General features: G+C 59.7%; 49 protein-coding genes (2 of these 49 cut by a window edge). 29 read left to right on the top strand and 20 right to left on the bottom strand.

Going from position 1 to position 57,671, the window contains the following annotated elements:
- The 3 genes from AC5S3R_RS07930 to purF form a co-directional block, all read left to right on the top strand.
- Window positions 1–699, top strand: the 3' portion of a protein-coding gene (locus tag AC5S3R_RS07930; protein WP_494266480.1) for a glycoside hydrolase family 76 protein. Its footprint begins 363 nt before the window's first position; the window shows 699 of its 1,062 coding nt (coding positions 364–1,062); the start codon falls outside the window, past its left edge; the stop codon is at window positions 697–699.
- Window positions 700–778: 79 nt separating this feature from the next.
- Window positions 779–3,226, top strand: coding sequence for a phosphoribosylformylglycinamidine synthase subunit PurL (gene purL / locus AC5S3R_RS07925; protein ID WP_494266479.1), 2,448 nt, complete (start codon window positions 779–781; stop codon window positions 3,224–3,226).
- Complete coding sequence (purF, locus tag AC5S3R_RS07920; RefSeq protein WP_494266478.1) at window positions 3,223–4,728, top strand: amidophosphoribosyltransferase; 1,506 nt, start codon at window positions 3,223–3,225, stop codon at window positions 4,726–4,728. Before purL ends, purF begins: the two co-directional genes overlap by 4 nt.
- An 82-nt stretch (window positions 4,729–4,810) precedes the next feature.
- Here purF and AC5S3R_RS07915 read toward each other — a convergent pair whose 3' ends face one another.
- The 3 genes from AC5S3R_RS07915 to AC5S3R_RS07905 are packed head-to-tail and all read right to left on the bottom strand — an operon-like array spanning window position 4,811 to window position 6,856.
- A complete protein-coding gene (locus AC5S3R_RS07915; protein WP_494266477.1) occupies window positions 4,811–5,233 on the bottom strand; it encodes a type II toxin-antitoxin system VapC family toxin in 423 nt (140 codons plus the stop codon).
- Window positions 5,230–5,487 carry a type II toxin-antitoxin system Phd/YefM family antitoxin gene (locus AC5S3R_RS07910; protein WP_494266476.1) on the bottom strand — a complete coding sequence of 86 codons (258 nt, stop codon included), beginning with the start codon at window positions 5,485–5,487 and terminating at the stop codon, window positions 5,230–5,232. The genes AC5S3R_RS07915 and AC5S3R_RS07910 overlap by 4 nt, the downstream gene beginning before the upstream one ends.
- On the bottom strand, window positions 5,480–6,856 hold the full coding sequence (locus tag AC5S3R_RS07905) for an MFS transporter (protein WP_494266531.1): 1,377 nt from the start codon (window positions 6,854–6,856) through the stop codon (window positions 5,480–5,482). The genes AC5S3R_RS07910 and AC5S3R_RS07905 overlap by 8 nt, the downstream gene beginning before the upstream one ends.
- A gap of 340 nt (window positions 6,857–7,196) precedes the next feature.
- Here AC5S3R_RS07905 and AC5S3R_RS07900 point away from each other — a divergent pair, with 340 nt between their 5' ends.
- The 4 genes from AC5S3R_RS07900 to glk all read left to right on the top strand — a co-directional run bounded on the left by AC5S3R_RS07900 (window position 7,197) and on the right by glk (window position 13,040).
- The gene (locus AC5S3R_RS07900; RefSeq protein WP_494266475.1) at window positions 7,197–9,416 is read left to right on the top strand and encodes an elongation factor G; all 2,220 of its coding nucleotides are present in this window, start codon (window positions 7,197–7,199) and stop codon (window positions 9,414–9,416) included.
- A gap of 135 nt (window positions 9,417–9,551) precedes the next feature.
- Window positions 9,552–11,006, top strand: a complete 1,455-nt coding sequence (locus AC5S3R_RS07895) for a TolC family protein (RefSeq protein ID WP_494266474.1) — start codon at window positions 9,552–9,554, stop codon at window positions 11,004–11,006.
- 217 nt (window positions 11,007–11,223) lie between these two features.
- Entirely contained in the window at window positions 11,224–12,021 is a 798-nt protein-coding gene (gene pgl, locus AC5S3R_RS07890; protein ID WP_494266473.1) for a 6-phosphogluconolactonase, read from the top strand.
- Window positions 12,018–13,040 (top strand): glucokinase, encoded by a 1,023-nt coding sequence (gene glk / locus AC5S3R_RS07885; RefSeq protein ID WP_494266472.1) that lies wholly within the window; start codon window positions 12,018–12,020, stop codon window positions 13,038–13,040. Before pgl ends, glk begins: the two co-directional genes overlap by 4 nt.
- A 100-nt stretch (window positions 13,041–13,140) precedes the next feature.
- Here glk and AC5S3R_RS07880 read toward each other — a convergent pair whose 3' ends face one another.
- A complete protein-coding gene (locus AC5S3R_RS07880; RefSeq protein WP_494266471.1) occupies window positions 13,141–13,797 on the bottom strand; it encodes a CPBP family intramembrane glutamic endopeptidase in 657 nt (218 codons plus the stop codon).
- Between the two features lie 28 nt (window positions 13,798–13,825).
- On the opposite strand from AC5S3R_RS07880, the gene AC5S3R_RS07875 reads away from it, so the two are divergent.
- Genes AC5S3R_RS07875 through AC5S3R_RS07865 form a run of 3 tightly spaced genes read left to right on the top strand, consistent with a single transcriptional unit; the run spans window position 13,826 to window position 16,268 of the window.
- A complete protein-coding gene (locus AC5S3R_RS07875) occupies window positions 13,826–15,241 on the top strand; it encodes an ethanolamine ammonia-lyase subunit EutB (RefSeq protein WP_494266470.1) in 1,416 nt (471 codons plus the stop codon).
- Window positions 15,238–15,984, top strand: coding sequence for an ethanolamine ammonia-lyase subunit EutC (gene eutC / locus AC5S3R_RS07870; protein ID WP_494266469.1), 747 nt, complete (start codon window positions 15,238–15,240; stop codon window positions 15,982–15,984). Before AC5S3R_RS07875 ends, eutC begins: the two co-directional genes overlap by 4 nt.
- Window positions 15,981–16,268, top strand: a complete 288-nt coding sequence (locus tag AC5S3R_RS07865; RefSeq protein WP_494266468.1) for a hypothetical protein — start codon at window positions 15,981–15,983, stop codon at window positions 16,266–16,268. Before eutC ends, AC5S3R_RS07865 begins: the two co-directional genes overlap by 4 nt.
- 47 nt (window positions 16,269–16,315) lie before the next feature.
- On the opposite strand, the gene AC5S3R_RS07860 is transcribed toward AC5S3R_RS07865, so the two are convergent.
- The 3 genes from AC5S3R_RS07860 to AC5S3R_RS07850 all read right to left on the bottom strand — a co-directional run bounded on the left by AC5S3R_RS07860 (window position 16,316) and on the right by AC5S3R_RS07850 (window position 22,525).
- Entirely contained in the window at window positions 16,316–17,476 is a 1,161-nt protein-coding gene (locus AC5S3R_RS07860) for a tetratricopeptide repeat protein (protein WP_494266467.1), read from the bottom strand.
- Between the two features lie 160 nt (window positions 17,477–17,636).
- Complete coding sequence (locus AC5S3R_RS07855; RefSeq protein WP_494266466.1) at window positions 17,637–21,242, bottom strand: outer membrane beta-barrel protein; 3,606 nt, start codon at window positions 21,240–21,242, stop codon at window positions 17,637–17,639.
- 383 nt (window positions 21,243–21,625) lie between these two features.
- Complete coding sequence (locus AC5S3R_RS07850; RefSeq protein ID WP_494266465.1) at window positions 21,626–22,525, bottom strand: RDD family protein; 900 nt, start codon at window positions 22,523–22,525, stop codon at window positions 21,626–21,628.
- Between AC5S3R_RS07850 and AC5S3R_RS07845 the strand changes: the two genes are divergently transcribed.
- Entirely contained in the window at window positions 22,524–23,492 is a 969-nt protein-coding gene (locus AC5S3R_RS07845) for a stage II sporulation protein M (RefSeq protein WP_494266464.1), read from the top strand. The genes AC5S3R_RS07850 and AC5S3R_RS07845 overlap by 2 nt on opposite strands.
- 52 nt (window positions 23,493–23,544) lie before the next feature.
- Here AC5S3R_RS07845 and AC5S3R_RS07840 read toward each other — a convergent pair whose 3' ends face one another.
- Complete coding sequence (locus AC5S3R_RS07840) at window positions 23,545–24,705, bottom strand: acyltransferase family protein (protein WP_494266463.1); 1,161 nt, start codon at window positions 24,703–24,705, stop codon at window positions 23,545–23,547.
- 141 nt (window positions 24,706–24,846) lie between these two features.
- Window positions 24,847–26,541: a S53 family peptidase gene (locus AC5S3R_RS07835; RefSeq protein ID WP_494266462.1), complete on the bottom strand. Its 1,695-nt coding sequence runs from the start codon at window positions 26,539–26,541 to the stop codon at window positions 24,847–24,849.
- 317 nt (window positions 26,542–26,858) lie between these two features.
- On the opposite strand from AC5S3R_RS07835, the gene AC5S3R_RS07830 reads away from it, so the two are divergent.
- Both AC5S3R_RS07830 and AC5S3R_RS07825 read left to right on the top strand, forming a co-directional pair.
- Complete coding sequence (locus AC5S3R_RS07830; protein ID WP_494266461.1) at window positions 26,859–29,045, top strand: OPT family oligopeptide transporter; 2,187 nt, start codon at window positions 26,859–26,861, stop codon at window positions 29,043–29,045.
- A 52-nt stretch (window positions 29,046–29,097) separates the two neighbouring features.
- Entirely contained in the window at window positions 29,098–30,159 is a 1,062-nt protein-coding gene (locus AC5S3R_RS07825) for a threonine aldolase family protein (RefSeq protein ID WP_494266460.1), read from the top strand.
- A gap of 41 nt (window positions 30,160–30,200) precedes the next feature.
- Here AC5S3R_RS07825 and AC5S3R_RS07820 read toward each other — a convergent pair whose 3' ends face one another.
- Window positions 30,201–30,611: a winged helix-turn-helix transcriptional regulator gene (locus tag AC5S3R_RS07820; RefSeq protein ID WP_494266459.1), complete on the bottom strand. Its 411-nt coding sequence runs from the start codon at window positions 30,609–30,611 to the stop codon at window positions 30,201–30,203.
- 94 nt (window positions 30,612–30,705) lie between these two features.
- Here AC5S3R_RS07820 and AC5S3R_RS07815 point away from each other — a divergent pair, with 94 nt between their 5' ends.
- Window positions 30,706–31,458, top strand: a complete 753-nt coding sequence (locus tag AC5S3R_RS07815) for an SDR family oxidoreductase (protein WP_494266458.1) — start codon at window positions 30,706–30,708, stop codon at window positions 31,456–31,458.
- 52 nt (window positions 31,459–31,510) lie between these two features.
- Here AC5S3R_RS07815 and AC5S3R_RS07810 read toward each other — a convergent pair whose 3' ends face one another.
- The 3 genes from AC5S3R_RS07810 to AC5S3R_RS07800 form a co-directional block, all read right to left on the bottom strand.
- Window positions 31,511–33,124: a hypothetical protein gene (locus AC5S3R_RS07810; protein ID WP_494266457.1), complete on the bottom strand. Its 1,614-nt coding sequence runs from the start codon at window positions 33,122–33,124 to the stop codon at window positions 31,511–31,513.
- Window positions 33,125–33,128: 4 nt separating this feature from the next.
- A complete protein-coding gene (locus tag AC5S3R_RS07805; protein WP_494266456.1) occupies window positions 33,129–33,665 on the bottom strand; it encodes a YfiT family bacillithiol transferase in 537 nt (178 codons plus the stop codon).
- Window positions 33,666–33,735: 70 nt separating this feature from the next.
- Window positions 33,736–33,906 carry a hypothetical protein gene (locus AC5S3R_RS07800; protein WP_494266455.1) on the bottom strand — a complete coding sequence of 57 codons (171 nt, stop codon included), beginning with the start codon at window positions 33,904–33,906 and terminating at the stop codon, window positions 33,736–33,738.
- A gap of 123 nt (window positions 33,907–34,029) precedes the next feature.
- Here AC5S3R_RS07800 and tldD point away from each other — a divergent pair, with 123 nt between their 5' ends.
- The gene (tldD, locus tag AC5S3R_RS07795) at window positions 34,030–35,496 is read left to right on the top strand and encodes a metalloprotease TldD (protein ID WP_494266454.1); all 1,467 of its coding nucleotides are present in this window, start codon (window positions 34,030–34,032) and stop codon (window positions 35,494–35,496) included.
- A gap of 1 nt (window position 35,497) precedes the next feature.
- Here the strand turns inward: tldD and AC5S3R_RS07790 are convergent, their stop codons facing one another.
- Together AC5S3R_RS07790 and AC5S3R_RS07785 are read right to left on the bottom strand one after the other, a co-directional pair.
- The gene (locus tag AC5S3R_RS07790) at window positions 35,498–35,875 is read right to left on the bottom strand and encodes an HVO_A0114 family putative DNA-binding protein (RefSeq protein ID WP_494266453.1); all 378 of its coding nucleotides are present in this window, start codon (window positions 35,873–35,875) and stop codon (window positions 35,498–35,500) included.
- Entirely contained in the window at window positions 35,872–36,225 is a 354-nt protein-coding gene (locus tag AC5S3R_RS07785; RefSeq protein WP_494266530.1) for a toxin-antitoxin system TumE family protein, read from the bottom strand. Before AC5S3R_RS07785 ends, AC5S3R_RS07790 begins: the two co-directional genes overlap by 4 nt.
- A gap of 104 nt (window positions 36,226–36,329) precedes the next feature.
- Here AC5S3R_RS07785 and AC5S3R_RS07780 point away from each other — a divergent pair, with 104 nt between their 5' ends.
- The 13 genes from AC5S3R_RS07780 (at window position 36,330) to AC5S3R_RS07720 (ending at window position 50,257) form a co-directional block, all read left to right on the top strand.
- Window positions 36,330–37,706 (top strand): TldD/PmbA family protein, encoded by a 1,377-nt coding sequence (locus AC5S3R_RS07780; protein WP_494266452.1) that lies wholly within the window; start codon window positions 36,330–36,332, stop codon window positions 37,704–37,706.
- A gap of 7 nt (window positions 37,707–37,713) precedes the next feature.
- Window positions 37,714–38,964 carry an excinuclease ABC subunit UvrC gene (locus AC5S3R_RS07775; protein WP_494266451.1) on the top strand — a complete coding sequence of 417 codons (1,251 nt, stop codon included), beginning with the start codon at window positions 37,714–37,716 and terminating at the stop codon, window positions 38,962–38,964.
- A 15-nt stretch (window positions 38,965–38,979) separates the two neighbouring features.
- On the top strand, window positions 38,980–39,528 hold the full coding sequence (locus AC5S3R_RS07770; protein ID WP_494266450.1) for a hypothetical protein: 549 nt from the start codon (window positions 38,980–38,982) through the stop codon (window positions 39,526–39,528).
- Between the two features lie 35 nt (window positions 39,529–39,563).
- The gene (locus AC5S3R_RS07765) at window positions 39,564–40,199 is read left to right on the top strand and encodes a DUF4126 domain-containing protein (RefSeq protein ID WP_494266449.1); all 636 of its coding nucleotides are present in this window, start codon (window positions 39,564–39,566) and stop codon (window positions 40,197–40,199) included.
- A gap of 70 nt (window positions 40,200–40,269) precedes the next feature.
- Window positions 40,270–40,938 carry a ribulose-phosphate 3-epimerase gene (gene rpe, locus AC5S3R_RS07760; protein WP_494266448.1) on the top strand — a complete coding sequence of 223 codons (669 nt, stop codon included), beginning with the start codon at window positions 40,270–40,272 and terminating at the stop codon, window positions 40,936–40,938.
- A gap of 94 nt (window positions 40,939–41,032) precedes the next feature.
- A complete protein-coding gene (gene bamD / locus AC5S3R_RS07755; RefSeq protein WP_494266447.1) occupies window positions 41,033–42,529 on the top strand; it encodes an outer membrane protein assembly factor BamD in 1,497 nt (498 codons plus the stop codon).
- Window positions 42,530–42,624: 95 nt separating this feature from the next.
- Window positions 42,625–43,524 (top strand): carboxylating nicotinate-nucleotide diphosphorylase, encoded by a 900-nt coding sequence (gene nadC, locus AC5S3R_RS07750; RefSeq protein ID WP_494266446.1) that lies wholly within the window; start codon window positions 42,625–42,627, stop codon window positions 43,522–43,524.
- Window positions 43,525–43,532: 8 nt separating this feature from the next.
- Window positions 43,533–44,309, top strand: coding sequence for a biotin--[acetyl-CoA-carboxylase] ligase (locus tag AC5S3R_RS07745; RefSeq protein ID WP_494266445.1), 777 nt, complete (start codon window positions 43,533–43,535; stop codon window positions 44,307–44,309).
- A gap of 31 nt (window positions 44,310–44,340) precedes the next feature.
- Complete coding sequence (locus AC5S3R_RS07740) at window positions 44,341–45,147, top strand: type III pantothenate kinase (protein ID WP_494266444.1); 807 nt, start codon at window positions 44,341–44,343, stop codon at window positions 45,145–45,147.
- Window positions 45,148–45,157: 10 nt separating this feature from the next.
- Entirely contained in the window at window positions 45,158–45,391 is a 234-nt protein-coding gene (locus AC5S3R_RS07735; RefSeq protein WP_494266443.1) for a hypothetical protein, read from the top strand.
- Between the two features lie 22 nt (window positions 45,392–45,413).
- Window positions 45,414–46,124, top strand: a complete 711-nt coding sequence (locus tag AC5S3R_RS07730) for a hypothetical protein (protein WP_494266529.1) — start codon at window positions 45,414–45,416, stop codon at window positions 46,122–46,124.
- A 113-nt stretch (window positions 46,125–46,237) separates the two neighbouring features.
- Window positions 46,238–47,524 (top strand): 23S rRNA (uracil(1939)-C(5))-methyltransferase RlmD, encoded by a 1,287-nt coding sequence (gene rlmD / locus AC5S3R_RS07725; protein ID WP_494266442.1) that lies wholly within the window; start codon window positions 46,238–46,240, stop codon window positions 47,522–47,524.
- Window positions 47,525–47,581: 57 nt separating this feature from the next.
- The gene (locus AC5S3R_RS07720) at window positions 47,582–50,257 is read left to right on the top strand and encodes a ComEC/Rec2 family competence protein (protein ID WP_494266441.1); all 2,676 of its coding nucleotides are present in this window, start codon (window positions 47,582–47,584) and stop codon (window positions 50,255–50,257) included.
- On the opposite strand, the gene AC5S3R_RS07715 is transcribed toward AC5S3R_RS07720, so the two are convergent.
- Window positions 50,254–53,883, bottom strand: coding sequence for a carboxypeptidase-like regulatory domain-containing protein (locus tag AC5S3R_RS07715; RefSeq protein WP_494266440.1), 3,630 nt, complete (start codon window positions 53,881–53,883; stop codon window positions 50,254–50,256). The genes AC5S3R_RS07720 and AC5S3R_RS07715 overlap by 4 nt on opposite strands.
- Before the next feature lie 220 nt (window positions 53,884–54,103).
- Here AC5S3R_RS07715 and obgE point away from each other — a divergent pair, with 220 nt between their 5' ends.
- Window positions 54,104–55,114, top strand: coding sequence for a GTPase ObgE (gene obgE / locus AC5S3R_RS07710; protein WP_494266439.1), 1,011 nt, complete (start codon window positions 54,104–54,106; stop codon window positions 55,112–55,114).
- A gap of 110 nt (window positions 55,115–55,224) precedes the next feature.
- Here obgE and AC5S3R_RS07705 read toward each other — a convergent pair whose 3' ends face one another.
- The 4 genes in view from AC5S3R_RS07705 to AC5S3R_RS07690 are tightly spaced (at most 21 nt apart) and all read right to left on the bottom strand, a layout consistent with a single transcriptional unit that may run on beyond the window.
- A complete protein-coding gene (locus AC5S3R_RS07705; protein ID WP_494266438.1) occupies window positions 55,225–56,625 on the bottom strand; it encodes a DUF58 domain-containing protein in 1,401 nt (466 codons plus the stop codon).
- A gap of 6 nt (window positions 56,626–56,631) precedes the next feature.
- The gene (locus AC5S3R_RS07700) at window positions 56,632–56,958 is read right to left on the bottom strand and encodes a type II toxin-antitoxin system PemK/MazF family toxin (RefSeq protein ID WP_494266437.1); all 327 of its coding nucleotides are present in this window, start codon (window positions 56,956–56,958) and stop codon (window positions 56,632–56,634) included.
- Window positions 56,955–57,206, bottom strand: a complete 252-nt coding sequence (locus tag AC5S3R_RS07695; protein WP_494266436.1) for a ribbon-helix-helix domain-containing protein — start codon at window positions 57,204–57,206, stop codon at window positions 56,955–56,957. The genes AC5S3R_RS07700 and AC5S3R_RS07695 overlap by 4 nt, the downstream gene beginning before the upstream one ends.
- 21 nt (window positions 57,207–57,227) lie before the next feature.
- Window positions 57,228–57,671 carry the final stretch of an AAA family ATPase gene (locus AC5S3R_RS07690; protein WP_494266435.1) on the bottom strand. It continues 543 nt past the right edge of the window, so 444 of the gene's 987 nt are visible here — the last part of the coding sequence; the start codon falls outside the window, past its right edge; it ends in the stop codon at window positions 57,228–57,230.

Below are 57,671 nucleotides of genomic sequence, written 5' to 3'. Positions count from 1 at the left end.
GAGAAGCAGTGGGAGACGGCGACGTGCGGCGGCGGCATCTGGTGGAGCAAGAATCTGTCGAAAGAGCCGTATAAGAACGCGATTGCGAATGAGCTGTTTCTTGCGGTTGCGGCTTCGCTGGCGAATCGCGTGAAGGACGCGAAACAGCGAGAAGAGTACCTGAGGTGGGCGCGGAAGGAATGGAGCTGGTTTCAGCAGTCGGGGATGAAGAACGCGGACGGGCTGCTGAACGATGGGCTGGATGCGAAGAATCCGGCGGCGTGCGTGAATAACCAGCGGACGACGTGGACGTATAACCAGGGTGTGATCCTGGGTGGGCTGGTGGAGTTGTCGCGGGCGGAACATGATCCGAAGCTGCTGGTGGTGGCTGGGGAGATTGCGCATACGGCGATGGCGCATTTGGCGACGGCGGATGGGGTTTTAGAGGAACCGCCGGGCGGCGGAGGGGATTTGCCGCAGTTTAAGGGCATTTTTATGCGGAACCTGGCGCGGTTGAATGCGGCTGCTCCGGATGCGGCTTACCGGAAGTTTGCCAAAGTGAATGCGGAGAGCATCTGGGAGAAGGACAGGAAGAGCGATCCGGCAGGCGGCGAGCAGCTTGGGAATTTGTGGCAGGGGCCGTTTGACTCGGGGGATGGGACGAGGCAGAGCTCAGCTCTGGATGGGCTGCTGGCGGAGTTGGCGATGGAGAAGCACTGAAGGCTGGTTTCCACAGGAGTGGTGCGGTCAGGCTGCGGGTGGAATTTGTGAAAATCGTGCGACAATGGAGGTAAGTGCGATGACTTCTGCCTCCTCTTCTGTTCTTCCCGAGCCCTGTACAGTGACCCCGGAGCTGCTGGCGCAGCATAGTATTACTCCGGACGAGTATGACCGCATATTTAAAGCGCTTGGCCGCGTTCCTTCGTTGACGGAACTGGGCATTTACAGCGTGATGTGGAGCGAGCATTGCTCGTACAAATCTTCCAAAGTGCATTTGAAGCGGCTGCCTACCAAGAGCGACCGCGTAGTGCAGGGGCCGGGTGAGAATGCCGGCATTATTGACGTGGGCGATGGCTGGGCCTGCGCGTTCAAGATTGAAAGCCATAATCATCCGAGCTACATTGAGCCGCATCAGGGCGCCGCGACCGGCGTGGGCGGCATTTTGCGCGACATTTTTACGATGGGCGCAAGACCGCTGGCGGTGATGGATTCGCTGCGGTTTGGGCCGGTGACGGCTGAACCGGGCACGGAACCGGAGCTCGTAAATAAGAACCACTCGATTGTTGAAGGAGTGGTGGAAGGCGTTGCCAGCTACGGGAATTGCTTTGGCGTTCCGAACCTGGGCGGCGAGACGAAGTTCGAGGCCTGCTATAGCGGCAATCCGCTGGTGAATGCGTTTGCGCTGGGGATGGTCAAGCAGGATGAGATTTTCTATGGCAAGGCCAGCGGTACTGGGAACCCTGTCATTTATGTAGGCGCGAAGACGGGGCGCGATGGAATTCATGGCGCGACGATGGCCAGCGAGGAGTTCCACGAAGGCACGGATGCGAAGCGGCCCAATGTGCAGGTAGGCGATCCATTTATGGAGAAGCTGCTGCTGGAGGCCTGCTTGGAAGCGATGAAGACCGGCGCGATTGTCGGCATCCAGGATATGGGCGCGGCAGGGCTTACCTGCTCGACTTGCGAGATGGGTGCCCGTGGCGGCGTTGGCTTGGATGTGGAGTTGGACCTGATTCCGCAGCGCGAGACGGGGATGAGCTCTTACGAGATTATGCTTTCGGAAAGCCAGGAGCGGATGCTGCTGGTGGCGGAGAGCGGTCGTGAGAAGGAAGTGCTCGATGTGTTTGCGAAGTGGGGGCTGGATGCCACGGTTTGCGGCACGGTAGAGGCTGAGCCACGGTTGCGGATTCGGCATCATGGCGTGCTGGTGGCGGATATTCCGAATGAGTCGCTGACGGATGATGCGCCGCTCTATCACCGGCCTGTGGGTGTGTGGAAGTCGCCGCTGCCGGTGCAGCCGAGCGAGGCAGTGCTGGATGCGATGTCGGAAGATCGCGATTACACAGCGGATTTGAAGAAGCTGCTGGCGAGCGCGAATGTTTGCGACAAGCGCTGGGTGTTTGAGCAGTACGACACGATGGTGCAGACGAACACTGTGCAGGGGCCGGGCGGTGAAGCCGGCGTGATGCGCATTAAGGGCACCGGGACGCCGGGGCATGAGCGCGGGTTGGCGATGGCGCTGGATGGCAATGGGCGGTGGTGCTACCTGGACCCGAAGTTGGGCGCGCAGCACGCGGTTGCGGAGGCTGCTCGCAAGGTGGCGCTGACGGGCGCGGAGCCTGTTGCGGCTACGAATTGCTTGAACTTTGGCAATCCCGAAAAGCCGGAGATTATGGCGCAGCTTTCGGCGGCGATTGATGGCATTGCCGAGGCTTGCACGGTTCTGGGCACGCCGATTACGGGCGGGAATGTTTCGCTGTACAACGAGACCAAGGGCGAGGGGATTTATCCGACGCCGGTGTTGGGAATTGTTGGCATCCTGGATGATGTGACGGGCGCTGTTCCGGCGGACTTTATTGGCGAGGGCGATGCGATTGTGTTGCTTTGGCCGATTCCGCGGGGCGAGGAGCCGAATCCGGATTTGAAGGTGCCGTTTACGCCGGAGCCGATGCGATATCCCGTGGTGGAGACCGAGGCTGCGGCTGTGGCGGACGTTGATGTCGAGGAGCCTGAGGCTACAGCGACGGCGGAGTTGAAGGCGTTTGGCTCGTCGGAGTACGCGAAGGTGGTGCTGGGCGGGGTTTGGGGTACGCCTCCGCCGCTGGACCTTGAAGCCGAGGCGGATTTGCATACGCTGTTGCAGGCGCTGGCGGAGCAAGGGTTGGTGCAGTCGGCGAAGGACATTTCGGATGGCGGCATTGCTGTGGCGCTGGCGGAGAGTGCGGTTCGCTCGGGTGTGGGCGCGGTGGTGAACCAGGATGAGTCGCTGCTGGTGCATCCGCTGTTTGGGTTGTTTGCAGAACCGGCTTCGACGGTGCTTGTGACGGCGGTGGCGAAGGACCTGGAAGCGATTGACGAACTGGCGAAGGAGTATGGCTTCTTTGCGGCGCGGATTGGCTCGACGGGCGGAGATAAGTTGGAGATCAGCGTGGAGAAGCAGCCGTTTATTTCGGCAACGCTGGATGAGTTGAAGCAGCCTTGGTCAGCGGCGCTTGAGGCCGCACTTCATAGTGAGGTGACGGCATGAGCCGGTTGATGTATCAGGGCGTTCCGGGCGTGGAAGATACTTTAGTATCCACTTCACTTTCCGCGATGGATGATTTACGGGCCATGGAAGAAGACCCGAAGCTGCGTGAGGAGTGCGGGGTTTGTGCGATTCATGGGCATCCCGATGCGGCGCGGCAGGCTTACCTGGCGCTGTATGCGCTGCAGCATCGCGGGCAGGAGTCGGGCGGGATTGCTACGGCCGACGGGCATCAGTTGGCGAATATCAAGGGCATGGGGCTGATCTCGGAGATTTTTACCGATGATGTGCTGCAGAAGCTGCCAGGCTCGATGGCGATTGGGCATACGCGCTACTCGACGACGGGCGACTCGGCACTGCTGAATGCGCAGCCGATTCGCGTGGAGTCGACGAAGGGGCTGATTGCGATTGCGCATAACGGGAACCTGGTGAACCTGGGTACGGTGCGGTCACGGCTGGAACGGTCAGGCGCAATCTTTCAGACGACTTCGGATTCGGAGATCATCATTCAATTGATTGCGCATTCGAAGGCGGGGACGCTGGTGGATGCGATTGCGGATTCGCTTTCGCAGGTAGAAGGCGCGTTTTCGATTGTGATGATGACGCGGGACCGCGTGTTTGCGGCGAGGGACCCGCGCGGGTTTCGGCCTCTGTCGATGGGGCGGATTAAGAATCCAGATGGGCCGGATACGATTGTTTTTGCATCCGAGACTTGCGCGTTTGACCTGCTGCGTGCCGAGTATGAGCGCGATGTGCTGCCGGGCGAGCTAGTGATGGTGACGCAGGATGGCGTGACGAGCCGGCAGTTTGCAACGGGCGTGCCGCGGACGAGCTGCATTTTTGAGCATGTTTACTTTGCGCGGCCGGACTCGCGGATTTTCGGGCGCTGGGTGCAGGAGAGCCGTGACCAGATGGGACGGCAACTGGCGCGGGAGTCGGGTGTACCGGCGGATGTGATTGTGCCGGTACCGGACTCGGGCGTAACGGCGGCGCTTGGTTACGCGGAAGAGAGCGGGATTCGGTTCCGGATGGGGCTGATTCGCAACCACTACGTGGGGCGGACGTTTATTGAGCCGGAGCAGCGGGTGCGGGACTTTGGCGTGAAGCTGAAGCTGAACCCGGTACGGAATCTGCTTGAAGGCAAGCGTGTGATCCTGATTGACGACTCGATTATTCGCGGGACTACTTCGCGGAAGATTGTGCGCATGGTGCGCGGGGCGGGCGCGAAGGAAGTGCATTTGCGCATTAGCTGTCCGCCTACGGTTTCGCCGTGTTTCTATGGCGTGGATACGCCGAGCAAGCGGGATTTGATTGCGGCGAATCAGTCGGTTGAGGAGATTTGCCGGTATATCGAGGCTGATTCTCTGGCGTATCTCTCGCTGGATGGGATGCTGAAGTGCTGCGGCGGCGAGGAACTGGGATTCTGCACGGCCTGCTTTACGGGGAAGTATCCGACGGAGTGGGTGGATGTGGATGAGATTCTGCCTGCGGCGGCTAGTGTTTAGAGCGGAACCACGGTCACTTCTTTTAAATTTGCGGAAGGTGGATTTTTCTTCAGGAAAAATCCACCTTTTGTTTTTGCTGCGGTTATTCTTCCGAAGGATTGAAGACCGGTATTGGAAGGCCACGTACGTCGCGGGTGTTGCATGTTATCAGCGGGAGGTTGTGATGCGCGGCGGTGGCGGCGAACAGCGTGTCCACTACGGGACGGCTTCGGTCTGCGGACCACTTGCCCCATAGGTGGGCTATCGAGAGATTTACGCCGAGGATATTTTGGTGGTACTTCTCTTCTGTTGCTGCAACCCATCCTCTCAACCGCTGTGCTTCTACGGGATCTTTTCGCCGCTTCTTTTCGACGCCTTCGAGCAATTCGCCGATAGTCAGCACGCTGATAAAGACTGAAGCTGGAGTGAGCGGTTGGAGAAAGGCCATCACATTCGGATTGGCTCTTTTCTTTCGTGTTTCACTGAGTACGTTTGTGTCGAGCAGATAAGCGACCGATGCGCTCAAAGGTTAATCCTCCGGCCCCTGTCCTTGCTGCGCCGGACTTTGAAGTTGTCTACCTTGGGCCCGCTTAGCAGATGCTCGATGAAGTTGAGTTCAGCTTTGGGCTCGGGTTCTGTGAGCTTGCGGTACTCGTCGATGGAGAGAACGACGGCGCGCTCGGAGTCATGGCGTGTGATGATCTGAGGCCCTGAGTGTTCTGCTTCTTCCAGCAACTCGCTGAAGCGGGATTTTGCTTCCTGTACCTGCCAGCTAGCCATTGGACGCCTCCTGAATCTGACCAGAATTATAGTCAGAATCGGCAATAACGGCGGGTTTGCGGCGGAGGCTGCGTGAGAGCAGGAAGATCATAGCTGCAGCGCAGAGGCTGGAGAGGACGAGGCCGCGCAGACCTACGCGGTAGTCGCCGGTTTTGTCTTTCATTACGCCCATCCACCAGGGGGCCAGGAGGCCGCTGAACATCGTAATCATGTTCATGGTGGCGATTCCGGCGGCGGCGGCGCGGCCGGCCAGGAATTGCATGGGCACGGCGAGCGAAGGGCCCTGCAGTGAGTTGTAGAAGATGAAGCCGATGCCGAGCGGGAGAACGACGGTCCATAGGCCGTGGCCGTAGCTGGCGATGAGATAGCTGAGGCCGGTGATGAGCGCGGGGATGATGACGTGGAAGGTGCGCTCGCCGGTGCGGTCAGAGCTGGCGGCTCCGAGGAGCATGGAGACGGCTCCGGCGAGGCCGAAGATTGCGATGAGATAGCCGACTTTTGCGACGCTCCAGCCGGTGGCGGCCTGCAGGATGGCTGGTGCGGAGAAGCCGTAGCCGTAGTTGCAGACGAGCAGGAAGAACATGACGAGGCCCATCATCCAGACTTTGGGGGAGAGAAGGGCTTCGAGGATTCCGGCTTCGTGGTTGAGATGGGCTTCGGCCCCTTCGGCTTGCAGGGTGCGGGTGAGCCAGTTTTTCTCGTCTTGTGTGAGCCAGGAGACTTTGGCGGGACTGTCGGGCAGGCCCCAGAGCAGGACGAGACTGAAGAGGGCGGAGGGGATTCCCTCGACAAGGAAGAGCCATTGCCACCCGGCGAGGCCGAGTTTGCCGTTGAGGCTGAGGAGCCATCCGGCAAGGGAGCCCATGACCGTGGAGCTGAGAGGGAGGGCGATGTAAAAGCGGCTGACGGCGCGGGCTCGCATGCGGACGGGGAACCAGAGGGTGAGGTAATAAATGACACCGGGGAAGAAGCCTGCTTCTGCCATGCCGAGCAGGAAGCGGAGGATGTAGAACTCAAGCGGGGTGCGGACGAAGAGCATGGCGGCGGCGAGAAGACCCCAGGTGAACATGATGCGGGCAAGCCAGCGCTTGGCTCCGTAGCGCATGAGGAGCAGGTTGGACGGGACTTCGCAGAGCGCATAGCCGAGAAAGAAGAGGCCCGCGCCGAGTCCATAGACTGTTGCGCTGAAGTTGAGGGCGTGGTTCATTTGCAGCGAGGCGAAGCTGATGTTGATGCGGTCCATGTAGGCGAGGCCATAGCCGATGCCGAGGAGCGGGATGAGACGCAGGGCGGCTTTGCGCTGCGCGGAGGCGGCGAGGGCGGAGTCATCCGGAAGAGACGGATGTGCGGGCTGGTAAGGAGTTGCCAGAAGCTCACCTCAAATTTGTGCGGATGGGACGGCGGGGTAAGGCGAATGTACCACAAAGCCGATTTTGTCTGTGATGAAAACACTTGACCGCCAACCCCTCCCCCTGTGGTAGCATCCCTTTCTTAATAAAGCCGCGCTGGTTTGTGTTGCGAATGACGGCTGGCGTGCTGCGGAGGGTTTTCCGCATGGATGATGAGGGAGATACGAGACCCGGCAAGCGGGTTTCTCAATTCGGCTCGTTTGACGCCCCTCTGGACGCCCGGTTTAATCCCTGCCTTTTGGTTCTTCTACGCATTCCATCTGTCATGTCCAGAAAAAACTGCTTCAGGGGAATATTGCCATGAAAAGTTACCAGGGAAATGAGATTCGCAATGTGGCGGTTGTAGGCCACTCGCATAGCGGAAAGACTACGTTGATTGCGGCGCTGCTGCATGCGGCGCATATGACGACGCAGCAGGGGCGCGTGCAGAACGGCTCGGCGGCGACGGCGTATGACGAGGAAGAAGTGGCGCGCAGCATCACGATGCAGAATGCGGTGGCGTTTGCGGAGTGGCAGGGCGTGAAGGTCAACCTTGTGGATACGCCGGGGTTCCATATCTTTTGCCACGAAGCGCGTGCGGCGCTGTTGCCGGTGGAGTGCGCGGCGGTTGTCGTTAATGCGCAGAATGGCGTGGAGGCGGTCACCGAGCGCGTGTGGCGGTACGCGGAGGAGGCGAATATTCCGCGTGTGGTGGTGGTGAACCAGATGGACCATCCGAAGGCGGGCGGCAATGGCGGGCTGAATGCGCTGATGGAGGATTTGCACGAGCGCTGGGGACGGAGTTGCGTGCCGGTGCAGTTGCCGATTGTAGATGCACAGGGATTCCAGGGCGTGGTGGATTTGGTCACGATGGAGGCCTTTTATTACACGCCGAATGGGGATGGGAGCGGCAAGATTGGGGAGATTCCCGCGGCGCTGGTGCATCCCGCGAAAGAGGCGCACGAGGCGCTTGTGGAACTGGTTGCCGAGGGAAAAGATGAATTGATGGAGGAGTTTTTCGCAGAAGGGACGATTCCGGAGCAGCATCTGATTACGGCGCTGCATGAGGCGATTCGCGAGGACCGGATTTTCCCCGTGTTGTTTGTGAGCGGGGAGACGAATGTGGCCTGTGATCATCTGCTGGACTTCTTCAAGGTGTATGCGCCGGCTCCGGTGGAGCGGGCTCCGTTTGCGGTGCATGCGCCAGCGGTGATTGTGGCGGCAGTACAGACGCAGGTGAATGGGAATGGCGGCGTGGCGGTTGCGAATGGGAATGGTCATGGTGGAACAACTGCGGCAGACGCGGGGCCTGGGTCGGCGGCGCTGGGTGGGATTGGGTTTCGTCCGGTTGCGGATTTGGAACCCGCGGCGGTGGTTGTGTTCAAAACGATGACGGACCCGTTCGCGGGGCGGATTTCGTTCTTCAAGGTGGTGAGCGGAGTGGTGAAGAACGATGCGGTGCTGGAGAACTATACGCGGCGGGGGCAGGAGAAGCTTTCGCACCTGAGCGTGATGCAGGGGCGGAAGAACGTTGAGGTTGCTGAGCTGCATGCGGGGGATTTGGGCGCGGTAGCCAAGCTGCGCGATACGCTGACGGGCGACATGCTGGGGCAGAAGGGCGCGGAGATTCAAGTTGACTTGTATCCGCTTCCGGAGCCGGCGATGACGTATGCGATTGAGCCGAAGACGCGGGCGGATGAGGACAAGCTGGCTCCGGCGATTCACAAGCTGATGGAAGAGGATTTGCTGATTCGGTTTTATCGCGATCCGCAGACGACGGAGTTTTTGATTGCAGGAGCGGGGCAGCCGCATATTGAGGCGATTGTTTCGCGGTTGAAGAAGCGGTATCACGCGGAGGTGACGCTGAAGGCTCCGAAGGTGCCTTACCGGGAGACGATTCGCGGCAAGGCCGAGGCGCAGGGGCGGCATAAGAAGCAGACCGGTGGGCATGGGCAGTTTGGCGATTGCAAGGTGAGGATTGAGCCGCTGCCGCGCGGGTCGGGCTTTGAGTTTGCGAGCGAGATTTTTGGCGGGGCGATTCCGCGGCAGTTTGTTCCGGCTGTTGAGAAGGGGATTCTGGAGTCGGCTTCGCGGGGATTTCTGGCGGGGTATCCGGTGGTGGATTTCAAGGCCACCGTTTATGACGGCAGTTATCACGAGGTGGACTCCAATGAAATGTCGTTCAAAATTGCGGGGCGGATGGCGTTTAAGAACTGCATGGCGCAGGCCAAGGCGTGTTTGCTGGAGCCGATTATGAAAGTGGAGATTGAGGCTCCAGAGACGTTTGCGGGGGCGCTGATGGGGGATTTGAACGGGAGGCGCGGACGCGTGCAGGGGATGGAGGCGCGGGGGCGGAATACGGTCATCAACGCTGAGGTGCCGATGGCGGAGATGCTTTCGTATGGTGTGCAATTAACCGCGATGACGCAGGGGAAGGGAAGCTACCGGATGGAGTTTGACCACTATGATGTGGTTCCGCAGGCGGTGGCGGAAAAGATTCTGGCGAATGCTAAGAGGCCGGTGGAGGATGAGGAGGAATAGCCACAAGTGGACTTACCCGGTAAGTTGGGCGTTTCCAAGGGACTGTTTGCGGCTGAGACGCCAGAAATCCTCCAAATTTCTTTAAGCGATTCAGAATCCGGCAGGGCGGCTTAGACATCTGAGAGAATGATGGTTGTGAGCCTGACTGTTCCTTCTTTTGCCCGGCGATTGGGGGCTTTTGCTGTCGTTGCGGCGGCCTGCGCTGCGCCTGCGGTTTGGGCGCAGTCGAATCCCTCTTCTTCTCAGAGTCCGTTTTATGGCAGCGTGACGGCGCAGCCGATTACGGATGAGACGCTGCGGCTGTCGTTGGATGACGCGGTGCGGCGCGGGTTGGATAACAACCTGGGGCTGAAAGAGGCGGAGAACGACGAGAAGAACCTGCATGGGCAGTTCAACCAGGCTCTGCAGCAGTTTTTGCCGACAATTTCTCTGACAGGCGACACGGGCTACCACATGTACAACCTGGCGGCGCAAGGTTTTACGCCGAGCCTGCTTACGGAGTTTATTCCGATTCTGCCGCCGGGGACGAGTTTTTCGGGGCTGTCGTTTATTACGCGGGCGGAAGTGACGGAAGGGCAGATTCACTACGACCAGACGCTGTTTTCCGGGCCGGTGATTGCGGGATACAAGGCTGCCGGAGCGGGAACGCGGGCGGCGTATTATGCCAAGATGCGGGCTCGCGGCGAGGTGGTGCAGCAGGTGGCGACGGCTTATCTGCGAGCGATTGCGGCGGCGAGCGAAGTGGAAGACGCGAAGGCTCAGGAGCAGGCGGATCTGGTTGCGTATAACCATGCGCACGAGCAACATTTGGCGGGTACGGAAGCCAACCTCGACGAGCTGCGGGCGCGGGTGCAGTACCAGACGCAGCAGCAGGCTACGATTGCGGCGGAGAATACGTTTGAGAAGAATTTGATCCTGCTGAAGCGCGAGATTGGCGTGGCGCCGGGGCAGAAGGTTGAGCTGTCGGATCGTGCGCCCTACAGCGAGCTTGCGGCGCAGACGCCGGAGGAGCTTCGGGCGATTGCTTACAAGAGCCGGCAGGATTATCAGAACCTCATCAACCAGGTGCAGGAGCTGAAGGCGGTGCACCAGGCGTATCGCGCGCAGCGGCTGCCTACGCTGAGCTTTCATGGGAACTATGGCGTGACGGAAGTGACGAGCATTGGTTCGCATGGAACGTTTGCAGCATTTGGCGAGTTGAAGTTTCCCATCTTCCGCGAGGCGGGATTGCGCGGCGATATTGATGCTTCCAAGGCGCAGTGGAATGCGGCGGAAGACCAGTTGAATGATTTGCATGTGCAGATTGACCGGCAGATTCGCACGGCGCTGCTAGATCTGGAAGCGAACCGGAAGCTGGTGGATGTGGCGAAGTCGAATGTAGAGCTGGCGACGCATGAACTGAGCGATGAGACGGAGCGCGTGAACGCGGGTGTGGATGACACGCTGCCACTCGTGACGGCGCAGGCTTCGCTGGCCTCGGCGCAGAATAATTTTGTCGAGAGCTTGTATCAGTACAACATTTCCAAGCTGCAACTGGCGCGGTCGGTGGGTGTGCTGGAGCTGCAGTATCGGGATTACCTGGGCCGCTGAAATCGGAGCGGTTTGAAAACTTTCTTCAGGGGCTAAAGCCAATTGTGTTTTTCGTTCCTTAATGGCACGGCTGGCGCTGCGCCCTTTCAAAATAAGCTGACATTTCCAAAAACAACGCAATCTTTCAAAACAGTTTTATATTGATTCACTTGCGCTTTCATCATTGCAGCGAGTACACCTTGTAAGCTGAAGTTCAAGAGGAGCGTCATCTTCCCCAATGGCCAGCACACTTACTGTTCAATATTTTGTCGAGCCGGATCCGGCAGCGTTGGCGCGGCGCGCGGCGCAATACTTTGTTGAGAAGGTTCAGGAAGCGGTAGCGGCGCGCGGTCTTGCGCGCATTGCAATCAGCGGCGGCAATACGCCGAAGGATGCCTTTGCCCTGCTTGCTGATCCGAAAGAGCCTTTTCTTGCGGCGATGCCGTGGGAGAAGCTGCAGCTTTACTGGGTGGATGAGCGCACGGTTCCGCCGACGCATGAGGAAAGCAATTTCCGCATGACGAATGAGGCGTTGCTGTCGCATGTGCCGCTGAAGGCGGAGCAGGTTCACCGCATTGAGGGTGAGTTGGAGCCGGAGGTAGCGGCGGCGCGGTATGAGTCGGAGCTGCGGAACAGCTTCAAGCTGGAAGGCGCGGAGACTCCCACCTTTGATTTGATTGCGCTGGGCATGGGCGATGATGGGCACACGGCTTCGTTGTTTCCACATACCGAAGCGATTCACGAGATGGGCAAGCTGGTGGTTGCCAACAAGGTTCCGCAAAAGGACACGTGGCGCGTGACGCTGACGTGGCCGGTGATTAACCAGGCGCGCAGCGTGTTCTTCCTGATTGAAGGGGAGAACAAGGCAGAGCGGTTGAAGGAAGTGTTTCTGGGGCCGCGGGATGTGGAGACTTTGCCGAGTCAACTGATCTGGCCCTCAAGCGGTATACTCACTTTGCTTTTAGATAAGGCTGCCGCGGCGTTGCTTCCCGCATTGGATGCGGATGGCCGTGGAGCACTGGAGAAGACACGATGATTCTTGCCGGTGATGTGGGCGGCACTAAAGTAAGCCTTCTGTTGTATGACTTTGTGAACGGTCAATTGACGGCGGTTCGCGAAGAGAAGTATCCGGCAAAGGAATACTCGGGGCTGGAAGAGGTTGTAAAGGAGTTTGTAGCCGCCGATACGGTGACGGCAGCGTGTTTTGGCGTGCCGGGACCGGTTCGGGATGGGAAGCTGCGGCTAACGAATCTGCCGTGGACGCTGGACAGCCGCGAGCTGCAGGCGCACCTGGGAATTCCGCATGTGTTTCTCATCAATGACCTGGAAGCAAATGGGTATGGCATTGCGGAGTTGAAGGCGGACCAGGTCTTTACGCTTTCAGAAGGCGACCCGAGCCAGATTGGTAACCGCGCATTGATTGCGGCTGGTACGGGGTTGGGCGAAGGGCTGCTGACGTGGAATGGCCGGCAGCATGTTCCGTATCCGTCAGAAGGCGGGCATGCGGACTATGCACCTCGCAATGAAGACGAGATTGACCTGCTGCGCTATCTGAAGCAGAAGTACAACGGGCGCATTAGCTGGGAGCGCGTGGTGAGCGGCTTAGGTATGCCGAATATCTTTGAGTTTTTGCGCGATGTGCGCGGGCTTGAGGTTCCGGCGTGGCTTGCGGAGCAGATTTCCGAGGGCTCGGACCCGAATGCCGTGATTGTAGGCAATGCGCTGGCGGCGAAGAGCGAGATCTGCGAGAAGACGCTGGATATGTTTGTTTCCGCGTATGGCGCGGAGGCCGGCAACCTGGCGCTGAAGATTCTTTCGGTGGGCGGGCTTTATATTGGCGGCGGCATTGCGCCGAGGATTCTTGAGAAGCTGAAGGACGGCACGTTCATCAAGTCCTTTACGGACAAGGGGCGGTTGAGCCAACTGCTTATCAATATGCCGGTACGGGTGATTCTGGAACCGCGTGCGGCGCTGCTGGGCGCGGCTGCTTATGCTGAGGCACGTGCGGCGGAGATTAGCGGGGTTTCGCCGAGGGCTGCTTCACTGGGCCGTTAGTCATTGCATGGAGCCGCCACGAAGTCTTTGTGGTGCTCCCGTTGGACGCAAGCAGAATTTGTATAAAACGCCCTGGGCTTTGGCCTGGGGCGTTTTGTTTTTAGTGGCGCAAGGCAGTTCGGACGGTGCCGATGGTGCCGTGGTAGAAGTACTGGCCGAGGCCGATGGTGAAGAGCCAGCAGCCGTAGAGAGCGTGCTCAAAGCTGGAGGTGGCCAGCGAGCCGGTTTCCGCATAGCGCGAGGCGAAGAACAGGCCCCCGGCGAAGGTGAGCGCGACGGCGAGCCAGTTGCGGAAGATGAGGTGCATGAAGGCGAAGGCTGCTGCGCTGGCGACGATCATGGCCCAGTGCGAGGGGAAGAGTGTGCGGTAGCGCTCGAAGAAGAAGGCGCGATAGATGAGGCCTTGCGGGTAGACGGAGAGGATGGGGTAGGCAATCATGACGATTGCCCAGAAGCCGGGGTTGTTGCGGACGAAGTTCCATTCGAGGTTGGGCGCAAATTGATGTACGCCTAGCCAGAGAAGGAAGGCCGATGCCGCGAAGATGGCGAGGATGATGGCGACATGGCTGGGGAGTGTGCCGATGTTCCAGAGCTGTGCCCGGTTGAAGTGCGTGTCGCGGAGGAGCTGGATATAGGCGTAGATTGCAACGGCCCATAAGGCCGGTAGTGCGGGGATGCGTACCGGCGCGAAGCGGTAGGCGAGCGGCAGGGCTACGAAGAGTACAGCGAATTCGCAAAGCAGGGCAAGGCGAGGCATTGCGGAAAGGCTAGCATGAGCGCGCTCGATGGAAAATGAACGGCGAATTGCGGCTATGCTGGATGGAATGAACTTTGCGCACACGATTGGGAGTGTCCGGTACGGGTTTGCGGATTTGCGCGAGCTAATGGCCAAGGCTACGCCGGAGCGGAGCGGCGATGTGCTGGCCGGTGTGGCGGCGCGGAGTGCGGAGGAGCGCGTGGCGGCGCAGTGCGCGCTGGCGGATCTTCCGCTGGTGCGGTTTTTGAATGAAGCGCTGGTGCCGTATGAGGCGGACGAGGTTACGCGGCTGATTGTGGATGAGCATGACGTGGAGGCGTTTGCTCCGGTGCGGTCGCTGACGGTGGGTGAGCTGCGGGATTGGCTACTTTCGGATGAGGCCACGGCGGAGCGGCTGGCTGCGCTTGCTGCGGGGCTGACGCCGGAGATGGCTGCGGCGGTGAGCAAGCTGATGCGTGTGCAGGATTTGATAGCGGCGGCGGCGAAGATTCGCGTGGTGACGCGGTTTCGCACGACGGTTGGATTGCCGGGGCGGTTGAGTGCGCGGTTGCAGCCGAATCATCCGACGGATGATGCGGCGGGGATTGCAGCTTCGATGCTGGATGGGCTGCTGCTTGGGTCGGGCGATGCGGTGATTGGGATTAATCCGGCTGGCGACTCGGCGGAGATTACGGCGCAACTGTTAAGGCTGATGGATGCGGTGCGGGAGCGGTTTGGGATTCCCGTGCAGAGCTGCGTGCTGGCGCATGTGACGACGCAGATGAAGGCGCTGGAGATGGGCGCGCCGGTGGACCTGGTTTTTCAGTCGATTGCGGGAACAGAGGCGGCGAACCGGAGTTTTGGGGTTTCGCTGGCGTTGCTCAATGAGGCGAATGAGGCAGGGCTCGCGTTGAAGAGAGGCACGGTTGGGCAGAACGTGATGTATTTCGAGACGGGGCAGGGCTCGGCGTTGTCGGCGAATGCTCACTATGGGGTTGACCAGCAGACGCTGGAGGCGCGGGCTTATGCGGTGGCGCGGAAGTTTTCGCCGATGCTGGTGAATACGGTGGTGGGCTTCATTGGGCCGGAGTATTTGTATAACGGCAAGCAGATTACGCGGGCGGGTTTGGAAGACCATTTTTGCGGGAAGCTGCTGGGGCTGCCGATGGGATGTGATGTTTGCTATACGAATCACGCGGAGGCGGACCAGGACGATATGGATTCGCTGCTGACACTGCTGGGAACGGCGGGCGTGAACTACATCATGGGCGTGCCGGGCGCGGATGACGTGATGCTGAATTACCAGAGCACTAGCTTTCATGATGCGCTGTATGTGAGGAAGGTGCTGGGGTTGAAGCCGGCGCCGGAGTTTGAAGCGTGGCTTGCGGGGGATGAGTTTGAGAGGCTTGTGCTGGAGGCGGGTCGTCTCGACTCAAACGGACTGGAAAGGCTGCTTACGGCATGAGTGACGCTCTTACAATTGCGGCGAAGCTGCGGGCGTTGACTCCGGCGCGTGTGGGGCTGGGGCGCACGGGGGTGAGCCAGCAGACGCGGGATGTGCTGAGTTTTCAGGCGGCGCATGCGATGGCTCGCGATGCGGTGCATGCGCGGCTGGATGTGGCTGGATTGGCTGCAGAGTTGGAACGCGGGACGCATTGCGATGTGCTGCGGTTACATTCGGCGGCGAGCAATCGTGCGGAGTATTTGCAGCGGCCGGATTTAGGGCGTCGATTGGATGACGCCAGCTGCGCGTTGATTGCGCAGCAGAAATCAGACGGCACGGATGTGGTGATTGTTGTGGTCGATGGGCTCTCTGCTCTTGCTGTGGAGCGGCATGCGGGGCCGCTGCTGGAAGAACTGCTGCCGCGATTGACTGGTTGGAAGATTGGGCCGATTGCGATTGTGGAGCAGGGGCGCGTGGCGGTTGGCGATGAGATTGGCGAAGTGCTGAAGGCGCAGATTGCGGTGGTGCTGATTGGTGAGAGGCCAGGGCTGAGCTCGCCGGATTCGCTGGGCGCTTATGTGACGTGGCTGCCGCGTGTGGGCAAGACGGATGCGGAGCGGGTTTGCATCTCGAATATTCGCGCTGAAGGGTTGCCGGTGGCGCAGGCGGCGGAGCAACTGGAGCGTGTGTTGATAGAAGCCCGGCGGAATCGGTTGACGGGCGTTGCGCCGCGCGAGATTGCGGCGGAGGCTGGGGCGGAATGATTCGATTGCTGCGAGTGACGGCGATTGTGCTGCTGGTGTTGGCGGCGGCGCTTTACCTGGGAGACTGGGCGGTGTTTTTGCTGCGAGGGTCGCCAGTGGACAAGGTTACCGTGAGCTTGTTTGTGAATGCTCCGCTGAAGAACAACAAGATTGAGTCGGATTATCTGGGGCAGGAGCAATGGAGCTGCACGAAGACGTTGTTTCCGTTGCCGCCGTTTGCGAAGGACACGTCGAGCCCTTGCTGGTATTTGCAGAAGCATACGAACCAGGTGACGACGTATTAGGCAGGGACGAAGGACGAGTGACGAAAAGGCGGCTTCGTCCCTCGTTCTTAGTTTTGGGGTTTTGGCGCCATTTTTTGTAGCAGGTCTTCATCGACGGCGTGGGTGAGGTTGTTGGCTTTCTCGAATTCGTCGCGGGCTTCGCCGTTTTTGCCCATGGTTTTGTAGAGGCGGCCCAGGTGCATGTGGAGGCTGATGTCGTTGGGCTGCTGCTTGAGGGCTAGCTGCATTTCATGGAGCGCTTCGTCGTTGCGGCCTTCGTTGGCGGCGAGGATGCCTAAATCGAAGTGCGCGCGCCAGAAGGATGGGTCGGCGGCGAGCGCCTTTTCCAGCAGCGGGCGGGCCTTGTCGGGGTGGTTGAGCTGCAGGTAGGAGTCGCCAAGGTAGAGCATGGCCTGGGCGTGATTGGGGTCGTTCGCCAGTTCGGCTTCCAACTCCGGGACAGCCTCTGCCAGCTTCTTTTGCGTCCAGAGCAGGTAGCCGAGGCCGAAGTGCACATTGGGCTCGTTGGGGTTGGCTTTGACGGCGGCGCGGAACTGGTCGATGGCTCCGCCGCGGTCATGCAACTCGTCGGAGGCTTCGCCGGCGAGCATGTCGGCTTCGGCGGACTCGGCATTGAGAGAGAGGATTTCGTGGTAGGTGTCGAGGACGCACTGGTACTGCTTGGACCAAAGGCAGGCGTGGGCGAGCGTCATGCGCAGTGGGAGGTTTTGCGTGTCGCGCAGCGTGGCTTGCTTGAGCAACGGGACGGCTTCGGCGTATTGCTGCGCGCCATAGTGCGACATGGCAAGCAGGATGGCATAGCGCTGGGCTTCAGGTGAGTTTGCGGGAGCGGTTTTGAGAAGCTGCGCGAAGACGGGAACGGCTTCTTTCATCTCTCCGGCTTTGAAAAGAGCGAGGCCGAGGTTAAGGCGCACGCCTTGCTCGCTGGGGCCGAGTGCGAGGGCTTTGCGGTAAAAGGTGGCGGCGTCCTTGTAGTGCTCCTGATGGCTGGCGATGAGGCCGAGGTGCGCATAGGCTTCGGCGTTGTTTGGGTGCGATTTGAGGATGGCGTGCCAGGCGGCGTCGGCCTGATCGAGGTTGCCTTGCTGCTCGTAGGCTAACGCTGTTTCGCGCTGCGTGGTTTGCGCTTGCGCGGGGGTGAGCAGAAACGGGATTAGTGCGAGAGAGAAGAGCCGTTGCACGCTTGCCTCGATGAGTTCGGGAACCATTTTTGCAGTTATCCCATGCTTTGTGGAAGTGCGGATGAAAGCAACCGCAGATCCTTCCCTCCACAAGGTTGATTGGCGCGCGAAGCGCACAGTGGCTGCATGCAATGCAAGAAAAAGGGGCGCGGCAGACATAGCTGCCGCGCCCGCTGGGTTGAACGGGTTAGAAAACGATTTTTCCGCCGAACTGGAATTCGCGCGGGTCTTGAGCACCCGTGACGAAGCCGAAGTTGGCAGCGGATGCCGCGTTGTTGAATGCGTTGAACTGCGTGTGGTTGAAGGTGTTGAAGCTGTCCACACGGAACTCAAAGCGTGCGCGCTCGGTAAAGGCGAACGATTTGTAGAGCGAGGTGGTGAAGTTGGAACGGCCGGGGCCGACCACAGCGTCACGACCTTCGTTGCCGAAGCCGAGGTTCAGGCCGCCATCCCAGGCTGCGACCGGCGCGGAGAATGCGTCGCCCGAAACCCACTGGTAGCCGGAGTTGCTGCCCACGGTGGTCTTGGCCTTGGGGTACTTGATTTTGCCGGTGACGTCCGGACGGTTGGTGTAGCCGCCGCCGAGGCCAACGGTATCGGCATAGCCGCCGCCGGGGGTGTTGCTACCCGCCCAGGGAAGGCCCGATTCCGAGACGATGACACCGGAGAGCTCCCATCCGCCTAGCAGGCTGTGTTTCAGGCCGCTGGAGGAGTTGAAGAAGGGAAGCCTATAGGTGTAGTTGATGTTGAGGACGTTGCGGCGATCGAGCGAGCCTGAACCCTTGTCGTACCTGAGGTTCCAGGGGTTCGAGGTGGTGTCGAGGTCGTTCGAGCCTACCTGGTCGTCGATTTCGTGCGCCCAGGTGTAGTCGATTTCAAAGCTCAGGCCGTGGCGGCTCTGCTGGCGCAGTCCGATCTGGGCGCTGTTGTAGCTTCCGGTGAGGATGTTGCTGATCTGGTTCATGCCGTTGTAGCCAGGATAGGTGCGTGTGATGTTCGAGTTTGCAGAGGAGAGCTGACCAGCTGCTGCAATCTGGCGGCTGATTGCGCACGTGCCCTGCACGAAGTCGGTTTGTCCAGGGTTTGCTGTAATTTGGCAGCCTGCCTGAGGGAGGAGCGGCGTGGCGAGCGTGAAGTTGTTGATCGGCAGGAAGGTGTTCTGGTGCCAAGCAATGTTGCCAACGTACTGCGTGACGAGGATGAGCGAGGGGAGAATCTCGCGCTGCACGCCGAGCGAGTACATGGCCACGCCGGGAGCCTTGTAACGGGTGGCGAGGCTGTTGGGGCCGTTGACAAATAGCGGAGTAGTAGCTGCGCCGCCTGAGTTCCAGTTATAGCTGGTGTTGGTCAACTCTACGTTGGTGGCGGTTGGCGTGGCAACGAATGGCGCATTGCCGGCAACGTCGTAGATATCATTGCCCTGAATGCGTTCGTAGAAGGTGCCAAAGCCGCCGCGTACAACGGTTTTACCATTACCCGTCAGGTCATAGCTGAAGCCGACGCGGGGCTGCACAGTGTTGTAGTCGTTGGTGACGAGGCCGCGTGGTGTGCCGTTCTGGCCCGCGATGTCAACGCCGTTCATGTAGAACTGAAGGCCAGTCTTGTCGGTATAGATGCCGGGGCTGTTGGCTGCAAACGAGCCATCGTTATTGAAGACGGGTGCGAGAGCTGCCTGATAGTGTGCGGCGTTGAAGTTCGAGATGGAGTTGGTGCGCTCCCATGCGTGCGGCAGGGCGTCGTAGCGGAGGCCGTACTGCAGGCTGAGGCGGTTGGTTACGTGCCAGTTGTCCTGGGCGTAGAGCGAGATGGTGTTGTTGACGTAGTGGAAGACGGAATCGGCGTTGGCCTGCTGGTACTGGGTAGCGAGGCCTAGTTCAAAGTCGAGGTAGGAGTCGCCGGTCAGCGGGCCGGAGGGCTTGTGGTTGGTTGTGTCCCAACCGTCGCCGAAGGTGTAGCTGCCTTGCGTGAGAGCGCCGATGATCTGGTTCTTGGTGTAGCGGTTGTAGCCCGCACCGAACTTCATGGCATGCTTGCCATGCGTGACAGAGAGGGCAACGATTTCCGCGTAGTCCTCTGCGCCGTTATGCCACGGATTGGTGTTGACCTGCCAGTTGGTGCCGAAGGTGCTGAAGCCAAGGTTAGGCAGGCGGTTGCCTGGGATGGCGTCCTGGAAGTAGCTGGATGCGCTCCAACCAGAAGGCTTGTCATAGCCCGTTGCTCCGCCGGTGGAGACAGGGTAGATGCCGATCTTGTTGCCGTTGTAGCTGAAAGAGGCTTCGAGAAGCACTTCGGGAGCCAGCGTGCCGGTGAGCTTGATGGTGCTCATGTAGGACGGGTTCACGAAGTTGGAGCCGATGGTGGGATAGCTGTCGCCGGACCACAGAACAGTGGCGTAGTTGGTGCTTACCGCATCATGAACAAAGTGGCCGAAGATTTGCCATTTGTCGTTGATGTTGTGGTCGATGCGGAAGAGGTCTTCGCGCACATAGTTCGGCAGGGTAACGCCGGTGGGCGTGTAGGTGTCGTTGGAGTTGGTGGCCGCAGGCACGTTCTTGGTTGCGTTGAAGAGCAGTGCGTTGGGGTCGAGCAGCGAGCCGGGAATTCTGTTGTCAGGGAACGGAGTGCCCGGTGTGAGGCCCGCGGCTGCGAGCTTGGCGTTGAAGGCGGGGTCCGCAACAGTGGGAACGTAGAGCTGGTTGCCTACGCCCTGCGCTAGCTGGTCAGAGTTGTTAAACGCCGGAACCTTGTAGACGAAGTCCGCCGCGGCGGTTGGGTTGTCGCCTTGCGGCACGGTGTTGATGGGCGAAGTGGATGCGCCCTGGATGATGCGGCGCCATTCTTCGTTGTAGAAGAAGAAGGTCTTGTTGCGGTTACGGTTGTAAACGTGCGGAATGAAGACCGGGCCGCCAAGGTTGGCTCCGAAGACGTTGTAGCGTAACTCGGGGATGGGGGCGCGCTGGCCGTTGTTGTTGTCGAAATAGGTGTGCGCGTCGAAGGCGTCGTTGCGCATGAACTCCCATGCTTCGCCGTGGAACTTGCTGGTTCCCGACTTGAGCGACATGGAGACGGTGCCGCCGGAGGAGATGCCGTAGTCGGGCGGATAGTTGGAGGCGAGCACCTGGAATTCGCCGAGTGCGTCCTGCGAGGGCATGACGGAGGATTTGCCGCCGGAGCCGCGGTCATAAGCTTCGCCGCCGTCCAGAAGCCATACATTATGCGCCTGGTTGAGACCGTTGAAGCTGATGGCGAAGCTGGCGCCTACGGAGGTAGGCATGTTGGAGTCGGGCAGGTTGCCGCTGACGCCAAGGCCGAGCGCGGCAAGAGCAACAACGTTGCGTCCGTTGGTGGCGATTTCTGTAATTTGCTGTTCGTTGATAAGTGTAGAGACGACGTTGGAGTCGGCCTGCACGGTGAGTGCGTCCGCTTGTACGGTAACGGTGGTGGTGTCCGCGCCGACGGTCAGCTTCACGTCTACGCGGAAGGTGGCCGAGATGTTGACCACGATGCCGGTTTGCGCGTATTGCTGGAAACCTTTGGCAGTAACTTTGAGGTCATAGTTACCGGCGTTGAGGCCGGAGAGTTCATAGAGTCCGGTTGCGCTGGATACGGTGGAGCGTGCGACTCCCGTAGCTGGATCCGTAGCTACAACGGTTGCTCCTTCCACAACGGCGCCGGTCTGGTCCGTCACAATGCCTGTAATTGCAGAGTTTGCCTGTGCGTACGCTCCTACGCATGCAAACACGAGCAATAACGGCAACAAGATATGTCTCGCTGCGAGTCTTAGTGCTGTCATCTGACCTTCCTTTAGAAATCAGGTCCTGGTTGCGACTTGTTTTTGTTTGTTTACTTGTGATTCGCATACAACCCAGTCTGAGAAACAAGCCTTGCGTGGTCTGCCTTTCGTCTGCTGCCCGCTTGGAACGCGCCTTGCGGTGTAGCGTGGAGCGAAGGCAAACTCTGTGTTTATGTCTTTTGGTATCTGCAAACTAAATCGATTAAGTTTGCAGAGGCCAAAAAGGTGGTCTTTTGAACCGGAAGACATTTAACTCCCGATTTGAAGGAACTGTCAATAATTCTTTATGGACGTTGTGCGGGAGTTAGAGCTAACTCCCGTTATACGAGTAAATAAAACGTTTACAGTGATTTGCGGGGAGTTGCGGACTTGCGGCGGGGTACTTATCCGTTCAAACGAGCAAGGTCGCGGAGCTGGCGCGCGGTGGCTTCGAGGAAGGTCTCCACGCTGACGCCGGAGGGGATTTCGAGGCCGGATTTGGACTGGATGGCGGAGGCGATTCGGGAGGCCAGGGCAGAGCGGGTGTCGAGCGGCATGTCGAGGCGGCGGGTGAGGAAGTTTTCGAGAACTTCAAGGTCGCTGGCAGTGAGTTTCGCGACTTCCGCGTGAGGCAGGCTGACGAGCATGTGCGGCTCGGGCGGCAGGGCTTGTGGGGAGGCGCTGGCGCTGGTGAAGGTGCGGGAGTCGTAGCCGGTGTTCAGGCTGGACTCGTTCCAGAGGGGGGATTCCGGAACGTGCTGGCGGACGACGAGCGTACCGGCGGCGAGGTCGCCGAGGCGCTGGTGCTGGCGGGTTACGAAGATGGAGATGAGGCCGACGGCGTAGAAGCCGGGAATCTGGTCAATGTAGCGGATGAAGTTGCGGGCCATGGATTCAAAGAGCCCGATGGGGCGGCCGGAGCGCTGGATGACGCGAATTTTCACGGCTTTTTTGCCGGGGGTCTGGCCGTTCCAGAAGGTCTCGAAGAGCGTGAAATAGCCCCAGTTGAAGAGAAAGATGAGGAAGATGACGACGGCGGAGAGCCATTGCGCGGAGAGCTTGCTGAAGGCAGAGAAGGCGGGCGCCAGCAGGATGAAGACAATGATGAGAATCCAGAGCGCGGCAAACCAGAGGACCGTATCGAGGAGCAAGGCGATGAAGCGGCTGCCGAGGCCGGCGAGGGGCATCTCGATTTCGACGAGCTCGGGGGTGTCGATGAAATGCTCGTCAAGATTTCTCGAGACTGGACTCGTCGAGACTGGATTCAGCCGGATTGGGTTACTCTGGTTTGGACTTGTTCCCATGGCAACGATTGTCTCCAACCTGTGGTTGCAAAAGCGGCGGCCTTACTGGAGCCGTCTGGAAGCGCTGCTGGCCGCGGCGGACGCGGACGGCGTGCGAAAGTTGAGCCGCGCGGAGCTGGAGGAACTGGCTCTGCTCTACCGGCAGGTGGCCGCTGATCTTTCCGTGCTGCGTCGCGATGGAACCGCACGCAACTATGCCGCGCATGTAAATCAATTATTGGCTAGAGCCCACCATATTATCTATGCCGGACGTAAAACAAGTTTTGCAACTTTGTTCCGGTTTTTGCGCGATGAGTACCCGGTGATTTTTCGGCGAAACGTGGGGTATGTTGCGGTTTCGACAGCGCTGACGGTGGCTTGCGGCATTCTGGGCGCGATTTTGACGGCGACACGTCCGGAGTTCATGCGGCATTTCCTGGGGCCGGCGATGATTGCCACCATGGAGCGGCACGAGATGTGGACGCACTCCGTGGTGAGCATGGCTCCCATGGCCACGAGCGCAATTATGACGAACAATCTTACCGTCAGCTTTGTCACATTTGCGGGTGGGATTGTCTTTGGGTTGCTGACGCTGTTTTCGCTGTTCAACAACGGCATGCTGCTGGGCGTGATTGGCGCGGCCTGCGCTCACTTTGGCATGTCGGTGAGCCTCTGGAGCTTTGTTGCGCCGCATGGCTCGCTGGAGCTGCCTTCGATTTTGATTGCAGGTGCGGCGGGGCTGAGGCTGGGACGGGCGATGGTCTTTCCGGGCGGGTATCGCTGGAAGGATGCGATTGCGCAGGGCGGCATGGAGGCTTCGCGGCTGGTTTCGGGGATTATTCCGCTGCTGGTGATTGCAGGGTGCTTGGAGGGGTTCTTTTCGCCTTCGGATGCGCCGGTGTGGCTGAAGTTTACGGTCGGCGGGGCACTGTTTTTGCTGCTGAATCTTTGGCTGTTTGCGGCGGGGAAGAGAGAGCCGGGGAGTTAGCTGTATCGTATCCCAGGTCTCCAATTGCAGGAGACCCGGGTACCCAAAGTAGTTAGATTTTGACGAAAATCTTCTTCTTATAGAGAACCAGCACGGGGATGAAGCACACCGCGGCGAAGAGGACCGACCAACTGAAGGCGGCCCAGCCGGGGTTGGGGATGTGGGCGTTGAAGTGGTTGAAGATGAAGCCCGCCAGCGATTCCTTATGGCCTTTGTCGGTGAACTGGAAGAGGTCCATGATGCCGGGGAGCAGTTCGCTCACCATGTAGGCCACAATGGCGTTGGAGCCGAAGACCAGCCAGGGGAAGGTCCAGTCTTTGCGCCAGTTTTTCACCTCAACGGCGAAGAAGCAGACCGTCAGCAGCGCGAGCGACCACCCGGCGGCGACTAAGACATAGGAGCTGGTCCACATCTTTTTATTCAGCGGGAACCAGATGGACCAGAAGTAGCCGAGAGCAAGCAGGGAAATGCAGCCAATGGCGAGGCCAAGGGCCTTCTTGTTGGTGGGCGCGTTTTTGCGCAGGGCAATGCCGGTAATCATGCCGAGCAGCGCGGTGCCTATGGCGGGAATGTCGGAGAGGAAGCCTTCGGGGTCGCGGAGGTTGTGCGTCGTCCAGTCTTCGTAAAGGTGGCCGGGCATGAGTTGCTGGTCAACATAGTTCACAATGTTGCGTTCGCCATCGAGGATGGGGAAGTCACGGCCGGGCATGCCCGCTCCGGGAACGGGAACCAGCGTAACGAGCGCCCAGTAGCCGAGCAGGCAGGCGGCGAGCAGTGCGACTTTGCTGGCGATGCTCTTGTCCGCCAGATAGAAGAGGCCGACGACGAGGTAACAGACGCCGATGCGCGGAAGCACGCCGTAGAAACGCATGTGGTCCCAGTGGAAGAGCGGGAAGTTGTTAACGATCCAGCCGAAGAAGATGAGCACGATGGCGCGGATGACGGTGTGTTTCGCCAGTTCGGCTCGGGAGGCGCCTTTGGCCAGCCGCGCTTCCGTGGCAAAGACCGTCGAGATGCCGACGATGAAGAGGAACGTGGGGAAGACGAGGTCAGTGGGAGTCAAGCCGTTCCATGCGGCGTGATTCATGAAGCCCCATGAGCCGGGTCCACCGTTGTTGTTGACCATAATCATGAAGGCAATGGTGATGCCGCGAACGACGTCGAGCGAGATAAGGCGCTGAGGCTTGAGTGCGGCAATGCCGGCAGTGGACATGCGTGCTCCGTAAGTAGGGATTGCATTCCACCTTATCGGAGCGGAGCACGAAGGGCCAAATCTTTATTAGTTTCTTAGGGGCTGGTAGAGGCGAAGGCCCGGGCTATGGGGCTCGGGCCTTCTGGGTGAGAACGGCGCAGGTTACTGCGCAGCGAGCGTGGTGATGAGCGAGGCTGTCGGGCTGCCCCAGCCGGTTACCAGGTCATATCCGGTGACAGCCGAGTAGCTGCCGGACTTGCCGCTGGTGATGTCGTGGAAGTTGGCCTTGTAAGTGGCGGAGGTCAGGTTTTCCGGATAAATGAGCGGGTTGATAAAGCCGATGTTCGATTTGCCGTTGGCCACGCGCTGCTGGTTGACGAGCGCGATGAAGCTGGCCCACATGGGAGCGGCAAAGCTGGTGCCGCCATACTCGTTGGCGGTGCAGGTGGTCTGGTTGGCGCAGACGTAGAAGGTGAAGTTGGCGTTGGCTGAGACATCCGGGCCGTTGCGATAGGTTGTGGAGCCCTTGTTGGTGGAGGTGATGACGCCGGAGAGCTTTTGCCATGCGGGAATGGCGATTTTATCTGGCGAGATGCCTCCGCCTGAGTCGGTCCACGCGGTTTCAGACTTCCATGCCCCGGCTGCGGAAGCGGTGGTCAGATCGGTGCCGCCGACAGAGGTGACATAGGCATCATCGGCTGGCCATGCTTCATTGCGCGAGGACCATGTGGAGCTGTCGCCAGAGGCAGCGAAGAAGTTTTGGCCCTGTGCGGCCATTTGCTCAAAGTACGGGTCGAGGGACGTGGGATCGGCGGGCGTCCATCCCCACGAGCAGCCGATGGTGGAGACAAGCGGAGTATGCGTGGTCATGGAGCTGATGATGGAAGTGTCCGACGAGCCAACGAAGACCACAAGCCCGGAAAGCCCCGGCGCCATGCCTAGCGCCTGCGTAATGTCGAGTGTCTGCTCGGTGTCGTCGCAGCCATTTCTACGGCTGTAAACGCAGCTTGTGCTGGTGCCGTCAGTCGAGAGCAGGGTGATAGGTACGCTGTTGGTCTGCTTGGCGTTTTTGTAGTAGGTGGTTACGTCAGCCAGGTCGGTGCCGTAGTACTCCCACAGGCCCACGGTTTGGCCTGCGCCTGTGAGCGCGGTTCCGCCGTAGTAGGCGGCGCGCATGTCGCTGCCGAGGAAGGAACTGGACGGGCCGGAGCCGGTGGTGGCTTTGGTTGCCAGCGCAACAGGACGGCCGCCCTGCGCCACCGCGATCTCGTTGCGTACGATTGCGTCGCTGCGTTTGGAGTAGAGCGCATGCGGCGTGGAGAAGTTATCCAGGCCGGAGATATGCCACAGGCGGAAGGGCAGGTCCACGGTTGGCTCGCGGTCAGGGCCAAAGAAGGTGCGGTTTTCCGTGGGATGCAGGTAGTTGGCCATGCTGACATGGAAAGCGGTTTCAACCTTGTCCACGGAGCCTTTTACCTGCACGATGCGGCTGTCGCGAGAGCCGCCTACGACCTGGAGGTTGTAGGACTTTGCGAACTCAAGCACGCGGTCGTAGTCCTCTTGCGTGGGGCCAAAGCGTTCGGTGAACTCCGCAGGCGTGAGGAAGTGGTGGTAATTGGGGCTCTTGGGGTTGTAGATGTCGGCGAGGAGCTTATCGAGGCCTGCCTGGTCGCGAAGAGAGAGCACAAGGTCTAGCTGCAGGGTCTGAGTGGGGGACATGCGCTCCACGTAGGGAGCATCGCCGCGATTGATTTCTTCGCGGACGTGGTGAGTGAGCACGGACTGCGCGCGGCCTGCTATTGCCAGGGACAGCAGAACCGCCGGGATTGCGAGAGTACACCGTACTGCTTTGCGCATACTGGTCTCCTATGGTTCGAGGTTCCGAGGGGAGTTGGAGGAAAGCGCGCTGCGCCGGGGCGCGGAACGCGCTGGTGTGGATGAATTCTGCATGAAAAGGGCGCGGAAGTCGAAGAACGAAAGGACTAACAGAAATTTGCTACCTGCCGGTTACCCTCCGGGGAAGCAACAGGGGCAAGCGACTGATTTTGCAGGAGTCAGTACGTGATGGCAGACGGTTATACGTGACGGTGCGCCCTGCTACACTCGGCCTTTTGAGGATTTTTCACAACTTTGTTTTGCGGGTGCGCTGCTGTGTGCGGCGCGGGAGGTGAGCCGTGCAAGAGTTTCAGCCATTTGTGCCAGCCAGTGAGAAGCGGCCGGAGTTTACGTTGCGCGCCATTCTGCTGGGCGCGGTCTTCGGCATCATCTTTGGCGGGGTAACGGTCTATGTGGGCCTACGTGCCGGGCTGACCGTGGCGGCTTCCATCCCGATTTCGGTGCTGTCGATTAGCATTCTGCGCGCCTTTGGGCGGTCGTCAATTCTGGAAAACAACATTGTGCAGACGACGGGCAATGCGGGGCAGTCGATTGCCTCCGGCGTGATTTTTACTCTTCCGGCGCTGGTGTTTCTTGGTTTCGATCTGGAATATACACGCATCTTTTGTTTGGCCCTGATTGGCGGATGGCTTGGCGTGCTGTTCATGATTCCCCTGCGGCGGCAGTTGATTGTGCAGGAGCATGGCGTGCTGAGTTATCCCGAAGGTACGGCCTGCGCGGATGTGCTGATTGCGGGCGAGAAGGGCGGTTCGCTTGCCAGCCGCGTTTTTCTTGGGCTTGGTCTGGGGAGTGTTTACACCTTCTTTCAAAATGAGAATCTCTTTAAGGCGTGGCCGGGAACGCCGGAGTGGCAGCCGGATTTTGGTCCTGCGCATATTCTGAAAGGCTCGTCGATTAAAGCCGATGCCACGCCGGAATATCTTGGCGTGGGATACATCATTGGGCCGCGCGTGGCGGGAACAATCTTTGCTGGTGGCGTGCTGTCGTGGCTGGTGCTGATGCCGCTGATTTACTTCTTCGGCAAGTCGATTCCGGGGCCCGTGTATCCGGGTACGGTGCCGATTGGCGAGATGGGGCCGAGCCAGTTGTGGTCCACCTATATTCGTCCCATGGGCGCGGGTGCTGTGGCGGCTTCGGGCTTGATTACGCTGCTGAAGACGCTGCCGACGATTGTGAATGCGCTTACGTCTGGCGCGAAAAATCTGCGCGGCGCTGGTGCGGCACAAGGCAAGCCGAAGCGAACCGAAGATGACCTGACGATGCGCACGGTAGTGTTTGGCTCGCTGGCGCTGATTGTCTTTACGTTTTTGTTTCTGCAGTTCAAGCCGGTGCCGGGCGCGTATGTGGGCGTGCTGCCGAACCTGGCGGCTTCGCTGCTGATTGTTGTTTTCGGATTTTTGTTTGTCACCGTTAGTTCGCGGATTGTGGGCTTGATTGGCAGCTCGGCGAACCCCATGTCGGGCATGGCGATTGCCACGCTGATGGCAACCTGCGCGGTGTTTCTTGTGCAGGGATGGACGGCTCCTTCCTTCGGCGCGTTGGCCATTACGATTGGTGGCACGGTGGCGATTGCCGCGGCCAATGCGGGCGACACTTCGCAGGATTTGAAGACGGGATTTCTGATTGGCGCTACGCCGAAGTTACAGCAGATTGCGCTGATGATTGGCGTGGTGGTTTCTACCGTTGCAATTGGCTTCACGCTGAACCTGATGAACACCGGCTTGCAGCACTTTGATGCCGCGCCGCGTGCATGGGACATCAACGCGCAGCACTCCGGTGTAGCGATTCAGAAAGATGTGAAGACGTTGCCGGACCAGTTTCCTGTCATCAATGAAGACAAGACGACAACCGAGCATCATAAGAGCGAGTACGTGGTGTTGAACGCCGTTGGTTCGCCGGAGCTGGCGGATGGCAAGTATCTCTACTCGCCAACGACGGGCCGCATTGAGGTGCAGTGGGTGCAGGGCATTGGCAGTGAGAAGGCCGCGGCTCCGCAGGCTCGGCTGATGGCGACGGTGATTAGCGGTATCCTGAGCCAGAAGCTGCCGTGGGGACTGGTGATGATGGGAGTCTTTCTCGTTATCGCTGTGGAGTTGCTGGGGATTCGGTCGCTGTCGTTTGCTGTGGGTGCTTATCTTTCGATTGGGACCACGCTGGCGATTTTCTGCGGCGGTGTGGTGCGCTGGATTGTGGATCAGGCTGTGAAGCGTGCGGGTGGAGATGCTGCTGAGGCAGATAGTGAGATTTCGCCGGGGTCGCTTTATGCTTCGGGGCTGATTGCTGCCGGAGGTATTGTCGGACTGCTCGGCGTGGCACTCAAGGGATACGAAACCACTGTCGGCAAGGGGGATATTTTGAACTTCCCTGAGTCGAACTTCCTGAATCACTCGTGGGTTTCAGTGCTTGCGTTCGCACTGCTGGCGTTTTCGCTTTACTACTTTGCGCGCAAGCCGTTGAAAAAGTAGTTCCCATAGGCCGATACCGGGGCATGCAGCCCCGGAGTTATCCTAGAAGAGTATGAGCACTACGACCTCTCCCTCGACCGGCGTTTCGGAACAGCAGTATGGCAGCGACAACTACTCGGGCATATGTCCGGAAGCATGGGCGGCGATGGAGGAGGCGAATCACGACTCTGCTCCATCGTACGGCGAGGATGCGTGGACCGAGCGCGCTTCCGATGCCTTTCGCAAGTTGTTTGAGACAGACTGCGAAGTCTTTTTCGTCTTTAACGGAACGGCGGCGAATTCGCTGGCGCTGGCTTCGCTTTGCCAGTCGTATCATGGTGTAATCTGCGCAGACACGGCACACGTGGAGACAGACGAGTGCGGCGCGCCGGAGTTCTTCTCGAACGGTTCCAAGCTGCTGGTGGCGAAGTCTGACAATGGCAAGCTGACGCCGGACCAGATTCATGAGCTGGCGACCAAGCGTCAGGACATTCACTTTCCCAAGCCGCGCGTGGTGACGATTACGCAGTCTACCGAGACGGGCCGTGTGTATTCAACGGCTGAGGTGCGCGCCATCTCTGAAGCTTGCAAGCAGCGCGGCCTCTGGCTGCACATGGATGGAGCGCGTTTCGCCAATGCCTGCGCGCATTTGGGCGAGAGCCCGGCGGAGATGACGTGGAAGAGTGGCGTCGATGTTCTATGCTTCGGCGGTACCAAGAATGGTCTTGCCGTGGGGGAAGCGGTCATCTTTTTCAACCGCAAGCTGAGCGAGGATTTCGATTACCGCTGCAAGCAGGCGGGGCAGCTTGCTTCCAAGATGCGTTTTCTTTCCGCGCCGTGGGTTGGGCTGCTGGAGAGCGGTGCCTGGCTGCGCAATGGACGCCACGCGAATGAGGCCGCGCAGCATCTGGCGAAGCTGATTGCGGATATTCCAAGCGTGAGCATCACGGCGCAGGTGGACGCGAATGCAGTGTTTCTACAAGCGCCGGAGCCGGTGCTGGAAAAGCTGCGGCAGCGCGGATGGCGCTTCTATACGTTCATTGGCGGCGCGGCGCGCTTCATGTTTTCGTGGGATACGGACCTGCGGCGCGTGGAAGCGCTGGCGGCTGATCTGCGCGCAAGCGCAGAAGCCTGAAACTGACCTGCGCGAGTGCGCCAAGTAAAATTCAATTCTGATTAAGCGCGTGCGGGCTTTCCGTTGTAAAAGGCTGCGCGCGCTTTTTCTATGCGGCTGTGATATTTTTCCGCCCACACCCACACGCCGCAAAAGGCTTCGCTAAGCGTGCGGCCCATCTCGGTGAGGCTGTATTCCACATGCGGCGGAATAACCGGGTAGACAGTGCGTGTGAGCAGGCCATCGGCCTCCATCTGGCGTACGGTTTTGGTCAGCATCTTCTGGCTGATGCCGCTTACGTGGTCGCCTAGCTGCGAGAAGCGTAGCGTGCCGTGCTCTTCGAGCGCTTCAAGGACGAGCATGGTCCACTTATCGGCCACGCGGCCAATAATCTCCTGCACAAATTCATCAATTTCCGGGGTGCTGAGCTTGGATGCATAATGTTTTGCAGCGGACTTCTTTTTTGTGGCCATGCTTCACTCTCTTTTGGGTAAGTATAAAACTTTTTCGTGCCTACTTACCAATAGAAAGTTATCGCCGTATGATCTTTTTCGGAGGGAATCAGAAATGAATCCTACTGGAAATACAATTTTGGTAACGGGCGGCGGCTCAGGTATTGGCCGCGCGCTGGCCGAGGAGCTGCAGAAGCTTGGCAACGAAGTGATTATTGCGGGACGGCGCCGCGCCGCGCTTGACGAGACAACGGCTGCGAATCCCGGTATGAAGTCCGCAGTGTTGGATATTGAGCAGGCCGGCGCTATCCGGTCATTTGTACCGGAGCTGCTGGAGCAGTTCCCCAAGCTGAATGTGGTGATTAACAACGCGGGCATCATGCGGCCTGAGAATCTGCTGGGGCAGCCGGAAGATCTAGCCGATGCCGAAGCAATCATTACGACCAACCTTCTGGGGCCGATTCGCCTGACGGCTGCGTTGATTCCGCATTTTCTGAAGCAGCCGAATGCGGCGATTATCAACGTTTCTTCGGGACTGGCATTTGTGCCGCTGGCGCAGACGCCTACTTATTGCGCGACAAAGGCCGCGATTCACTCGTATTCGCAGTCGCTGCGTCAGCAGTTGAAGGACACGAAGATTGAGGTGCTGGAGATTGTGCCGCCATACGTGCAGACGGACTTGATGAACGGTGCAAGCGATCCGCGTGCCATGCCTCTTAAAGACTTTACCTCGGAGACGATGTCGCTTTTGACCTCGCAGCCCACGCCGCCGGAGATTATGACGGAGCGGGTGAAGTTTCTGAGCGAGGCGGTGAATCGCGGTGAGTACCAGAAAATCTTTGGGATTCTGAACTCGCAGACGCACTAAACAAGAATCGCTGGTTGATAGAACGCGCCGGAGTAAATGCTTCGGCGCGTTTTTATGTTTTGGCACTGCGTTTGCGAAAGAGGATGTGCAGATCTTGACGCCAATGCTCGCTAAGGCCGATCAGTTCCCATTCGATCTCTGCCGAGAAGTAATGCAGCACAGGCTCATTGGCAGGATGAATGCGCAGCGCTGGAGCGGCAAGCATCAAGCGCGGCGGTAGCGGCGAAACGGTTGCGCCATCAAAGTAGCCGTTGCGCTCAAATGCGGAGCGGGATGCGCCGCTTGCATCGATGGCGCGATCAGCGTTGAGGGCGCGGACGCGAATCCAGTAGTCAAGTGCCTGCAAGGGAAGATGCAGGTCTTCATTCGCTTTCAGCTCCATGATGACAAGGCGGTTGTTGCGGTCGATGGTGAGGATGTCGAGCATGCCGCGGTCGCTGATAGTGAGTGCGGGCACTTGCGAGTAAATCAGTTCGCCGCGCAGGCCGGGGAGCAGTTCCGGCAACCCGTGCCGCATGCGTGACTCCAGCCATCGTTCGGCCTGGATGCGAAAGAGCGGGTCTTTATGCTCGCCACCGGAATGACGGCTTGCGAAGAGGCGCGCGAAGAGCTTGCGTGCAAGCGATTTCGTTTCTTCGTTGAGCGGCGTTTCGTGTGGACCCGCGCCGAAGGTGATTTCGTTTTGCTGCGTGAAAGAGTTCGCAGCAAAGCCTTGCCGTACGTGGGCAAATTCAAGCCCATGCAAAGCAAGTGCAACTTCGCCTGCGGAGTGAGCTTGAATCTCGACGAGGCTCTTTCCGCCTTCAGGGAGCAGCGCCAGGACCTGGTCGATGCCACTCTTGCAGCGCTCGACGGCAGACTGTACAGAGAACGAACGGATGAGGCGCGAATCAAAGTTGCCGGTGTCGCGGAAGTCGATGGGGATAAGCTCTTCACTGCGTTCGTCGAGCGTGTATAGCTCAAAGCTTGCAGCGGAGTGGTTGAGCCATGCCATGCGCTCGGCGGTGGTGCGCCACGCGTTGGGCGGCAGAATCATTTTCAGCCCGGCAAAATGGCGTCGTGTGTCGGAGTGTTCGCGACAGTAGTTAAGCCACAGAATGCCAAGTGTGAGGACGCCATCGATGACGGCAGTAGACTCAGCTTCGCTTATGCCGATGACGGCATCGGCGGTGGTGCCTTTCAGCAGGCGTCCACGGATGTATGCGGGACCGAAGCTGTTTTCAAGGTCCATCGCATTGCGGAAGCCGTCCACTTTGTAGCCGAGGAAGTTGCGCGTGAGCACACGTTCCAGAAGCCGCTGATAGTTGCGGCGCGCAGTGTCACGAGCAGTGGGTGTGCGGATGTCGCGAGAGGCCACAAGCTCCAATGCCTGTGGCTTGGGCGCGCCCATTTTGCGGGTGAGAATGCGGAGCGAGTGCGCACGCGGCTCAATGCCGACGACGGTGCGCATGAGGTTGCGCTCGTCGCTCCACAGTTGCAGCAGGCAGCGGCCATGCGAGTCCGTAATGGAGTAGCGAGCCGTGCGCATCTCAAAGATGACGCGGCCTTCTTCAAGAAGAGCCGCGTTGGGATGCGCGGCGATGTACTCTTCGAGCTCATGGGCGAGCTTTTCTGGCGCTGCGGATTCTGTTGTGGTAGTGACTCTGTTTTTGCTGGCGAATGCCATTGCGTTACCAGCCCATCCGCTCACGCAGGCGCGTGATGTGTGCGGTGTGGTGTAGGGAGTGCCACTCATAGAGCGCGAGGTTTTGCGAGACGGTCATGGGGCCGCGTTCAGGGTGCCGGAAGGTTTTTGCGAAGTCGCTCTCGATGAGTTGTTCAAGGAATGCGACCATGCGCGCGTGAAGCCCTTCGAGGATGCCTAGTGAAATCTCAATTGGCAATCGGCTGTCAGGCAGCTCGGCCCACGCGGCTTCGTCGTAGGGCTTGATGGTGGGATTGGTTTCCGTCAACGCGAGCTTGAAGCGGATGTAGGAGTTTGCGTGGCTGTCGGCAACGTGATGCACAAGTTGGCGAACGGTCCAGCCGCCTTCGCGGTAGGGAGTGTCGAGCTGAGTATTGGTCAGGCCGTGGACGGCTTCGCGCAGTTTGCCGGGAAGCTGGCGGAGGGTATCAATCAGCTGGGCGCGAGTGGTGGTGACGGCATCGGCGCGGAAGTCGCCAATGGGATAGCGCAGGGACTCCAGATCAGATGTGGGGGTGGTCATGAGCACACATTACCACGAGGCACTGGAAGGCATGTGCTCGTGGATGGACCGCCGGGGGAGGTGGACCGCGTCAGGAAGGACGGCTCCGGCCAGTTGGCTGGTGCGGAGCCGTTTCCAATAGTTGCATCCCACGCGGTTTATACGTGGTGATGGTGGCGGTGATGACGACGGTGATGGTGGTGCAGCGCAAATGCCGGGGAGGCAGTGACTGCGAACGCCATGACCAGAAGGGCAGCAGCAAATAGCTTCTTCATGCGACGAATGTAGCATCTTTATGGCCAGCCGCAAGAGGGCTGTCTGTGGACAATCGGCGGCGCGGAACCAAAGGTGAAACGTGGCGAATAGGCGTAAACTGATAGATACCATGAGTTTTCCCGCTACCGTTTCTTCATCCCAGCCTGAGTCCGGACACAAACGTTATTTTTTTGAGAAATTCGGCATTACCGAGCGGCTGCTGGAGCGCTGCCTGGGTGAGGCGCTTTCTGCCGGCGGCGATTACGCGGACCTCTACTTTGAATCCGTGATGGCGACGAGCCTTGGCGTGGACGAGCAGATTGTGAAGTCGGCCAGCCAGGGCACAAGCGCAGGGTGCGGAATTCGCGTGCTCTCCGGCGAGCGGACAGGCTATGCGTATACTGACAACCTGAGCCCGGAGCGGCTGCTGCACGCGGCCAAGACGGCGGCGCTGATTGCCTCAGGCCCGTCGAAGCAGCCAGTGCAGGGATTTACCGAGGCTTCGGTGGCCAACCTTTACCCGGTGCCGGTGGGCGGATTCGATCTGGACCTGGCGGCGCGGCTGGAGCTGATTCTGCGGATTGACCGTGCGGCGCGTGCCTATGACTCGCGGATTGTGCAGGTGCGGGCGAGCTACTCGGAAGAGCTGCGGCGGATTCTGATTGCCGGTTCGGATGGCTCCTTTGCCAGCGACACGCAACCGCTGAGCCGCTTGAATGCCTTTGTGATTGCGAAGGATGGCGCGATAACGACGCGTGGCTCGGCGGGCGCAGGCGGACGCGCTGGAATTGCCCAATATGCCGGAAGCAAGAGCCCGGAGAACCTGGCGCAGGAGGCTGCACGCGGCGCGATTCTGCAGCTTGGCGCAATTCCTGCCCCGGCAGGCGAGATGGAAGTAGTGCTGGGTCCGGGCTGGCCGGGGATTCTGCTGCATGAGGCCGTGGGCCACGGGCTTGAGGCGGATTTCAATCGCAAGGGCACTTCGGCGTTCAGCGGATTGATTGGGCGTCCGGTGGCCAGTTCCAAGGTTACAGTTGTCGATAATGGCACAATGGCCGGGCGTCGCGGTTCGCTGAATGTAGACGATGAAGGCTCGCCCACGCAGGAGACAGTGCTGATTGAAAACGGAGTGCTGAAGGGCTACCTGACGGACAAGCTTTCGGCGCGGCTGATGGGTACGGCGAACACCGGCTCGGGCCGCCGCGAGAGCTACCAGTCGATCCCTATGCCGCGCATGACGAACACCTACATGCTGGCGGGCGAGGATGAGCCGGAAGACATCATCCGCTCAGTGAAGCGTGGGCTCTATGCGCCGAACTTTGGCGGCGGACAGGTGGATATCACCAACGGTAAGTTTGTCTTTTCAGCTTCCGAAGCGTATCTCATCGAAGACGGCAAGATTACTGCTCCAGTGAAAGACGCGACGCTGATTGGCAACGGGCCGGAAGCGCTGAAGTACGTTTCGATGGTGGGGCATGATCTCAAGCTCGACGAAGGCATTGGAACCTGCGGCAAGAACGGCCAGAGCGTGCCGGTAGGCGTGGGCATGCCCACAATCAAGCTGGACCGCATGACGGTTGGCGGAACGGGAAGGTAGCTCAGGCCGCGCTTTGTTTGTGTGCGATGGGCAACTGCAACTCAATCCGGTCGTGCATTACTTTGGGCGCAACTCGTCCGCGAGGTCCACGCTCAAGGCGCACCAGGCCGTAGTTCGCCATTGTTTTCAGCGTGCGCGAGAGATTGGACTTCCGGCGTCCGGTGAGTTGTTCCAACTCCTCCAGAGAGGTGGGGTTTTGCTCGGCAATAATGCTGAGTAATTCCCGGTTGCCCGCTGAAAGTACGCGAGCAAACGACTCCGTGGAAGGGAACCAGACACGCGGTTCGTGTGCGCCGAGCTTGCGTTTGCCACGGGCAATCTCCATGGTCAGCGCCTTCATCTCCTCATAGCTGGCAATTCCCACTTTCAGTGTCTTCATGGAAGCACTCCCTTCTCTTTCAATACCGCATCCACCGCCGTCCAAAAGTCGGCGAGTAGCGAGGCAGCATCGCTATAGGCGTAAGGCCGAACCGTGTGCAGGCGATGGCGATGATCCTGCGGATCGCCACGTTTCTGCTTGTCTACGCGGTGCGCGTTGTCAAAACCAGCCAGCCTGTTTCCGCTTTTGTCATGCAGCGTGAGGGAATAATCGAGCCCATGCGGTTTTTCAGGCGTAGGCGAAATGCGCGTAACGACAAATCGAACCCAGAACTCGCCTTTCTCATCCACAACTAAGGTGATCCCATTTAGGTCGAGCAACGTGTCTAGCGAGGGATCGGGTGGTTGCACGCTCAAATATTATCATTAAGTGATAACTAATTCAAGGCTGGTGAAATGTGCAGGTGTGCGGCCAATTTTGTTACCTTGGACCCATGCCGGAAGTTGTTTCGCAAGTGGAAAAGACAGAACTGGATTTTGAATCACTAGCCGCGGATATCGTCGCGATGGCCGTGAAGGCCGGCGCAAGCGATGCGGAAGCCGTAGTGAGTGAAGGCGATGAGTTCAGCGTGAACGTGCGCATGGGCCAGGTGGAAACACTGACCGAGTCAGGCTCGCGTGCGCTGGGGTTGCGCGTGTTGTTTGGCAAGCGGTCGGCTTCAGCTTCGACGAGTGACTTCACGGCAGACGGTATTCGTCAGCTTGTCGAAGGCGCTGTCGCGTTGGCGAAGATTACAGAGGAAGATCCGTTTACCGGATTGCCGGAAGCAGGTGAGTTTGGCTCGCTGCCGGGTGATTTGAAGCTTTACTTCGACGATGTCTACTCGCTGCCCGCGGAAGAGCGCATCAACATGGCGCGATGGGCAGAGGCTGCGGCGCTTTCCTACGACCAGCGCATTACCAACTCGAATGGCGCAGGCTTTGATGCGTCTACGGGCCGCAAGGTGATGGCCAACTCGCGTGGCTTTGTCGGTGGCTATCGCACCAGCTATGCGGGCATCTCGGTGGTGCCGCTGGCCAAGGATGAAAATGGCGCAATGCAGCGCGATTTCTGGTTCTCAGGAGCGCGGCGTATGGCGGACCTGGAGTCGCCGGAGTTCGTTGGTAAGGAAGCGGCTCGGCACACGCTGCGCCGCCTCGGCGCCCGCCGCATGCCGACGCAGCAGGTTCCCATTGTCTTTGCGCCAGAGACAGCCCGCACGCTGATTGGTTCGGTGTTTGAGGCAGCTTCCGGCGATTCCATCTGGCGCAGCGCTTCATTCCTTGCAGGCAAGCTGGGCGAGTCGATTGCGGTCGCCGGCTTGACGATCATTGACGACAACACAATGATGCTGCCGAATGGCGTGGGCGGTTTTGGCACGTCGCCGTTTGATGGCGAGGGCCTGCCTTCGCAACGTACTGTCGTCGTCGAGGATGGTGTTCTGCGCAACTATCTTCTCAACACCTACACGGCGCGTAAGCTCGGCATGAAGTCCACGCACAATGCTTCTCGTGGCCTTGCAGGCACGCCGGGAATTGGCGCAGGCAATCTCTATCTTGAGCCGGGCAAGCACACGCCGGAAGAGATTATCGCAGCGGTTCCGAATGGGTTTTACGTCACAAGCCTGATGGGTTTTGGCACGAATCTGGTAACGGGCGACTACTCGCGTGGCGCAATGGGTCTGTGGATTGAGAACGGCCAACTGACGCATGCGGTGGAAGAGGTCACGATTGCGGGCAATCTCGCCGATATGCTGCGCAATATTGTGGCCGTCGGCAACGACCTTGTCTTTCGCGGCGCAGTGGCTTCTCCCACGCTGCGCATTGACGGCATGACGCTCGCCGGGGCGTAATCGTTGCATGCGGCCTGTGTTTCAATCCATAGCCTTCGACCCGGCGGAGCCACAGACCGCTCTTAGCCAGTTGCCGCGCGAGACCGCCGTCTTCGCGCTGTATGGCGAGGACGCGAAGGCCGAGCCGTACATTGGCCGCACGCCCAACCTGCGCGGGCGGCTGGAACGGCTGCTGATTCCCTCGGCAAAGCATCCGCGGCGGCTGCAGCTTGCTGAGCGCGTACGGCGCATTGAATGGCGCATCACCGGCTCGGATTTTGAATCGCTGCTCACGCAGTTTTCGCTGCTTGAAGAGTCGTATGGCGCAAAGGCATTGGACCGCATGCACCTGCGCATGCCGGCCTTTGTCCGTTTCCTCGGCGGCAATCCATACCCGCGCATTACGGTGACGAACCGGCCCAGCCTGCGTGAAGCCGAATGGGCTTACGGTCCGTTCGCCTCGCGTACGCAGGCAGAGCGCTATGCGGATGAGATGCTGAAGCTCTTCCTGCTGCGCCGCTGCGTGGATGACCTCAATCCCGATCCAAGCCATCCGGGATGCGTCTACTCTGAGATGAAGATGTGCTTGGCGCCCTGTTACAAGGGCTGCAGCGATGAGCGCTATACCGAAGAGTCTGAAGCGGTAGAAAAATTCCTTGCGACTCGCGGCGAAAGCAAGCTGGTCACGCTCAAGACGCAGCGTGATGAGGCTTCGGTGAACTTGGAATTTGAATCCGCAGCGGCTCTTCATGCGCAGGTGCAGCGCGTGGAGAGCGTGCGCTCTCTCGCTGCCGAAATTGTGCGTCCATTGAACCAGTTGCGCGGTGTGATTTTGCAGGAGTCCGCGCAGCCGGACGAGGTTGCCGTCTTTTTGTATGAGGACGGACGTCTGCGTGGTCCCGCAGCTTTCTCTACGCTAGGCATGCGGATTCAGAACGAGCAATCCGGCTCCAGTTCGCTCTTTGCGCAGCCTGTAGCGTTGATGCCCGTGCCGGAATGTCCATCCGAAAAGGCTGCCGCGCCGCAGGCTTCGCGAGATGTGTTGGAAGACCGGATGCAGACAGCGTTGGCCGAGCTTTCGGCTGCCACCAATCCGCCAAGTGCTGCCGTTCGCCAGGGGCATCTCGCGCTGCTCAAGCGCTGGTACTACCGCCCGGAGGTAAAGCGCCCCGGCGAAATCTTCTTCCCGGATGCGGAGGGCCAGTGGCCCGTCAAGGCTTTGCTTCGCGGAGTGGGCCGCGTAGCTGCAAAACAGCTTGCCGCCGTGAAACCAGCGTAGAACAATGGCTTGCAAATGCCGCGCCCGGAAACCATTCGTGCCATGCTGCTGCCCGGAGCCCGTCTCGCCAGGGCCCGCGTGCCGGAAGTCGTGGAGCTTATCCGCGCGGAACCTAAGCGCATTGCAAGTCTCATCGAATGCCTATGGGACGACGATGCCGGCGTAGCCAACCGCGCCGCCGACGTGCTGGAGCGGGTAACAGTGAAGGAACCAAAGCTGCTCCAGCGGTATAAAGAACCTCTGCTGGGCCTGCTGGCCGAGGCCGCTGAAAACAAGCTGTGCTGGAATCTCGCGCTGACTATCCCGCGCATGGCGCTTACTCCCGCCGAGTGCCGCCGCGCCGCGCAAAGTCTGCACCGTTATCTCGAAGACAAAAGCTCCATTGTCCGCACGGCTGCGCTGCATGGACTGGCGGACCTCGCCCTGCAGGACACAGCCTCGCAGCCTGCCGTGCTGGATTTGCTCCGCGTGACGGGCCGCTCCGGAACCGCCGCCATGCGAGCCCGCAGCCGCATCCTGCTCAAAAAGCTGGAAAAGGCTGCCACCATCCAGCAGAAAAAATAGCGAGCAAATTTTTAGCTCATGCGTATACTTGGGGCGTGAACTTGCACGGAATCCCCATTCCCGCAATCCCTCCGCAGGAACTGCTCGCGTTGCTGGTGGCAGTTTCTTTCGCCGCCGGACTCAACGTGTACGCCACCGTGGCCACGCTTGGCCTGCTGGCGCATACGCACTGGCTGGCGCTGCCCGCGTCGCTGCAACTGCTCGGCAACTGGTGGATTATCGGCGCATCCGTGCTGCTCTTCGGCGTAGAGTTCTTCGCGGACAAGGTTCCGGCTTTTGACTTGGTCTGGAACGCGCTGCACACTTTTATCCGCGTGCCGGTCGCGGCCCTGTTGGCGTATCAGGCCAGCTCCGGGCTTTCTCCCATGGAGCAGGCGGCAGCCGCAGCCATCGGCGGAACCATCGCTCTGGCCGCGCACAGCGGCAAAACCGCTGCCCGCGCCGCCGTCACGCCTTCGCCGGAGCCGTTTTCCAACATCGCTCTCAGCACGGCGGAAGATGCAGGTTCCATCGGTCTGACGTGGCTGGCCACGGCGCATCCCTACGTTGCCGGCGGAATCGCTCTGGCGGGCGTTGTGGTGGTCGTTCTACTTATAGGGCTGGTCTGGAAGGCACTCAAGAGCCTCTTTCGCGGCGCCGAGCAGGTTTTTGCCATTAAGCCGGCGCAGTGAAATCTGCACTCCCCGGCTGATACACTGAGCTATCTGGTGAGATTCAGAGGGGAGAAACGCCCGAAAAGCCATGGTGCAACTGCTGCCATCCATTCTTTCTGCTGATTTTGCGCGGCTTGCCGACGAGGTTGCCGCAGCCGAGCGCGGTGGTGGAACCGTCGTCCATGTCGATGTGATGGACGGCCATTTCGTGCCCAATATCACTCTCGGTCCGCCGGTGGTCGCCAGTCTGCGCAAGCACACCAAGCTGCCGCTCGACTGCCACCTGATGATCGAGAATCCCGACGAATTCATCCCGGCCTTTGCCGACGCGGGCGCCAACTGGGTCAGCGTGCATTACGAGGCCTGCCGCCATCTGCACCGCACGCTGGAGCTGATTGCCCAGCACGGCATGCAGCCCGCGGTGGTGCTCAACCCGGCCACCCGCGTCGAGCTGATTCTCGACATTCTGCCGATGGTGCATCACGTCCTCATCATGAGCGTGAACCCCGGCTTTGGCGGCCAGAAGTTCATCGAGTTCTCGCTGGACAAAATCCGCAAGCTCGTGGAGCTGCGGAAAGAACTGGGTCTGGCATTTAAAATCGAAGTGGACGGCGGCGTGGCTCACGATACCATCGAGCGGGTCGTCCAAGCGGGTGCGGAGCTACTCGTGGCAGGCAATGCCGTCTTTGGCAAAGGCAAGGCTGAAGAGGATGCCCGTGAGTTGCTGGCTGCTGCTCGCAAAGCTGCAGGCGAATAAGTTTTTACGTTTCCCCCGGTGCGAAACAAGTCCGCATGGAACTGGATGGAATCGGGCGAAGGCGAAAAGAATCCTTCGCCGTCAATGAGGTGTTATGAACAGTTTTTCCTCGAAGATTACCGCGGCCGCCCTGGCCGCCCTGCTCATTCCGGGCACGCTGGCGTTTGCTCGTGAAAAGCAGCCCAAGAAAAAGAAGAACCAGGATCTGAGCGCCAATCCGCTGGCGAATGTGAACTCGAGGCAGCCCGATAAGGAGCTCTTCGACAAGGCGATGACGGCGCTCAAGAAGGGCAAGTTTGACGTGGCGCGGCTCGACCTGCAGACCATGCTGAATACCTACCCCGATTCCGAGTACCGCATGCGCGCCAAGCTGGCCGTCGGCGACACCTGGTTCAAGGAAGGCGGCACGGCTGCCCTTACGCAGGCCGAGGCCGAGTACAAGGACTTCATCACCTTCTTCCCGGACGCGCCGGAAGCTGCCGAAGCGCAGATGAAGGTGGGCGACATCTACTACCAGCAGATGGAAAAGCCCGACCGCGACTTTACCAACGCTCTCGAAGCCGAAAAGTCCTATCGGGCGATGATTAACATGTTCCCCGACTCCACGCTCATTCCGCGTGCCAAGCAGCGCCTGCGCAATGTGCAGGAAGTTCTCGGCGAGCGTGAAACGCAGATTGGCCTCTTCTACCAGAGCCACAACAACTACTCTGCTTCAATCGCCCGCCTGCAGACGGTTGTGGACGCCTATCCGCTCTACTCCAAGAGCGACCTGGCCCTGCTGACGATTGGCGATGCCTACGCCGGTCAGGCAAAGGCTATCCAGATGGCTCCCGGCCTGCCCGGAGCCATGCGTGAGCGCCTTGCCGCCGTGTACAACGACAAGGCAGCCGCAGCTTATGCCAAGGTGATTACCCGCTATCCCATGGCGCCCCGCGTGGAAGACGCCCGCGACCGCCTGGTGGCGATGAACCGCCCCGTTCCCGAGCCTACGCAGGAAGCGATTGCGGAAAGCGATGCCGAAGAGCGCAGCCGTCAACCAGTTCGCTTTACTGACCGCGCCTTTGACGTGATTCGCCACGGCCCAACGACGGTGGAAGCCTCGCACGTTGGCGAGCCGGACATGGAAGCTCCCAAGCGCACGCTTGCTCCGGATATCACCAAGGAAAACATCAAGATTTACACGGAAGCGGTAAACGCCAACCGTCCGCCGGCTCCCGCAGCCGCGCCGACTGGCGTCAACGAGCCGCCGCGCAGCGACGCTCCTTCCGCTGCTCCGCTGCAGGGCAACGCGCCCGGAGGCACGGGCGTAGGGGTTGAGGTTGTGAATGCTCCTTCCGGCGCAGCAGCCGACCCCAACGCGCTTGTTCCCGCAGTGGCCAAGCCTACGGACCCCAATGCGATTCCGGCTGCCGAAGCGCCTGCCGCTGCTCCTGACCAGATCAACGAAATCAGGCCCGGCACAGCACAGCAGACCAACATCGCTCCCGGAGCCCAGAACTCGAAGGAGAAGAAGCCCAAGGCCGACCTGAGCGACGAATCTTCGAGCAAGAAGAAAAAGAAGAAGGGACTCTCCAAGCTGAATCCCTTCTAATGTAAGGGACTATAAGAACCCAAAACGGGCTGCGTTGCACAGGCAAACGCAGCCCGTTTTGTTATGGAGCGGGTTTATCCTGTTAACTGAACATTATGGAATGGAAGAGCAGCCGTATTGATGCCCTGTTGGAGCAGGCACTGGTGGAAGACAAAGCCGCCGGCGACCTGACCACGAATCTCACCATCGACCCCAACCTGCGCGCAACGGCCTCCATTCTGGCCAAGCAGGACCTAGTTGTCTGCGGCCTTGGCGCCGTGCCGCGTTTTCTGGAAATCTTTGCGCGCCTTGACCATCGCCCGGAGGCGCAGACGCGCTTTGAAGTCGTCAGCCATCCGGAGATTTTTGACGGCGTGCGCGTCAAAGCCGGACAGGTGCTTGCCGTCATTCGCCACAACGCCCGCGTGCTGTTGAGCTGCGAGCGCGTGATTCTCAATCTAGTTCAGCACCTCAGCGGCATCGCCACCAACACGCGCCGTTATGTGGATGCCATCAAGGGCACCAATGCCCGCGTGCTCGACACGCGCAAAACCGTGCCTGGCCTGCGTGCTCTTGAAAAGTACGCCGTGCTCTGTGGTGGCGGAACCAATCACCGCCTCGATCTCGCCAGCGGAATCCTCATCAAGAACAACCACATCTCGCTCGGCGGCGGCCTGCGCACGGCGCTTGCCAACGCGCTGGAAAAGCGGCAAGGCTCGCAGCGCGTGCAGGTAGAGGTACGCACCAATAGCGAGCTGGAAGAAGCCCTCGAAGGCGGCGCGGAAGCTATTCTGCTCGACAACATGACGCCGAAGGAAGTGAAGAACTGCGTAGACCGCATCAAGCAGCGTAGTTCGGAAATCGAGAAGAGCTGGATTCCCACCGAAGCCTCCGGCGGCATTGTGCTGGAAAACATCCGCGCCTATGCTGAAGCCGGTGTCGATTTCATCAGCGTCGGCGCGCTCACGCACTCCGCCATTGCCGCGGATATTTCCATGAGCATTGTCGCGGAGTAGGACCACACATGTACGATCTCTCCGCGCTTGAAACCGCACTCGGCAGCACCATTTACACAGGCAAGCTGCATTTCACGCCCGTCACCGGCTCCACAAACACTGATGCGCTGGAAGCCGCGCGCGCCGGCGCTCCACACGGTTCCGTCTTCTTCACGGATGAGCAAACCGCGGGCCGTGGCCGTGGCGACCACGCATGGCTTTCAGCCTCCGCACAGGGCGTCTATGTCAGCGTGCTGCTGCGCCCGGAGATTCCCGCCGTGCGCCTGCCGCTGCTTCCGCTTGCTGCCGGTCTCGCAGCCGCAGAGGCCATTGCAGAAGCCAGCGGACTCACTGCCGACCTGCGCTGGCCGAACGATCTGCTTCTCGGCGAGCGCAAAACCGGCGGCATCCTTGCCGAAGCTCAAACCGATGCAGGCATGGTGAGCTACGCGGTTGTCGGCATCGGCATCAACGTGCACCAGGGCCGCTTTGCGCCAGACCTTGCCACTCCCGCAACCTCGCTCGATCTCGAATCAGGCCGCGTCATCAGCCGTCAGGCGTTGCTTATCGCCCTGCTAGAATCGCTGGAGCAGGAGACGCTGGCGCTGCGTGGAGCAGCCGAAGCAAAGACGATTCCCCTGCGCGTTGGAATGGCCTCCACATGGGTGCGCGGACGCCGCGTGGAAGTGCATGGGCCGCAGGCCTGCACCGGCGTTACCGAAGGCCTGGACGACAACGGCTTTCTTCTCGTGCGCACAGCCGATGGCCTGATGCGCGTACAGACCGGCGGCATTCGCGCCGCATAATTTACCTATCCGCCAAGGTGGAGATCACGGAATGCTGCTGACTCTGGATGTGGGCAACACGAACACGGTGCTTGGGCTCTATCGCATGGATGGCGAAAAGCCCGGCGAGATGGCTGCGCACTGGCGCGTTACCACGCATCGCACGCAGACCTCCGATGAGTACGGCGTGCTCTTCGTGAACCTCTTTAACATGAGCGGTCTCAGCGTGGACTCCGTCAAGCACATCATCATCTCCTCCGTTGTGCCGCCTGTGGAAACCACGCTGCGTCGCGTCTGCGAGCGCTACTTCCATCTGCACCCGCTCTTCGTCGAGCCCGGTATCAAGACCGGAATGCCCGTGCTGGTCGATAATCCCGCCGAGCTTGGCGCGGACCGTCTCGTCAACTCCATCGCGGCCTTCGAGCGCTACGGCGGCCCTTGCATCATCGTGGATTTCGGCACAGCCACCACGTTCGATGTTGTCTCGGCCAAAGGCGAATACCTCGGCGGCTCCATCGCTCCCGGCCTCGGCATCAGCGCCGACGCGCTCTTCGCACGCGCCGCCCGCCTTGGCCGCGTAGACATCAAGCGCCCCGCAAAGGTCATCGGCACCAACACCGTAACGCACCTGCAGACCGGCTTGTATTACGGCTACATCGGCCTTGTCGATGGCATTATCGAGCGCACCATTGCCGAGCTTGGAGCGCAGCCGCGCGTTATTGCGACAGGCGGCCTCGCACGCCAGATCAGCGAAGACTCGCGTTACATTCATGAGATTGATGACATGCTCACGCTCGACGGATTGAAGATTCTCTTCGAGCGCAACCGCTCAGCGCGTCCCCGCACGCGCCCGCACTGAGGCGAAATCTATGGTTGGTAAAGTGGAGGAAGCGCTCATTTCGCATATTCAGAAAGTGCAAAGGGCATGTACTGAGCGGCAAGCCTTGCATATCAATCAACTTTTTACAGATTCACCGGGAGAGTATGGAGGGGTTGCATATTTTGCGGTGTGCCCGGACAACATAGCAAAAGAGCTTTATTCCTTCCTTGACGAGAAGTTAGAGGAGTTCTGGCGTCAACACGGCCTCCGTTTCCGTGAATAAATTTGCGGATAGGAGTTTGGCAGTGCGGAACTACTTCAACTACTTCACCGAAATTGAGGAGCGCTTCCAGCAGCGTCGCGGCTCCTTGCTTCTGCTCTCTACGCTGGATTGGGCGCTAATCGAAACATGGCGCGATGCCGGTGTGCCGCTGGAAGCCGTGCTGCGCGGCATTGACACGGCCTTCGATAAATACGACGAGCGCAAGCAGCGTGCCAACATGCGCAAGGTCAATGGCCTCGCATGGTGCGCGCAAGCCGTCATGGAAGCTGCGGAAGAATTGCAGGAAGCCTCTTCCGGCACAAGCACTGCGTCCTTTGAATCACCAGAAGCCGAAACCGGCTTTGAACGCGAACGCGTTGCCGCACATCTTGAATCCGCCGCCGCAGCACTGCAGGCAACGCCAATCGCGCAAGAGTCTGCAACAGCCACAGCAACGCGTCTGCAGGAACTCGCAACCGAGCTTCGCGCAAACACCGGCAAGCCGCTCGATACAGAAGCACTCGAACGCACGCTTACGGTGCTGGAAGAAAAACTCTTCGCTTCGCTCATCGCAGCCGCACCAGAAGATTTGCTCGTAAAGTTAAAGGAGCAGGCAGCACGCGAACTAGCTCCGTATCGCAGCAAGATGAACGTCACGCAGTTGCGCCAGGTAGAGCATCAGTTCGTACAAAAGCAATTGCTCGCACATTACAACCTCCCGCGCCTCAGCCTTTTCTACATGAGTCAGCTATGAAGCCGCGCAAATCGCAATCCCGCAAACCCAAAGACCGGATGCCCCCGGTCCCTCGCACGTGGGGACCGGGGAAGGATTCGCGGGCAGCTTTGGCCCCTGTTTTGGGGCCAGGAATGGACGCTGTTTCGCATCTCGTGCAAATCGAAAAGCCCATCTATGGCGGCTCATTCCTCGCCCGCGACGCAGGCAAAGCCATCTTCGTCCCCTTCGCGCTTCCCGGCGAAGAGGCCCGCATCCGCATCGTAGAAGACAAAAGCAAGCGCGGATTCGCAACCGCTTCCGTAGAAGAAATCATCACGCCAGTCCCGGAGCGAATCGCCCCCGCATGCCCGCACTTCGGCTCCTGCGGCGGCTGCAACTATCAACACGCAGACTATGCCGCGCAGCTTCGCTACAAGCAAGCCATTCTGAGCGAAACCTTCGAGCGCAGCAGTGTCACGCCGCCGGAACAAATCGACACGCTATCCGCCGAAGCATGGGGCTACCGCAACCGCATCCGCCTCGCGCTGGATGCGCAGGGAAGGCCCGGTTATCGCGCCCACGCCTCGCACAGCATCATCCCCATCGAGACCTGCCCCATTGCCGCGCCGCTTCTCGTCAAATCCGCTCTCGCAATCGCAAAACACCTGCGCACAATACAGCCAAAGCCGCGCATCAATGAGATAGTTCTCTTCACAAACTTCAACGAAACCGAACTTCTCATCAGCATTCTTCTTGCCGCACCCGCAAAACTAAGCCTCGAACCCCTCGCAACCGCACTCCAACAAGAAATCCCCGCACTCACCGGCATAGAGCTGGCAGCAGAAAGCCGCGCCCCGCAACCGCCGCGCATCCTCGCGCAGTGGGGCGCAAAGTCACTCACATACAGCGTCGCCGGATTCAACTATCGCGTCGATAACGGCGCATTCTTCCAGGTCAATCGCTTCCTCCTCGACAAACTCGTCGAGTGCGTCATCACCAATCAGCGCGGCTCGCTCGCATGGGACCTCTTCGCCGGAGTCGGTCTCTTCTCCCGCCAGCTCGCATCGCAATTCAATCACGTCAAGGCCGTAGAAATAGCGCCTCTCGCCATCAAAGCTCTTGAAGCAAACCTCGCCGGAACTTCAAGTGAAGCCATCCGCGCTACCACGCTGGACTTCCTGCGCCGCAAGCACAGCGGCCCGCGCCCTGACCTCGTCATCGTTGACCCGCCCCGCGCCGGACTCGGCGCAGAAGTCACTGCCGCACTCGCGAAAGTCGCTGCGCCGTCGCTCATCTACGTCTCCTGCGATCCCACCACGCTAGCTCGCGACCTGCGCACGCTTCTCGCCTCCGGCTACACCATCGAGTCGGCCGCTCTAGCCGACCTCTTCCCGCAAACATTTCATCTGGAATCCATCCTCCATCTGCGCCATTCCTAACGCATTCCTGACACATCTCTGATACGCTCATAGCCAGAGATCCCATTCATCCTCACGATGCGCCCGGAAACCCCTACCTCCGGCAGGCCGTCCATGTTGCCGCTCTTCCACGCGGCCTGGCTCTTTGCGTCTGGAATTGCACTCAGCCACGCGCTCTGGTTCCGCCCCGCCCTGCTCTTCACTGGCGTTCTAACAATGCTCGCCATCTGCGCAGCAACAGCATGGCTGGCACTGCGCCTTCGTTGGCTGCCCCTTGCTGCGCTGTGGATGTTGCTAGGCCTCTTCTGCGCAGAGATGCAGCCCGCGCCCTCTCCCGCGCCGGCACTGCAGCGCGCATCAGACGGATTGCTGCGCAGTGTGGAAGGCGTTGTTATCGATGCAGGTTTATTGCGTAGTGATGCCGAACAAGCGCAATCCCTCTATACTTCTGCAATAGAATCGCAATCGCAGCGCATTGACCTGCAAGTCAGCTCGCTGGAAATCCTCAGCGACACGGAAGACGCACAGCAGCCCGCCGACGGCAACGTACGCCTCACCGTTCACTGGCCCAGCGAGCCCGCACAAGCCCCGCAAATCTTCCATTGCGGCGAGCGCATCCGCGCGCTCGTGCGCCTCTATCAGCCGGAAGTCTATCGCGACCCCGGCGCGTGGAACCGTTCGGAGTATCTGTTGGAGCAGGGAATCACTTCCACTTCCTCTGTGCATATCGAGCGCATCGACCGCCTCGGCGCATCATCGGGACACTTCTACAAATGCCGCTTGAGCGAATGGCAGCACGCCTCGGCAGCGCGCCTGTTAGCGCTGCCCGCAGCGATGCAGAAATTTCCACCCGCATTGCAACTAAGCCAGGAAGACGCCATCATGCTCGCCGCCATGATTACCGGCGACCGCACCATGCTTTCGTCTTCATTGCGCGCAGGTTTTGAGCGAACAGGCTCCTTCCACATGCTTGTCGTCTCCGGCCTGCACCTCACCTTCATCGCGGGCCTCGTCTTCTGGCTCGCACGCAAACTTCGCATTCCGCGCACACCCGCCACACTCATCACCATCGCCATTGCATGCTCGTATGCACTGCTCACGGGCTTTGCAACGCCCATACAGCGCGCACTCTGCATGGCGAGCCTTTATTTAATTGGCAGGCTCTTCTTCCGCGAACGGGGCGCGCTCAACACAATAGGCTTTGCTGCGCTTGTAATGCTGTGCGTCAGCCCCCGCAGCCTTTTTGAAGCAAGCTTCCAGATGACGCTGCTGGCGGTCGTGGCAATTGGCGGCATTGCCGCGCCCATGCTGGACGCCACCATCGGGCCATACCTCCACGCAATGAAGAACCTGCGCCGCATTGCTATCGATAACAAGCTGGAGCCTCGCCTCGCGCAGCATCGCGTAATTCTGCGCATGCTCGCCGCGCGCTTGCAAAAAGCATTCGGAAAATGGATTGGCTGGACGCTGTTTCCATGGGCCGTGCACGCCATCCTGCGCATAGCCGAACTGCTTGCCGTCACAGCCATTGTCGAACTCGCAATGACTCTGCCGATGGCCATATATTTCCATCGCATCACGATCTTTGCGTTGCCAGTCAACCTGCTGATCGTGCCGCTGCTCACCGTGCTGCTTCCGCCCGCGCTTCTCACGTGGGCGCTGCTATTTATCTCACCGTCCATCGCTGCAATTTCCGCGGCAGCAACCGCCTTCCTCCTGCATATCGGCGTAAGCATTGTGCATCTCTTCGGTTCGTTCTCGCTGGGAGATTGGCGCATCAGCACGCCGCTCTCCTGGCAAATCGCCGCATACTGCACGCTGCTTGCAGCCGCGTTGGTGCTGGCTGCAAAAGGCCGCTGGCCGCGTCGTGCCGCATGGGTTGCACTTGTGTGCGCCGCTCTCGCTGTCGCAACTCCGCGAGCAATCGACCATCCCGCCAATGCTCTTCTCATGGAAGCAATCGACGTAGGCCAGGGCGACTCGCTCCTGCTCATCACGCCGGACGGAAAGACGCTGCTCATCGATGGCGGTGGTTTTGGCGGTGGCCTGTCGCAAGCAAAACAACCCTTCGATGTCGGCGAGGAAATCGTATCGCAGGCACTGTGGGCACGCGGCATTCGCCATCTTGACGCAGTCGCGTTAAGCCACGCGCACGCCGATCACATGAGCGGCCTGCCCGCCATACTACGCAACTTCCATCCCGATGAGCTATGGGTTGGCAGCAATCCTCAATGGCCAGATTATGAGGTCCTGTTGAGCGAAGCACGTACCCTGCACACAACCATCCGCGCATTCCATGCCGGAGATTCTTTACAACTCGGCAGCGCACAGATTCGCGTCTTAGCTCCAACCGCCGGATATCAACCAGGCCCCGAGCCGTCCAACAACGATTCCCTCGTTCTTCGCGTTGCCTACGGGGAAGCCTCGGTACTGCTCGAAGGCGATGCGGAAGGCCCAGTAGAGCAGGCGATGTTATCGGAGCCTAACCTTGCCAGCACGCTGCTCAAAGTGGGCCATCATGGCAGCAACACGTCTACGCATCCTGAGTTTCTTGCACGCGTTGCACCCAAGTGGGCCGTCATCTCATGCGGATTGCAAAACCATTATGGCCACCCGCGTGAAGAGGTTCTGGAAGAACTGCAAGACGCAGGCGTACACACCTTCAGTACCGATCTTCACGGTGCAACCTGCTTCGCACTCGACGGCAAACAAGTCACCGCGCAAAGCAATTGTGGATTGCATCCCGGCTATTAAGGCTCCGGTTCCGGCTCGTTCTTAAAGCGCAGCCGCAGGCCAAAATCAATCTGCCGCGGACGGTAGAAGTCTGTCGCATTCACATTCAACGGCTGCCCAAACTCCGTGGTCCCGGTCGTCAACCCGGTCAAAAAGTTCAGCGTCGGCAGTCCGCCGGAAGAACTCCCCGGCTCAACGTAATAGCCCACCGTTTCAATCTCCGTTACGTTCTGGTGATTGAAAAGATTAAAGCTCTCCGCCATCAACTGCAGCTCGCCAACATGCGGCAGATTCACGCGTTTCCCAAGCCGCACATCCGCCTTCCACGTCCCCGGATAACGATACGTATTGCGACCAATTCCATACAGCCGATTGTCGCCGCCATATCCATTCATCCCCGGCCCAAGCCCGGCAATCACGCCGCTGCCGTTCACAAATTCTTCGGGAATCGAGCCCGCCGTGCGCATGGTAAATGGCAATCCGCTGCGATAATGCCCCGTGCTCGCAAGGCTCCAGCCATTCGCAAGCCAGCCGCTCATGCCGGTCAGCTTCCATGGCGACTGCCACATCACAATGCCTGACGCCGAATGCCGCATATCAAGGCTGCTCGTCCCATATTCCTGCCGAAAGTCCGTCGGGTCCAGTACACTCGCCCGCAAAATCTGCGTGCTCTCATTCGGATTCCAATCCAGCGCATGCGCATAGACATACATCAGGTGAAAGCTGAAACCCGCCTGCGCCGAGCGCGAAAGCCGCACCGTTCCTGCCTCATACGTGGAGTTCGCCCTGCTCACAAGCTGCGTAATCTGCTGGTAGCCCGGATTCAGCCTGCCATTCAAACCTGCCTGCACTGGTTGCGACGCAAAGAACGGCACCGTCACCTGCGGAGTCTTAATCGGCCCCGCGCCCAGCGCATCCACTACGTTATAAGTAATCGTGTCCGCAGCCGTCAGCGGCTCGTAGTTCGTGTCCACCGTGACTGGCAGCCTGCGCGCCAAACTCGCCACGCCGCTTACGCGCAGTTGCAGACGCCCCGGCAGATTCTCTTCCAAGCTTGCCACCGCCTGGTGAATCTCCGGATTACGAAACTGCTCGCCAAACTCCACCGCACCCGGCTTGACGAAAGTATTCGGCTCTCCCGCCAGCACATACGGAAACGGCGGCGCGCCTCCCGTGCCGCCCTGCAGATTATCCGTAGGCCGCAGAAAGAAATTCAAATCGCCATTCAGCGAACCCGTCTGCGTCAGCGCGGACTGCAAAACAGAGTTCGGCGTGCGGCCAAAGTACATGCCATATCCAAGCTGCAGCACCGGCCAGCGGCTCTCGCGCACACCCCACGCCAGCCCCACACGCGGGCTCCACTCATTGCCCAGCACCGGCGACCTCTGCGTCAACGGCAGGTCAGGATTATTCACCATCGCAATCGGCGGCGGAATCTGTTCCCGCTCCCACCGCAACGCGGCAGAAAGCACCAGCGTCTTCGCCGGCTGCCACTGCGTCGTCACAAATCCGGCCAGGTCATTCGTGCTCACCTTCCACTCCGTCGGCCCCAGCGTCTGCGAGTACCACGAGTAGCACGGCAGATATCCCAGTCCATGCAACTGCCCATTCGCATCGCGCCATGCCTTGCCGCGCTCGTCGCAGTTGTGTTGTTGCAGCGGGTTCAGCTCGCCGCTGATTCCATACTTCTCAAAGACCAGTGCATCCGCCGCAAAATTCTCCACACGCGAGTAGTGATAGGTGCCCGTGTGATTACGCAGCAAGCTCATCGCGTCGTCATTATGGCGCAAATCAAAACCAGCCTTTACCAGCAATTTCCCGTGAATCCAGTCCACACCCTCCTGCGCCTCATAGCTGTGCTCGTCCGGATAACTGCCCGCGCCAAACCACGCAGGATTGCCAATCGTAAACCCATAACGTGAGTCCACAACCATCTGCGGCAACTGCCCCCACGCATTGTTCTTCAGGAACGGAGCCTCAAAATCTGAAGGCGTGCCCGCAGGCCGTGCCACAATCTGCCGCCCGGCAGAAACCTGCGTAACCGCCAGCAGGTTCGGCGTAAGAAATGCTTCCCACCGCGCCAGCAGCCACGCATCGCTCGTGCGGCGCGCACCAAAGCTGTGGCTGCCGTAACTCTCTTCTGCGCGAGTCAGCCCGCCTCCCGGCGCGTCGGTATGCGCAACGCTGCCCTCAACCGTAAAGCGGTGCCGTTCCGCAGCCGCCCAGTCAATACGCGCAAAGCCCGCCCAGTGCGTAGACGTGCGCGGAGCAGGCCCCAGCAGCCCCGCAAGCGACTCCAGCATCTTCGAGTAAGCCGCCAGCCCTTCCCCAACCGGATTCGCACTAGGCAACGCTAGCCTCGCGCTCAACACCTGCATCTCATCATTCGCAGGCTGCGCAAAAAAATCTTCCGGATGCTTCACCGCGGCCACGCTCGGGTTATTGCGCTCGCTGCCCTGCAGAGACGCAAACCAGTTCATCCGCAGATGCCGTAGTGGTCCACCCACGCCCGCACTCCATATCGTTTCGCGATCGTCAGGAGTATACGGAGCCCCAGCAAACACCGGCACCGTTGTGCCAGTTGCTGGAGCCGTTTCCTGCACCCACTGTGAAAACGGATTCTGCGCGCCCCACAGATTCTGCCGTGTAAACAGCGATGCCTCCGCGTGCAGTTGCTTGCCGCCGCTGCGAGTTTCCACATGCGTCTGCCCATCGTTTGCAGCCGTCACCACATGCACGGCAGAATCATTCGCTCCCGTGCCCGCCAGTGATTCTCCCGCAGCCCGGCTCATTCCCCGCCCGTTAAAGGCCAGGCTACGATCCGCGCCATCCACAGCAATCGCACCTTCGCGACGCGTATTCTCACCCGGCTCCGCGCCTTCTGTGCCATTTGCCTGGTTGCCAGATGGCACCTTACCCGGCAAAAACTCCTGCCAGTTCCTCCCCGCCACCGGCAACGAGCGTACTTCCTCGCCCGTTAGCGAAAGGCTAGCCGTAGAAATCGGCGTACTATCCGTTGCAGGAGCCTCCACCGCAGCATTGGCGCGCAAAATCTCCTGCGCAACATTCAGGTTTGCAATCTGCGCATGCGCCTTCACAATGGCCGCATCCATCTCCGGAGCAAGCTCCGCATCCACAGGCTCAGCCGCAATATCCAAAGCCAGCGCAGGCTCCAGCGCACCCATCATCATTGGCACCCCCGGAGTCATCAGCGTGCGCGGCACCTTCGCCACCTGCATCGTGCGCGGCCCCGGCTCAGCCGCCGCCATCACTGCCGCAGGAGCCTGCGCGGCCCACACAGGAACCAACTGCACCGCCGCCTGCACGCGCTGCTCAAATCCGGCGGTAACCTCAATCCCTTCCAGCCGCCCTTGCCCCAACTGCGGGCTCACCGCCAGCAGCGTGTACTCCCCCGGAGCAAGCCCAGCAAAGCGGTATGCTCCATTTTTTGCCGTAGTAGCGCGCACTTCCGCCCCGGTCAGCGTATTGCGCAGCGTCACGGCCACACCGCCCAGCGGCTTGGAATACAAATCCGTAAGCTTTCCGGCCACGGCTCCGCTCACGCCCGTCTGGGCACCGGCCAAAGCCGCGCCCAGCAGCGCTAAAACCGCCAGACATCGCACACGCACACGTCGAGTTGCTGCCATTCACCACCTGCAAATGGCGGACCCGGGAGAAAGCGCACAGCTAGACTGTTCCTCTGGCTGCCCTCACGCAGCAGCTCCGGAAACAACTTTTTGGGAATTTGCAGCCATTTTATCTCATCCAGATATCCGGTAAACTGAAGAGACGGCATTTTCGTTCTGAAACCGGCAGTAGATGTAACCCGGTCTGAGCAATTCCAACTGGCCGGGAAGCAGGAAAACCATGTTCATCGATGAAGTAAAGATTCGCGTCAAGGCAGGCGACGGCGGCAACGGCTGTATGGCCTTTCGCCGTGAGAAGTTCGTGCCTCGCGGCGGCCCCTCCGGCGGCGACGGCGGTCGCGGCGGCGACGTCATCATGGTCTCCTCGCAGCGCCACAACACGCTCATCCATTTCCGCTACAACCCTGAGCACAAAGCCAAGCGCGGCGAGCACGGCATGGGCTCCAACTGCTCCGGTTCCGACGGCACAGACATCGTGCTGCAGGTTCCCGTCGGCACCGCGCTTTACGATCAGGAAACCGGAGAGCTGGTCCACGACTTCCAACACCCTGACGAGAGCGTCATCGTCGCCAAAGGCGGCCGCGGAGGACGTGGCAACCAGCACTTCGCCACACCCACACACCAGGCTCCACGCGAGCATGAAGAAGGCCGCCCCGGCGAAGAGCGCCTGTACCGCCTCGAACTGAAGTTGTTGGCCGACGTAGGCCTCGTAGGCTATCCCAACGCTGGCAAGTCCACGCTCATCTCGCGCATCTCCGCCGCCAAGCCCAAGATTGCCGACTACCCATTCACCACGCTCGAACCAAACCTCGGCGTAGTCACCGTAGGAGAAGAGCCCGAGCAGGAGTCCTTCGTCGTCGCCGACGTCCCCGGCCTCATTGAAGGCGCGCATCTCGGCCAGGGCCTCGGTGTACAGTTCCTGCGCCACATCGAGCGCACCAGCGTCCTCGTCCATCTCGTCGATGTCTCGGATGCCTCTGGCCGCCCCGACGCCGTCGAAGACTTCAAAATCATCAACAAGGAGCTGGAAGGCTTCGGCAACGGCCTCGACAAGAAGCCGATGATTGTCTGCGCAACAAAAATCGACTCCGCCAATCCCGAAAAGCTCAAAAAGCTTTCCGCCCACGCCAAGCGCCGCAAGCTTGAGTTCCACGCCATCTCAGCAGTAACAGGGCAGGGAATCGACGAGCTGAAATGGGCCTTGGCCAAGCGCCTGCGTCCGAGCGATTAAGCAGTGCCTGTCGAATCGTTTGGAAGGGTACGGGCTTCAGCCCGTACATAAAACGCGACCGTTGAATTCGATTCCTCAGGCACTCCCCAGCTCTAGCATCGAAACACCTCTTACACCATAGCCCGCTCTTTCACCTTCAAATACTGATTCAGCACAGCCGAAGTCAGCGCATCCGGAGCAAGGTCCAGCGTCAGCGCGCCTTGCTCCGCCAACTGCGCCAGCATCACCTCGCGCCGCCCCGCCGTCTCCTGCGCCGCAGCCGCGCGAAACATCTCATCCACATTCTTAGGCCGCGCCTCGGCAATGCGCTCTACCTCCGGCTGCGCCATCGCAACAAATAACAGCACATGCCGCCGCAGCAGGTGCATAGCACCCTCAATCACCTCAGGCCGCATCGCCGTCTCCGCAATATCCGTCACCCACAAAACCAGCGCCCGCCGCGGTTGCAGCCGATTCAAAACAGCGGTAGCCCGCAGATGATCCGCCTCGCCGCCCTCCGTGCGAACCTGCGCCAGCAGCTCCATCATCTGCCGCAAATGCGCCGCTCCACGCCCCGGCAACAACCTCTGCTGAATCCCATTCCCATAAGCCAGCAGCCCCACGCGGTCCCCGGAGTAAAGCGCCAGTTGCGCCAGCGCAATCGCCGTCGCGCAAGCATGGTCGAGCTTGGTGTGACTCGCCGCCGCATCTTCCCCCGGCGCAGTAGGCCGCGAACGCATCAACCGCCCGCAATCCAGCACAATCCACACCGCCTGGCTGCGCTCAATCTGGTACTGCCTTGTAACCAGACTCCCGCGCCGCGCCGTAGCCGTCCAGCACACATCGCGCAGATCATCGCCATCGCGGTACTCACGCAAGCTCTCAAAGTCGCGCCCCAGCCCGCGCTGCCGCGCCTGCCGGAGCTGCATCTCAATCTGCCGGCTCCGTGCCAGAAAAATATTCTGCTCCTCGCTCGTATGCAACGCCGGATACACCCGCACAGCCTGCGTCAGCGGAGCCTTCGCCCACTTCTCCGCCAGCCCCAGCGGCGAGCGATACCGCACATACAGCCACCCCGTCGCATAATCCCCGCGCTCGCCGGGCCGCACGCGATACCGCACCCGCGCCGCAACCCGTGGAAACGCCTGCACGCGATGCGTCGCCGGATTCGCCGTCAGCGCCGCAGGCAAATCATCCGTCAGCCTGCAATCCAGCAGCACCCGCCCCTGGTTTTCAATCGCAAGCTCAATCTCAGTTTCGGAATCCAACGCCGGAGCATTCGACCAGCTCCGCTCCGCAACAATCTGCGAAGCCTTCGGCAGCCGCAACCCATCCAGCAGCGCCGCCAGCAGAACCAGCCCATCCCAAACCAGCATCGCCCAGCTCAACCGGCTCACATAAAATCCCGGAATCAGCAGTAGAAACCCCGTCACAAGCAGCACAACACTGCGCGGCGTAAGCGCAAAACCCCACCACCGCCGCGGCTCACACGCCGCCCGCACCGCTTCTGGATGTAGCGAAGCCGCAATCATTGCCACTCAAACTTGTACATCAAGTGCCACGGACAGAGCGTAATTCAGTTTGCGTAACTTAGTAGGAGAAATAGAACCTACCCACTGGGTTAATGAAGACTTCGGAAGACTCCTCAGTTCGTCACAGTGAATCCAGCTTTCGTGTTTCATGCCTTCTTCAATGCCGATGCTGACTTGAGAAGCCAGCCCCTGCCCTTCCGTCATCACTGGTGCGCAAACAACGGAAGGAAATTTCGAGTCGATGAGTGCTTGTCGGCTCACGACTACAAATGTGCGATATTGTTTGGAATCGCCGCCCGGTTTGAAAACGCGATATAGCTCGCCCCTTTTCATTGAGCAGCACTTTCCCATTCAATAGGAGCCTGATATTCGTCGAGTTCGCGAGACTCGGTGGACAAATAATCTATGTTGGCGTTAATCAATTCCAGATCACGTGCATAAATTGCTTCTCGCACCTTTGCCTTGAAATACTCGCGCAACACCGTCTCGATGAAAGCCGAACGTGATGCTTTCGACCCAGCGTCACGGTCCACTTCAGCGAGAATATCCGATGAAAGTGTGATAGAAGTCTTCGTTTTCATACTACTATCATACTACCAAAATCATTGTCTCGGAACCGGAACCGCCGCCACCACATCCGTCAGTGCCCGGTCCGCATCAAAGCCCTCCAGCTCCGCCTCAGGCTTAAGCATCACGCGATGCCGCAACACCGGCAGCACAGCCTTCTTCACATCGTCAGGCACAAGATAGTCACGCCCTTCAAACGCCGCACCAGCCTGCGCCACCAGCATCAAACTCAGCGCCGCGCGCGGACTCGCCCCCAGCAGCAGAGTAGGCCACTCGCGCGTCTTCCGCGCCAATGCAACAATGTACCCATAAAGCTCCGGCTCCACACGAATCGCCCGCACCTCGTTCCACGCCGCCGCCAGCAGCCCTTCAGGAATCGCCGCAATCGACGCATCCTCCAGCAACCCCGCGCCGCCGCTCGCATGATGCCGCTGCAGAATCTGCAACTCCTCAGCCTCCGACGGATACGCCACGCGAAT

Source organism: Occallatibacter sp. FHG110214_02 (assembly GCF_059115385.1).
This window is presented reverse-complemented; position numbering and strand designations above follow the sequence as displayed.

Coding starts and splice junctions, on each gene's coding strand:
- AC5S3R_RS07805 (WP_494266456.1), bottom strand. CDS start 33,665: ATGACCACCCCCACATCTGATCTGGAGTCCCTGCGCTATCCCATTGGC.
- AC5S3R_RS07815 (WP_494266458.1), top strand. CDS start 30,706: ATGAATCCTACTGGAAATACAATTTTGGTAACGGGCGGCGGCTCAGGT.
- AC5S3R_RS07770 (WP_494266450.1), top strand. CDS start 38,980: ATGCCGCGCCCGGAAACCATTCGTGCCATGCTGCTGCCCGGAGCCCGT.
- AC5S3R_RS07840 (WP_494266463.1), bottom strand. CDS start 24,705: ATGTCCACTGCCGGCATTGCCGCACTCAAGCCTCAGCGCCTTATCTCG.
- AC5S3R_RS07910 (WP_494266476.1), bottom strand. CDS start 5,487: ATGGCTAGCTGGCAGGTACAGGAAGCAAAATCCCGCTTCAGCGAGTTG.
- AC5S3R_RS07820 (WP_494266459.1), bottom strand. CDS start 30,611: ATGGCCACAAAAAAGAAGTCCGCTGCAAAACATTATGCATCCAAGCTC.
- AC5S3R_RS07715 (WP_494266440.1), bottom strand. CDS start 53,883: ATGGCAGCAACTCGACGTGTGCGTGTGCGATGTCTGGCGGTTTTAGCG.
- eutC (WP_494266469.1), top strand. CDS start 15,238: ATGAGTGACGCTCTTACAATTGCGGCGAAGCTGCGGGCGTTGACTCCG.
- AC5S3R_RS07855 (WP_494266466.1), bottom strand. CDS start 21,242: ATGACAGCACTAAGACTCGCAGCGAGACATATCTTGTTGCCGTTATTG.
- rpe (WP_494266448.1), top strand. CDS start 40,270: ATGGTGCAACTGCTGCCATCCATTCTTTCTGCTGATTTTGCGCGGCTT.
- AC5S3R_RS07700 (WP_494266437.1), bottom strand. CDS start 56,958: ATGAAAAGGGGCGAGCTATATCGCGTTTTCAAACCGGGCGGCGATTCC.
- AC5S3R_RS07695 (WP_494266436.1), bottom strand. CDS start 57,206: ATGAAAACGAAGACTTCTATCACACTTTCATCGGATATTCTCGCTGAA.
- AC5S3R_RS07810 (WP_494266457.1), bottom strand. CDS start 33,124: ATGGCATTCGCCAGCAAAAACAGAGTCACTACCACAACAGAATCCGCA.
- AC5S3R_RS07845 (WP_494266464.1), top strand. CDS start 22,524: ATGGCAACGATTGTCTCCAACCTGTGGTTGCAAAAGCGGCGGCCTTAC.
- rlmD (WP_494266442.1), top strand. CDS start 46,238: ATGGACGCTGTTTCGCATCTCGTGCAAATCGAAAAGCCCATCTATGGC.
- purF (WP_494266478.1), top strand. CDS start 3,223: ATGAGCCGGTTGATGTATCAGGGCGTTCCGGGCGTGGAAGATACTTTA.
- AC5S3R_RS07825 (WP_494266460.1), top strand. CDS start 29,098: ATGAGCACTACGACCTCTCCCTCGACCGGCGTTTCGGAACAGCAGTAT.
- AC5S3R_RS07835 (WP_494266462.1), bottom strand. CDS start 26,541: ATGCGCAAAGCAGTACGGTGTACTCTCGCAATCCCGGCGGTTCTGCTG.
- AC5S3R_RS07705 (WP_494266438.1), bottom strand. CDS start 56,625: ATGATTGCGGCTTCGCTACATCCAGAAGCGGTGCGGGCGGCGTGTGAG.
- AC5S3R_RS07850 (WP_494266465.1), bottom strand. CDS start 22,525: ATGGGAACAAGTCCAAACCAGAGTAACCCAATCCGGCTGAATCCAGTC.
- bamD (WP_494266447.1), top strand. CDS start 41,033: ATGAACAGTTTTTCCTCGAAGATTACCGCGGCCGCCCTGGCCGCCCTG.
- AC5S3R_RS07875 (WP_494266470.1), top strand. CDS start 13,826: ATGGAAAATGAACGGCGAATTGCGGCTATGCTGGATGGAATGAACTTT.
- AC5S3R_RS07865 (WP_494266468.1), top strand. CDS start 15,981: ATGATTCGATTGCTGCGAGTGACGGCGATTGTGCTGCTGGTGTTGGCG.
- AC5S3R_RS07860 (WP_494266467.1), bottom strand. CDS start 17,476: ATGGTTCCCGAACTCATCGAGGCAAGCGTGCAACGGCTCTTCTCTCTC.
- AC5S3R_RS07720 (WP_494266441.1), top strand. CDS start 47,582: ATGCGCCCGGAAACCCCTACCTCCGGCAGGCCGTCCATGTTGCCGCTC.
- pgl (WP_494266473.1), top strand. CDS start 11,224: ATGGCCAGCACACTTACTGTTCAATATTTTGTCGAGCCGGATCCGGCA.
- glk (WP_494266472.1), top strand. CDS start 12,018: ATGATTCTTGCCGGTGATGTGGGCGGCACTAAAGTAAGCCTTCTGTTG.
- purL (WP_494266479.1), top strand. CDS start 779: ATGACTTCTGCCTCCTCTTCTGTTCTTCCCGAGCCCTGTACAGTGACC.
- AC5S3R_RS07740 (WP_494266444.1), top strand. CDS start 44,341: ATGCTGCTGACTCTGGATGTGGGCAACACGAACACGGTGCTTGGGCTC.
- obgE (WP_494266439.1), top strand. CDS start 54,104: ATGTTCATCGATGAAGTAAAGATTCGCGTCAAGGCAGGCGACGGCGGC.
- AC5S3R_RS07775 (WP_494266451.1), top strand. CDS start 37,714: ATGCGGCCTGTGTTTCAATCCATAGCCTTCGACCCGGCGGAGCCACAG.
- AC5S3R_RS07735 (WP_494266443.1), top strand. CDS start 45,158: ATGGTTGGTAAAGTGGAGGAAGCGCTCATTTCGCATATTCAGAAAGTG.
- AC5S3R_RS07790 (WP_494266453.1), bottom strand. CDS start 35,875: ATGAAGACACTGAAAGTGGGAATTGCCAGCTATGAGGAGATGAAGGCG.
- AC5S3R_RS07880 (WP_494266471.1), bottom strand. CDS start 13,797: ATGCCTCGCCTTGCCCTGCTTTGCGAATTCGCTGTACTCTTCGTAGCC.
- tldD (WP_494266454.1), top strand. CDS start 34,030: ATGAGTTTTCCCGCTACCGTTTCTTCATCCCAGCCTGAGTCCGGACAC.
- AC5S3R_RS07745 (WP_494266445.1), top strand. CDS start 43,533: ATGTACGATCTCTCCGCGCTTGAAACCGCACTCGGCAGCACCATTTAC.
- nadC (WP_494266446.1), top strand. CDS start 42,625: ATGGAATGGAAGAGCAGCCGTATTGATGCCCTGTTGGAGCAGGCACTG.
- AC5S3R_RS07900 (WP_494266475.1), top strand. CDS start 7,197: ATGAAAAGTTACCAGGGAAATGAGATTCGCAATGTGGCGGTTGTAGGC.